This window comes from Anaerospora hongkongensis (assembly GCF_004339805.1).
Classification (GTDB): domain Bacteria; phylum Bacillota; class Negativicutes; order Sporomusales; family DSM-15969; genus Anaerospora; species Anaerospora hongkongensis.
Genome location: NZ_SLUI01000006.1, coordinates 43,399 through 101,069, shown reverse-complemented (window position 1 = coordinate 101,069; position 57,671 = coordinate 43,399). Strand labels below are relative to the sequence as shown.

General features: G+C 45.2%; 58 protein-coding genes, 1 pseudogene and 2 riboswitches (1 of these 61 running past the window's edge). Of the genes and pseudogenes, 27 read left to right on the top strand and 32 right to left on the bottom strand.

What is annotated here, in order from left to right:
• From EV210_RS10100 to EV210_RS10045, 14 genes are all read right to left on the bottom strand, one after another.
• Positions 1-43, bottom strand: the 5' portion of a protein-coding gene (locus tag EV210_RS10100; RefSeq protein ID WP_132079462.1) for a hypothetical protein. The gene continues 152 nt to the left of window position 1, outside the view; 43 of the gene's 195 nt are visible here — the first part of the coding sequence; its start codon is at positions 41-43; its stop codon lies off the left edge, out of view.
• A 113-nt stretch (positions 44-156) separates the two neighbouring features.
• Positions 157-612 carry a hypothetical protein gene (locus tag EV210_RS10095; RefSeq protein ID WP_132079459.1) on the bottom strand — a complete coding sequence of 152 codons (456 nt, stop codon included), beginning with the start codon at positions 610-612 and terminating at the stop codon, positions 157-159.
• Positions 613-614: 2 nt separating this feature from the next.
• Positions 615-998 (bottom strand): DUF3310 domain-containing protein, encoded by a 384-nt coding sequence (locus tag EV210_RS10090; protein WP_132079456.1) that lies wholly within the window; start codon positions 996-998, stop codon positions 615-617.
• Entirely contained in the window at positions 999-1,136 is a 138-nt protein-coding gene (locus tag EV210_RS22615) for a hypothetical protein (RefSeq protein ID WP_165898861.1), read from the bottom strand.
• Between the two features lie 284 nt (positions 1,137-1,420).
• Entirely contained in the window at positions 1,421-3,286 is a 1,866-nt protein-coding gene (locus tag EV210_RS10085; RefSeq protein ID WP_243650519.1) for a phage/plasmid primase, P4 family, read from the bottom strand.
• Positions 3,287-3,288: 2 nt separating this feature from the next.
• Entirely contained in the window at positions 3,289-4,977 is a 1,689-nt protein-coding gene (locus tag EV210_RS10080) for a DNA polymerase domain-containing protein (protein WP_132079450.1), read from the bottom strand.
• Complete coding sequence (locus tag EV210_RS10075; RefSeq protein ID WP_132079447.1) at positions 4,974-5,432, bottom strand: DUF669 domain-containing protein; 459 nt, start codon at positions 5,430-5,432, stop codon at positions 4,974-4,976. The genes EV210_RS10080 and EV210_RS10075 overlap by 4 nt, the downstream gene beginning before the upstream one ends.
• Before the next feature lie 30 nt (positions 5,433-5,462).
• Complete coding sequence (locus EV210_RS10070) at positions 5,463-7,070, bottom strand: AAA family ATPase (protein WP_132079444.1); 1,608 nt, start codon at positions 7,068-7,070, stop codon at positions 5,463-5,465.
• Positions 7,060-7,347, bottom strand: coding sequence for a VRR-NUC domain-containing protein (locus EV210_RS10065; protein WP_132079441.1), 288 nt, complete (start codon positions 7,345-7,347; stop codon positions 7,060-7,062). Before EV210_RS10065 ends, EV210_RS10070 begins: the two co-directional genes overlap by 11 nt.
• Entirely contained in the window at positions 7,344-8,525 is a 1,182-nt protein-coding gene (locus EV210_RS10060; RefSeq protein ID WP_132079438.1) for an SNF2-related protein, read from the bottom strand. Before EV210_RS10060 ends, EV210_RS10065 begins: the two co-directional genes overlap by 4 nt.
• Positions 8,522-8,851, bottom strand: a complete 330-nt coding sequence (locus EV210_RS10055; protein ID WP_333593414.1) for a DUF7768 domain-containing protein — start codon at positions 8,849-8,851, stop codon at positions 8,522-8,524. Before EV210_RS10055 ends, EV210_RS10060 begins: the two co-directional genes overlap by 4 nt.
• Positions 8,852-8,856: 5 nt before the next feature.
• The gene (locus tag EV210_RS10050) at positions 8,857-9,075 is read right to left on the bottom strand and encodes an XRE family transcriptional regulator (protein WP_132079432.1); all 219 of its coding nucleotides are present in this window, start codon (positions 9,073-9,075) and stop codon (positions 8,857-8,859) included.
• The gene (locus EV210_RS22610; protein WP_165898860.1) at positions 9,066-9,233 is read right to left on the bottom strand and encodes a hypothetical protein; all 168 of its coding nucleotides are present in this window, start codon (positions 9,231-9,233) and stop codon (positions 9,066-9,068) included. The genes EV210_RS10050 and EV210_RS22610 overlap by 10 nt, the downstream gene beginning before the upstream one ends.
• Before the next feature lie 149 nt (positions 9,234-9,382).
• Positions 9,383-9,790, bottom strand: coding sequence for an RNA polymerase sigma factor (locus tag EV210_RS10045; RefSeq protein ID WP_132079429.1), 408 nt, complete (start codon positions 9,788-9,790; stop codon positions 9,383-9,385).
• Between the two features lie 696 nt (positions 9,791-10,486).
• On the opposite strand from EV210_RS10045, the gene EV210_RS10040 reads away from it, so the two are divergent.
• Positions 10,487-10,858 (top strand): helix-turn-helix domain-containing protein, encoded by a 372-nt coding sequence (locus EV210_RS10040; RefSeq protein WP_132079426.1) that lies wholly within the window; start codon positions 10,487-10,489, stop codon positions 10,856-10,858.
• Here the strand turns inward: EV210_RS10040 and EV210_RS10035 are convergent.
• Complete coding sequence (locus EV210_RS10035) at positions 10,855-11,382, bottom strand: hypothetical protein (RefSeq protein WP_132079423.1); 528 nt, start codon at positions 11,380-11,382, stop codon at positions 10,855-10,857. The two genes, EV210_RS10040 and EV210_RS10035, sit on opposite strands and share 4 nt — an antisense overlap.
• An 847-nt stretch (positions 11,383-12,229) precedes the next feature.
• Positions 12,230-12,413: riboswitch (cobalamin riboswitch) on the top strand.
• A gap of 348 nt (positions 12,414-12,761) precedes the next feature.
• Here EV210_RS10035 and EV210_RS10030 point away from each other — a divergent pair.
• From EV210_RS10030 to EV210_RS09930, 21 genes and pseudogenes are all read left to right on the top strand, one after another.
• Complete coding sequence (locus tag EV210_RS10030; RefSeq protein WP_243650505.1) at positions 12,762-13,721, top strand: sirohydrochlorin cobaltochelatase; 960 nt, start codon at positions 12,762-12,764, stop codon at positions 13,719-13,721.
• Positions 13,722-14,021: 300 nt separating this feature from the next.
• Complete coding sequence (locus tag EV210_RS10025; RefSeq protein WP_132079420.1) at positions 14,022-15,455, top strand: Na+/H+ antiporter NhaC family protein; 1,434 nt, start codon at positions 14,022-14,024, stop codon at positions 15,453-15,455.
• Between the two features lie 33 nt (positions 15,456-15,488).
• Positions 15,489-16,406, top strand: a complete 918-nt coding sequence (locus tag EV210_RS10020) for a YIEGIA domain-containing protein (RefSeq protein WP_132079417.1) — start codon at positions 15,489-15,491, stop codon at positions 16,404-16,406.
• Positions 16,407-16,408: 2 nt separating this feature from the next.
• Positions 16,409-16,615: a capping complex subunit for YIEGIA gene (locus EV210_RS10015; RefSeq protein WP_132079414.1), complete on the top strand. Its 207-nt coding sequence runs from the start codon at positions 16,409-16,411 to the stop codon at positions 16,613-16,615.
• 154 nt (positions 16,616-16,769) lie between these two features.
• Entirely contained in the window at positions 16,770-18,785 is a 2,016-nt protein-coding gene (locus EV210_RS10010) for a peptidylprolyl isomerase (protein ID WP_132079411.1), read from the top strand.
• 23 nt (positions 18,786-18,808) lie between these two features.
• On the top strand, positions 18,809-20,356 hold the full coding sequence (gene hflK / locus EV210_RS10005) for an FtsH protease activity modulator HflK (protein ID WP_165898859.1): 1,548 nt from the start codon (positions 18,809-18,811) through the stop codon (positions 20,354-20,356).
• A 3-nt stretch (positions 20,357-20,359) separates the two neighbouring features.
• Positions 20,360-21,280, top strand: coding sequence for a protease modulator HflC (hflC, locus tag EV210_RS10000; RefSeq protein WP_132079405.1), 921 nt, complete (start codon positions 20,360-20,362; stop codon positions 21,278-21,280).
• A 36-nt stretch (positions 21,281-21,316) separates the two neighbouring features.
• Positions 21,317-22,444, top strand: coding sequence for an FtsH protease activity modulator HflK (gene hflK, locus EV210_RS09995; RefSeq protein ID WP_132079402.1), 1,128 nt, complete (start codon positions 21,317-21,319; stop codon positions 22,442-22,444).
• A gap of 645 nt (positions 22,445-23,089) precedes the next feature.
• On the top strand, positions 23,090-23,659 hold the full coding sequence (locus EV210_RS09990) for an RNA polymerase sigma factor (protein ID WP_132079399.1): 570 nt from the start codon (positions 23,090-23,092) through the stop codon (positions 23,657-23,659).
• A gap of 5 nt (positions 23,660-23,664) precedes the next feature.
• Positions 23,665-24,153 carry an anti-sigma factor family protein gene (locus EV210_RS09985; RefSeq protein WP_132079396.1) on the top strand — a complete coding sequence of 163 codons (489 nt, stop codon included), beginning with the start codon at positions 23,665-23,667 and terminating at the stop codon, positions 24,151-24,153.
• A 19-nt stretch (positions 24,154-24,172) separates the two neighbouring features.
• Positions 24,173-25,039 carry a DUF8173 domain-containing protein gene (locus EV210_RS09980; RefSeq protein ID WP_132079393.1) on the top strand — a complete coding sequence of 289 codons (867 nt, stop codon included), beginning with the start codon at positions 24,173-24,175 and terminating at the stop codon, positions 25,037-25,039.
• Positions 25,040-25,150: 111 nt separating this feature from the next.
• Positions 25,151-25,522 carry a response regulator transcription factor gene (locus EV210_RS09975; RefSeq protein ID WP_132079390.1) on the top strand — a complete coding sequence of 124 codons (372 nt, stop codon included), beginning with the start codon at positions 25,151-25,153 and terminating at the stop codon, positions 25,520-25,522.
• Between the two features lie 89 nt (positions 25,523-25,611).
• A pseudogene (locus tag EV210_RS09970) lies at positions 25,612-26,331 on the top strand (heparan-alpha-glucosaminide N-acetyltransferase).
• Between the two features lie 240 nt (positions 26,332-26,571).
• Positions 26,572-26,841 carry a hypothetical protein gene (locus EV210_RS09965; protein ID WP_132079387.1) on the top strand — a complete coding sequence of 90 codons (270 nt, stop codon included), beginning with the start codon at positions 26,572-26,574 and terminating at the stop codon, positions 26,839-26,841.
• A gap of 235 nt (positions 26,842-27,076) precedes the next feature.
• Positions 27,077-28,462 carry a VanW family protein gene (locus EV210_RS09960; protein ID WP_132079384.1) on the top strand — a complete coding sequence of 462 codons (1,386 nt, stop codon included), beginning with the start codon at positions 27,077-27,079 and terminating at the stop codon, positions 28,460-28,462.
• A 185-nt stretch (positions 28,463-28,647) separates the two neighbouring features.
• Complete coding sequence (locus EV210_RS09955) at positions 28,648-29,352, top strand: TVP38/TMEM64 family protein (protein WP_132079381.1); 705 nt, start codon at positions 28,648-28,650, stop codon at positions 29,350-29,352.
• A 661-nt stretch (positions 29,353-30,013) separates the two neighbouring features.
• Positions 30,014-32,083: a DUF5693 family protein gene (locus tag EV210_RS09950; protein WP_132079378.1), complete on the top strand. Its 2,070-nt coding sequence runs from the start codon at positions 30,014-30,016 to the stop codon at positions 32,081-32,083.
• Positions 32,084-32,087: 4 nt separating this feature from the next.
• Complete coding sequence (locus tag EV210_RS09945) at positions 32,088-32,672, top strand: class I SAM-dependent methyltransferase (protein WP_132079375.1); 585 nt, start codon at positions 32,088-32,090, stop codon at positions 32,670-32,672.
• Complete coding sequence (locus EV210_RS09940) at positions 32,669-33,820, top strand: MGDG synthase family glycosyltransferase (protein ID WP_165898858.1); 1,152 nt, start codon at positions 32,669-32,671, stop codon at positions 33,818-33,820. The genes EV210_RS09945 and EV210_RS09940 overlap by 4 nt, the downstream gene beginning before the upstream one ends.
• A gap of 193 nt (positions 33,821-34,013) precedes the next feature.
• Positions 34,014-35,297 (top strand): glycosyltransferase family 2 protein, encoded by a 1,284-nt coding sequence (locus EV210_RS09935; RefSeq protein WP_132079369.1) that lies wholly within the window; start codon positions 34,014-34,016, stop codon positions 35,295-35,297.
• 228 nt (positions 35,298-35,525) lie between these two features.
• On the top strand, positions 35,526-36,194 hold the full coding sequence (locus EV210_RS09930) for a cytochrome c biogenesis CcdA family protein (protein WP_165898857.1): 669 nt from the start codon (positions 35,526-35,528) through the stop codon (positions 36,192-36,194).
• Between the two features lie 487 nt (positions 36,195-36,681).
• Here EV210_RS09930 and EV210_RS09925 read toward each other — a convergent pair whose 3' ends face one another.
• From EV210_RS09925 to EV210_RS09895, 7 genes are all read right to left on the bottom strand, one after another.
• Positions 36,682-37,368 (bottom strand): C40 family peptidase, encoded by a 687-nt coding sequence (locus EV210_RS09925; protein WP_416334036.1) that lies wholly within the window; start codon positions 37,366-37,368, stop codon positions 36,682-36,684.
• 2 nt (positions 37,369-37,370) lie between these two features.
• Positions 37,371-37,501, bottom strand: a riboswitch (cyclic di-AMP (ydaO/yuaA leader).
• A gap of 54 nt (positions 37,502-37,555) precedes the next feature.
• Positions 37,556-38,572 (bottom strand): endolytic transglycosylase MltG, encoded by a 1,017-nt coding sequence (mltG, locus tag EV210_RS09920; protein ID WP_132079364.1) that lies wholly within the window; start codon positions 38,570-38,572, stop codon positions 37,556-37,558.
• A gap of 2 nt (positions 38,573-38,574) precedes the next feature.
• Positions 38,575-39,051, bottom strand: a complete 477-nt coding sequence (gene lspA / locus EV210_RS09915) for a signal peptidase II (RefSeq protein WP_132079361.1) — start codon at positions 39,049-39,051, stop codon at positions 38,575-38,577.
• 112 nt (positions 39,052-39,163) lie between these two features.
• Positions 39,164-41,602 carry a heavy metal translocating P-type ATPase gene (locus tag EV210_RS09910; protein WP_243650504.1) on the bottom strand — a complete coding sequence of 813 codons (2,439 nt, stop codon included), beginning with the start codon at positions 41,600-41,602 and terminating at the stop codon, positions 39,164-39,166.
• Positions 41,603-41,639: 37 nt separating this feature from the next.
• Entirely contained in the window at positions 41,640-43,538 is a 1,899-nt protein-coding gene (locus EV210_RS09905) for a heavy metal translocating P-type ATPase (protein ID WP_207900699.1), read from the bottom strand.
• 33 nt (positions 43,539-43,571) lie between these two features.
• Positions 43,572-43,934 (bottom strand): ArsR/SmtB family transcription factor, encoded by a 363-nt coding sequence (locus EV210_RS09900; RefSeq protein ID WP_132079352.1) that lies wholly within the window; start codon positions 43,932-43,934, stop codon positions 43,572-43,574.
• A gap of 26 nt (positions 43,935-43,960) precedes the next feature.
• Entirely contained in the window at positions 43,961-44,284 is a 324-nt protein-coding gene (locus EV210_RS09895; protein WP_132079349.1) for a zinc ribbon domain-containing protein, read from the bottom strand.
• A gap of 221 nt (positions 44,285-44,505) precedes the next feature.
• On the opposite strand from EV210_RS09895, the gene EV210_RS09890 reads away from it, so the two are divergent.
• From EV210_RS09890 to spoIVB, 4 genes are all read left to right on the top strand, one after another.
• Positions 44,506-45,165, top strand: coding sequence for a DUF881 domain-containing protein (locus EV210_RS09890; RefSeq protein WP_243650517.1), 660 nt, complete (start codon positions 44,506-44,508; stop codon positions 45,163-45,165).
• A gap of 2 nt (positions 45,166-45,167) precedes the next feature.
• On the top strand, positions 45,168-45,497 hold the full coding sequence (locus EV210_RS09885) for a small basic family protein (RefSeq protein ID WP_132079343.1): 330 nt from the start codon (positions 45,168-45,170) through the stop codon (positions 45,495-45,497).
• A 55-nt stretch (positions 45,498-45,552) separates the two neighbouring features.
• Entirely contained in the window at positions 45,553-46,320 is a 768-nt protein-coding gene (locus tag EV210_RS09880; protein WP_243650502.1) for a polysaccharide deacetylase family protein, read from the top strand.
• Between the two features lie 328 nt (positions 46,321-46,648).
• Positions 46,649-47,956 (top strand): SpoIVB peptidase, encoded by a 1,308-nt coding sequence (gene spoIVB, locus EV210_RS09875; RefSeq protein ID WP_132079340.1) that lies wholly within the window; start codon positions 46,649-46,651, stop codon positions 47,954-47,956.
• 86 nt (positions 47,957-48,042) lie between these two features.
• Here spoIVB and EV210_RS09870 read toward each other — a convergent pair whose 3' ends face one another.
• The gene (locus EV210_RS09870) at positions 48,043-49,191 is read right to left on the bottom strand and encodes a murein hydrolase activator EnvC family protein (RefSeq protein ID WP_165898856.1); all 1,149 of its coding nucleotides are present in this window, start codon (positions 49,189-49,191) and stop codon (positions 48,043-48,045) included.
• 208 nt (positions 49,192-49,399) lie between these two features.
• The gene (locus tag EV210_RS09865; protein WP_132079333.1) at positions 49,400-49,741 is read right to left on the bottom strand and encodes a stage II sporulation protein P; all 342 of its coding nucleotides are present in this window, start codon (positions 49,739-49,741) and stop codon (positions 49,400-49,402) included.
• Positions 49,742-49,906: 165 nt separating this feature from the next.
• Between EV210_RS09865 and EV210_RS09860 the strand changes: the two genes are divergently transcribed.
• A complete protein-coding gene (locus EV210_RS09860; protein WP_132079331.1) occupies positions 49,907-50,710 on the top strand; it encodes a polysaccharide deacetylase family protein in 804 nt (267 codons plus the stop codon).
• A gap of 739 nt (positions 50,711-51,449) precedes the next feature.
• On the opposite strand, the gene EV210_RS09855 is transcribed toward EV210_RS09860, so the two are convergent.
• The 8 genes from EV210_RS09855 to EV210_RS09825 form a co-directional block, all read right to left on the bottom strand.
• Complete coding sequence (locus EV210_RS09855; RefSeq protein WP_165898855.1) at positions 51,450-51,701, bottom strand: DUF2680 domain-containing protein; 252 nt, start codon at positions 51,699-51,701, stop codon at positions 51,450-51,452.
• A 124-nt stretch (positions 51,702-51,825) separates the two neighbouring features.
• A complete protein-coding gene (locus EV210_RS09850; RefSeq protein WP_132079325.1) occupies positions 51,826-52,086 on the bottom strand; it encodes a FeoA family protein in 261 nt (86 codons plus the stop codon).
• Positions 52,087-52,255: 169 nt separating this feature from the next.
• Entirely contained in the window at positions 52,256-53,710 is a 1,455-nt protein-coding gene (locus EV210_RS09845; protein ID WP_132079322.1) for a ferrous iron transporter B, read from the bottom strand.
• Entirely contained in the window at positions 53,694-54,296 is a 603-nt protein-coding gene (locus tag EV210_RS23090; RefSeq protein ID WP_132079319.1) for a FeoB small GTPase domain-containing protein, read from the bottom strand. Before EV210_RS23090 ends, EV210_RS09845 begins: the two co-directional genes overlap by 17 nt.
• A 333-nt stretch (positions 54,297-54,629) precedes the next feature.
• Positions 54,630-54,926: a CC/Se motif family (seleno)protein gene (locus EV210_RS09835; protein WP_132079316.1), complete on the bottom strand. Its 297-nt coding sequence runs from the start codon at positions 54,924-54,926 to the stop codon at positions 54,630-54,632.
• Positions 54,927-54,958: 32 nt separating this feature from the next.
• Positions 54,959-55,084, bottom strand: a complete 126-nt coding sequence (locus tag EV210_RS23085; protein ID WP_243650501.1) for a SoxR reducing system RseC family protein — start codon at positions 55,082-55,084, stop codon at positions 54,959-54,961.
• Complete coding sequence (locus tag EV210_RS23080; protein ID WP_243650516.1) at positions 55,069-55,320, bottom strand: SoxR reducing system RseC family protein; 252 nt, start codon at positions 55,318-55,320, stop codon at positions 55,069-55,071. Before EV210_RS23080 ends, EV210_RS23085 begins: the two co-directional genes overlap by 16 nt.
• Positions 55,321-55,410: 90 nt before the next feature.
• Positions 55,411-57,671 (bottom strand): heavy metal translocating P-type ATPase (locus EV210_RS09825; RefSeq protein WP_481157915.1); only part of this gene is annotated, 2,261 nt, incomplete at its 5' end.

Genomic DNA, 57,671 nt, shown 5'->3' with positions numbered 1-57,671 from the left:
TGTGATTCAAGCAGTCCGTCCGGCTACACACTACCGTTGGCATAAGGCCACCTCCATAAAAAGTAAGACCGCCCCAAACAGGGCGGTCCTCAAGTATTTCGATGGTATCATTATAGCACGATCAAAGTCAAAAAAGTGTCTAGACTTTTTCCAGTTTCATATTGCCTTTAAGGCAGTTACTCCAAAAAGTGCGACGGCGAATTTCCTAATCGCTTTATTCTTCATATCGTAGACCGACTGCCGTGAACTATAGCCAAATTTATCAGCAATCATATCCTTATCCAGCTTTTCTACATACCACATGGTCAATACATCTTTGTACTGCGCGCAGCCTGCCTCCTGACAGATCGAATGCAAAACGTCCTCAACCTTTTCCATTTCCGTGAGCGTCAACTCCCGCATCTCCTGCCACTTTTGCAGTTGAAAGATCTGGTTTAAGGTGTCGTGCGATTGAGACGCCCGAACACCGGTCACGTCCATGCTTACAGCACCCAGCCCTTTCGGTGCGGTCTGCCACGTTAACTGACCGATCATCCGATCGGCGTGCTCGACGCTCTTATTGAGTTCCCGGTAATAGCGCAAGTAGTTTTCTGCTTCCCTAATGCAGTCCATGCTTAGTCCTCCTGCCTCGGGTTGATTGTCTCACCGTTAGCCGCCTGCCGGAGCCATTTGCTAAACTGATAGGCTTTATCTATTTCTTTCTTGGGCTCATCTTTATGCCCCATTCGTAGCAAGTACTTCAACGCATTGCCGCGTAAATATCCCTGAAACTGCTCTGGAGGTAAATACATCTGCAAAATCTCTATAAGTTCAACTGGAGCGATTTGATAATGTTTTTGCTGGGCCGCTGACCCTTTACTCAGTGGCTGCATCTTGCTTTTCTTAGATAGATGCTTACCCCAGCACTTCCGGTTGCAGAAATTCCTCTCGCTGATGTTGTTTTGATATCTAAGGAAGCCGGAACCGCAATAATCGAAGGTAACCACTTTCTTGGTCATCTAGTCCTCCTGTACCGAGTGTATTTTTTGAATCGTTTTTTTCTTGGCTTGCTCCTTGGCCTTGTTGGCAGCTTTCTGCTGCTTCTCGGCCCATTTAATCCGCCGCTTCCATTCGGAATTAATCGGCAGCATATTCATGGCTTGTCCTCCCACTTCTCATTTCACTGGTCACAATCCAGGCACAAACAGGGCACGTATCGGGCACAAATGTCACGATAAGAAAAACCGGGTGAACCCGCACAAATACTGACTTTCTTTAGAATTTGGGTCACAGTCTCTATATAAAAATATATACTTTATATATTTATATATATTTGATAATTCTTCTTATATATAAAATAGAAGTGTCTACTGTGACCATCAGTGTTCATAAGGGTTTCATCCGTTACCTGTCGGAGACTTTTCCATACCTTTCGGTGACTTTACGCCCCTTGAATTTTTGTGTAAATCCGAAACGACTTGCCGTCTATCTTTTTAAAGGCCGTTTTAAACAGGTTTTTGCTGCTTAGAATCCGGCCAAAATTAATATTGCTTACCGGCACCAGACCGTTCTCTCGGCACCAAAATGAGTATTGTAGATAGACATCCCGTGCAATCTGATTTTCCACCTGATGACTTTCGACAAATAAGAGAACCGGATTGTTGATGCCCTCATACAGCTTCAATTGTTCAGCCACCTGGGCACTGTCCGTAAACCGCTTATTTTTAAGTAGCCGCTTAAGACCGGCAACGGCAAGCTTCAGCAAATATTTCATGCCGTTTTCCGTCAGCAACTTATCTTTAATAAACGGGTCGTAGTCCGGGTCCGACGCGCTAAATTTCGCGTTGAACGGAATAATAACCAATCGACGCATGAAGCCGTGGCTCTGGTCGTTAATCCGGGGCATTTCGTTCGTGCAAAAGATCAGCGTGGCATAGTTATCCAGAATGAAGGGCGTTTCACCCTTGTTCTCCACCATAATGCTCTCGCCGGTAACGAGCTTTTTAAAGATGCTGGAATTCTCCCGGTAGTTAGAGCTGATATCGTCACCGATGTTCGCCAGCTTGCCGAAGAGCTGCGCGTTGACAAAGCGCCGTTCAAAGTCGGCCGGTTCAAGCGTTGCGATATTTTCCCGGCTCAGCATAGTTTTGATCATGTCAAGAAAGGTGGATTTTCCGTTTTCACCGCCAGCGGTCAGAAAGAAGGTTTTACCGAAGGATTTTTTCCGATATAGGCAATACCCAATCATTTCTTCAAGCAGCAGGCGCAGGTTATTGTCCTTACAGGTAATTTTGCCGAACACCGTGTCGACGCTCGGGTCATAGGCGGTGGGATCGTAATCGTAAGGGATTCTGTTTTTCAGCACAATCTTAGGATTGTAATCCAGCAGACTATCGGTTTCAATATCGTATATCTTGCTTTTCAGGCCAATGTAGCGCGGCTCGGCCAGACTGACTTCGTTATCGCAGGTCACCTGGATATAGCGCAGCACCTCACTACGCTGGCTTGATGTTAATGTCGGAATTTTGCCCAGCATTTTACGCTCGAAAAGCTCCCAGTTGTTCGTGTACAGGCCGTTCTGGTAAATGTGCAGCATGCCATCGATACGAGCTACATGCTCGTTGTTTATAAACCAGCGGGCAAACCCATCGTGCAAAAACTTGCCGCGTTCACCAAAGAAAGTCTCTGTCGGGAACGCCTCATCGCGGGTAATGGTATCGATCTCCCGCTGCGTGAGCGGCGTTTTAAGGATAAAGCGGTTTATAAGATTGATGGCCTCAATGATGGACGTTTTAGCTATTCCGGCCGATTGCAGCTTGATGATATAGTTAAACAGTTCCTGGTTCCGGCCGTCGCCCTCCCCGAAATGAAACCAGTCTACTGGAGTGATTTTAACCGGCCGCAGCCAATCAGGCAGTTCGTCAGGCTCCTCAGTCTGATTCAGCCACTCTCTGGCTATGCCGCTAACCACCAGGGGAACGAGGCCGTTCTTTAGGCCCACGCCGACATCGACTTTAATGCCAACCGGGGTATACGCCTTGACTGATCTGTTTTTCACACTGTTCACAGCCGGGTTTTTGAAATAGAAATGCAGGCCCCTGGTTGTTTGCAGGATATTGCAGTTCAGTTCCAGGTAATTGACGATTTCATGGACAATCTCAGCCTGTTCCTTGTTGTCCACGTCGATCTGGATCATATCGTCTGCCAGCACACCGGCATAGTCTCCCCGATCCGGGGGAGACGGCCGCATCTCTTCCATTTTTTCGAGAGGCACCTTGCCCTTGGTCTTTAGATATCCCTTGTACATACTCACTTTGCACCACCTGCCAAAAAGTCGTTAAGGCGTTTTTTTGCGACATCGATATACCAGGAAATGTCCAGTTTCGCAGGCAAAGGCAGGTTGTTCACATTCCCGTTTTCGATAAAGCAGCGTTCAGGAGTGTTGGCGATTTTTTCGATGCGCTCCAGGGTTTTCTGCTTGAACACGCCCGCGTCATGCCTACTGCGGGAGGCGAATACGCGCAAAACACGCTCGCTTAAAATTTTATCCCCATGCATGGCGTACATATATTTCCGCGACACCTTGACGATTTTTTGATATTCCATAAGGTTCGTACAACCTATTATGGTCTCTTCCATCGGCGTCCCTTGGATGAAATATTTGATTAGAGCCTTGTTGACGATAGGCAGGTCGTTGTCTAAGACATCGAGCTTCTTGACGTAGGCCCCCTTGGACTTATAGGTTTGATCCTTGTGAATAACGATGTAGTTGTTCACATCTTTTTGGAAGATCCGCTCGAACGTCTCAAATTCAAGCACCATGCGGGTGCGCTCTTGCCACTCGGCGCAAATAGCTTTAATAAAATCGACATCATCGTTATCGAGTTTTACGATTACGCCGTCCGTGTTGGATTGAACGACTTTGCAATGCGGTTCCAGTTTCTCGATGAGATCCAACAGCAAAAGCTGGCCGCCTACGCACACGTTGTTGGCCTGGCGCGGGTCGTACAGAGCGTTGTACTTGTCCTTCATGGCCCCATAGGTACTGTTCAGCACGATCTTGTACGGCTGCTGCATGGGGTTTTTCTCTTTTTTCAGCCGGAGGCGTTCGTCCCGGATTTGCCTGTACTTCTCAGGATCGACGACACTGCGGCTGAGAAAACCGTATTCAATCATTAGGGCGGGATAGTAAGAGGCCACATCGATATTCAGAAACAACCCTTCCCCTTGGTAATTGTCGATGGCTCCGTGAATGCCGCCCCAGGCAAAAATATGGGGAACGCCGGCGACGAACACTTTCAAAGACTTGTTATAGTCCCGGTTCGCCGCTTCGCCATACCAGTCGGCAATATGCCGGTATTTACTGAGGCGAAGGGTGTCCGGCAGCGTAATATGAAACTCATCATGATAACTTTGCCGGGTTGCTTCCAGGATGATCGCCGCAAGCTGTGGTTTGGTTTTAGCGATGTAACCTAGCGGTAATTTAAAGGCATTTAACAGTGACAGTTGGCTCTCAAACTCGTCAGTCCGGTTCAGGAACACTTCCATGGTTTGCTCCACGTCATGGCGGCAGTACTGTTCCACCTGACGCAGCTCCGCTGCTGTCAATTTGCGGGCGGTCTTAAAGCTGACGTCGGTTTCCCGAATATCATTGCCCATATACCCTTCAAGCTGTTTGAGGCCGTGATAGCTGGTCATGATGTCAAATACATAAAGCTGGATTTTGTTAAACGCGTTTGAATACTCCCAGCCTTTGCGGTCTTCGGCAATAATGAACTTTGATATTTCGTACGGGTCAAAATCCAGCAATATCCCCTTCAGGATATACTGGTCGTAGCTGCGCGAGTTGTAGCCGATCCATATTTCGTCTTTGTTCTTCTCATAAAAACGGCGAAGTTTTTCCGGGTCGTTGATGATGGTATGAAAGGTCTGGGTGCTGGCATCCGCCAACACCACCAACCAGTCTAGGAGAAAGACCTCAAAATCAAAGAAAATCATGAGTCGGAGAAAACATCCTCAATTTTGTACGTCTTATAACCCTTGTCGTTTTCGCCGTAGTCAAGAACATATTCCAATTTTTCCGTTTCGATGGCTTCCGTGATGTCCATCAGCATGTCGTTGTACTGCTTGAAGTTATCAAAGTCGATTTCCACACCGGATTCCAAGCTGCGCAAGAAATCATTGGCCATGTGGATACCGAAGCCGGTGGTCAGCATTTGGTAGTAAAAAACATACTGGCCCTTGTAGTCCCCGGCGATAATTTTCATCCAGCAGGCCAGCATGGGATCATCGGACTTCTTGCTGGCCTTCAGTTCCAGCTTAGTGATTTTCACTTCATACTTGCCTTTGGGCACATCCTTAAATTCCTGCTTGTTTTCCGACGCTTTCTTTACGTCGTCTTTGAGACCGGTAGTATCGATTTTTTTATCCCATTTTTCCCAGATATTAGCCATGGTAAATTTTCTACCTCACATTCAATTCAATTACGCAGATCTTCTGGAACGTCTTTTCGGCTTGTCCTCATCTGTAGGAGCAGCCGCCTCGGTTGGTACTTCACCCCCTGTTTCTTCGGGGGCTTCGCCAGCTGGCTCATTTATAACCGCCGCTTGCGGTGCAGGTCTGGGCTTAGTGTTTGTTTCCGGCTTGGCCGTCCGGTACAATGCCATAAATTTGTCATAGTCTAGTTCCACCCGGTCGGTGCCGAATTTCAGCCGCCCGCCGCCAAATTGCACAGCATCGGTTTTGAACTTGATAAAGCGGCGGTCATCCTCTTCGATAATGACTCGGCCCACGATATCCACCATGCCGGCGATTTTATTCGCGTATTTTTCCTGCAGGTTGGGTTTAATGGTGGTAATCTTATCGCCGTTGCGTTTGGTAATCTCGGAGATAATTTCATGGCTAATCAGAATGACGCCGTAACCGGCGTTGGTCAACCGACGAATTTGTGGCAAGAACTCGGTCCGCACCATATCATAGCCCTTACCGTAACCGGCGTCCGCCTCATGGGTAATGTTCAGCTTGTCATACATATAAATCCGACAGTGTTCCAGAAGATCTTCCACCAGGTCGATGACGATGGTCTTAAAGTCGTGCTGGCCGATGCACAACGTTTCCACCGCATCCTTAAACATCTGCCAGGCAAACACCGTATCTTTGATGCGACCGTTCACCTTGATTTCGTCCCGGATGATCAGCCGGGCACCATCCACATATTTGACATTGCCGTCGGTATTCAAATGCAATACGTCCGGGGCCTGGTTGGCAAAGGTGGTTTTGCCGCTGAACGGCACGCCGTACAACCACAGTACCGGGGCAGTCTCCCGGTCCACCTGGACCCGTTCGTTTTTGGGCAATAGTAACATATAATCAATTCCTCTCATGCAGTATTCCTGGTAATCGCACCAGTCGCACAGTTTTGTGGGGTTCTTCGGATATTCGGCGGCGCTATGAATGCTTTGGATATCCTGGAAAAACCGCTCCACTTTTTGCGGATCATACTCAACTACCGAGACGGTTACCTTTAACTCGCGCAGCGTTTCCAGCAAGCGCCGCCGGAACTGGTATAAGTCCTCGGTTTTCTTTTGCCGGATCGCTGTCTTAGGGATAAAGATATATCCCAGGTGGCCCACTTTCAGATGGTGGACTTTTTCCAGGTAGTACTTATATAGGTGCAGCTGTTCGGATTCTAGATATCGATCCACGTTGTTTGAATACTTGAAGTCAAAGATGTCGACCGTGCCATCGCCGTTTTTGACAATGAGGTCGATATAGCCGACGAAATCCTTTGTCTTGACTTCTAGTTCAAAGGTGGATGCGTCGTAATCAATCAGCGCCCGCACTTTCGGCAACAGGATTTCCAGCTTGATCGTCTCGTGGATATGAAGGTCGGTAAGGATATTAAACTGCTCGGCATACCACCGCACCGCCGCCGGTATGCCATCCTCGATGCCCATATGCATGGCCTTGCCAATGATAAGCGGATTGTCCGCTGCCGGGTCCTGTATTGTTTCGATGCCGTCCAGATAGCGCAGCTTAAATTTATAAGGGCACTGGACAAAGGTATTGACTCTGCTGTGGCTAAATCGCACCGGTCAGCACCTGCCTTTTGAAACCTTCAAATTCCGACGGTCGAAGTACACGCGCGTGTCCCCCCGCCTCCTGGATTTTGAAGAGGTTGTATTTTTGCAGGACCGTGGGTTTGCCTTTTTCGGTCTTTAACTCCAGGGCGACGAACCGGCCGTTTATGCAGCAGAGTATGTCAGGAATACCGGCTGTCTGATAGCCGCCGCCCCATACCTTCACGTGATATATCTTCTGAGACCGAAGGAAGGCAATGACCTTGTCCTGAAACTGTTTTTCCGTCAACCGGCCTCCTCCTTAAACAGCGCATCGGTAAAGTCCCGGCGCTGTTTTAGCACTTTGAGTATTTTAACTTCCACCGATTTCTCGGTTATGGGGTAATAGTAAAAGCAAGTCTTGCTCTGGCCGATCCGGTGAATCCGCTTTTTGGATTGCTCGAAAAGCTCGGAGCTTAAGGGCAGCGTGAAATAAATAATGATGTTGCTACGCTGCAGATTGTGGCCCATTGCTCCGGCCTGGTACTGGACGCAGGTGATGCTGTTCGAATGGGCTTCGTAATTTGCCAAATCCGTCCCTGTGCCATTGATATAGCTGATCGGCCGGTCGGTCAGGGTTTTGATTAGTTCAAACTCGGCGGTAAAGTTGTAGAAGATGATGACCCGGTCATTGTTCGAGTCGAGCAGGTCGCGGACGGCCGACAATTTGTTCTTGTTATACTGGCCGCAAAGCTGCCGCTGGTAGAGCAGTTGTTTCAGCGTCGTGTCGCCGACCAATTCGGTAGTGTCCAAGGCAAGATACCGGTCCCGCTTAAACTGGCGGTACTCCTTGGTCGCCTTGACCTTCACCATCGTTTCCACTTGCTCCGGCAGGTCGAATACCTCATCGGTCTTCATGAACACCGCGCCATACTGGCGCAGCTTGGCTTTCAGCCGGTCGACATTTTTGTACCCGACCACTTTGGTTAAAGGGAACCCGCCCATCTCGATTTTTTCGGTAATGACGTAATGGTCATAGAACAGCTTTTTGGAGATGTTCCAGCCAAGCAATCGGCACTGACTCCACAGTTCTTCATACTTGCCGCCTGTGGGCGTCCCCGATAGCAGGATTACATTGGTCGGTTTCAGATTCAGCACATACTTGGTGCGTTTGGCCGTTTCGTTTTTGATCAAGCTGGATTCATCTAGCAGGAGCGTAAAGTCCGCCCAGTTAAGATACTCGCTCCGCCGCCAGGCCAGATCATAGTTGATCACAGACACCGGAAGCTGATAGTGGATCTGAAAATGCTCCTTCCAGTCGTCGATCTTGGATTTCTGGCACACGACCAGGACCGGCTTGTCCAGCTCCTTCGCCTTTTCACCGGCGACAAAGGTTTTGCCGAGACCCATGTCGAGATAATAGGCCACGCGGCTTTTACCGTTAGTCTCAACCAGGCATTGGTCCTGATGGGGATAGAGCTGGATCATGGTTCCGCGTGAGGGTATCTCTTTTCGCAGCGTTCATCAAAATATTGCACTGGGATATTCCGCTCTATAGCCACTTCGATCTCAGCGCGCATGCCTTCAGTAATCCTCTTGCCGAACACCCAAAGTTCATCCGAACGCTTCAAGAGTTCAATGCCAAGGCTCATTCCTAGCTGTCGTTCTTCTGGAATCGTGTCATCCAAGAAGGCGGTGAATATGGCGTGCGGCGCCAGCGGCAGCGCTCCTTGCTGGATGACAAACCGGCAGTAGCCGTAAGCCCGCCGGATATTGGTTTCTATGTCTCCCCGTAAGGGAGAGCAAACGTACACAAATTTCAAATTGCCACCTGCCTGTCTGGAAGTGTTAAGGTTTCAATGGTTTCACCGGGGAAGGCCCTGATTAGACCAGCCAGCAGTTTCTTCCCCACGGTTCGCCGGCCAGCCAACGCATTTGACAGTGCGCCCCGACTGATTCCCGTTTGTCGGGCAACCCGGCATGGGTTCGTTTCATACTCGCTAAAGAGTTGCTGGACTCTGGCGCTATTCAGTCGCACTGCTGCTGCCCCTCACGGAGCAGCGGCTGGAACAGCTTGTCTACCAACTCCACTGCTTTCCTTTTTGCCGCCTTGCTGTCTAGTTCTGAAATCGTAATAGACTTGAGCTTGCTGCCTTTGGGAATTTTAATCTGGACTCCCTCAATCCAAATTTCCATCGTTTCACCTCTTTCGCTATGTTTTGAGGCCGTAAAAGTGCCTCTACCTTATAGCCACGAAAACGACGAAAGTTGAGGGTCTATTTCTAAAGTTTTTTCTTGTAAATTATGGAACTGGTAAAAAACTTAGATTTATCAAAGGCTTTCGGTTATTGATTTTGGTTCAATAACTTTCTTAGTTTTTTATAGATCAGATCCAAGCGATGGCTAATGGCTGATATAGTAACCCCTTCCTCCCTGGCAACGTCCACTATCGTGCGCCCGTCACCAAAATACAGTTTCTGAAGCAATTTGCGTTGCTGAGGAAGCAGCTTGCCGATTGCCTGGCGCAGGGCTTCCGTTGTTTCCCGCATTTCGATAGAGTCAGCAAGTTCCTCACTGGTAGCTGCCAGTTCAACGCCTATCTCAGCTAAAGCGTCAATCGAATGATGCCGTCGGCTTTCCCGCCGGTCACTGTTTTTGACTTCCTCGTCAATACCAATCAGCACTTTGCTGATTGCTTCCGACACCTCAATCTCCACCGCTTCTCCTGTCAGGAATTCATACTTAATTTTCATTGATCATTCTCTCCTTTGGGTGAATAAAAAAAAATAGCCGGATGAAGCTAATAAAAATTAGCTTCATCCGGCTATTTGGTAACTCAAAGCGGTTTAAACCGCTGGTTCCGTTGCTCGGTATGCACGGTATTTTATTGTCAAAAATAGTTAAGGTATTACAGTTTAGTGATAAATGAGATACTGGCCAACTGCTTTATCCATAAAAGTAAAAAAGCCAGATAAATTGTCGGTAACAATTTATCTGGCTTCTAGGTAAATCAATACAGCCGCTGACTCGTATTCCTTCTATTATCCACACCTCTGGCGCCCGGGGCACTTACTTAATCTTGCTAGGTAAAACTTAGTAATTTTTTTACATTGCATACACTTTATTGCAATTAGACCCCTGGAATCTTCTTCGATATCAAATAGGCGTCGTCCACAAACGGGACATTTCACTTGCTCAGACAAACAAATCCTCCTAAATCTTAAAGTGGGAAAAGACTCCATTTTTTGCATCAGTAAATTGTAGCCAGTAGCGAGAGCAACCGAAAGACCAAAATCACAACTAGCAAAAACGGTTACTTCTCATCGAAATTATAATGTTTACAGTAATATTTAGTCAATTGGTAATATGTTCTTTATCATTATAGTAATAATTTTTGTATACTAATATTATGTTAAGGATATGGGTCGCTAAAGGAGGATTAGAATGGATTGAAATTCCTCGGACATAAACTCAGAGAAATTCGTAAATCGAAACGTCTTACTATGGAACAACTTGAAAAACTGACAGGTGTGAAGCAAAGTAAGATTTCCCGCTATGAGACTGGAAAAGAGTTTCCAAACAACAAAACCGCCACAAAGTTTGCTGATGCCTTCAAGGTTGACCTCTGCTACTTCTACCTGGAAAATGTCGTGCTGCGCTCCGGGCAGATGCCTGCATCCGAACTTATCTCCCCTAACGAAAAAACCCCTTATATTGTGCTGGGGGAGCGGGCCGAGAAGATAGGCTTTCCCCTGGTCATGTTAGAGGCAATTGTAAATTCATGGGAGAAAAATGAAAAAAAGAAGCAGGAAAAAGATTAACTTTTTCTTGCTTCTTTTTGAATTGCTGCCACTAAAGCATCCACGTCTACTTTCTCGGGCAAGGTTGGGCTGTTCTTATAGTAAATGTCAAATCGGTCCAGATTATTTAGTACGCCTTTCATGAGGCCATATAAGGTAAGTTCCGTTATATCTTTGATATCGCACACAATTGAATTGTATGTGGGCATCAAAATCCATTTACTCTCGCCAACTGGACGGAAGAATACCTGAAACGGAATTCCTGGCTTCCCAATCTCCTGAATGATGTCTTGAGTTGCATTCTCTATGGCCTCCGAAATTTGATCTTCGGTCGGAATATTAAATGCATAGGAAGTACATTTTTCATAGAATACATTAAAGTGGTCCATTGTCCAAATTAAATTGTGGGTTATCGCATTACCAAGAAATTCGAGGAGCAGGTTTTTGTCGCAGATAATATCGCCCTGAAATAGTTTTTGCCATTTGAACGCGCCGCACACGTCCCGGAAATACAAACGAAAAGAGTCTTGAGGAATCTCAATCATACAATGTCCTCCTTCAGTAATTTTAAAAATCAGTTCAATACTTATTCTTGTACAGAAACTCATATTATTGAAATATCGTTTTGTTTCAAAACCACTACTGCTCACGGCTATTTTCGCTTTCTCTAACTGCCACAAGCGGAGTCCACAAAATCAAAAAACAACTAAGATAAATGCATGTCTATCGCTAAATGGATCATATATGTCTATGCAGAAAATAAAGTAAGAGCATCCAGGTGAAGGAAGTGCTTTTTTCGTTACTTTTAGCAATATAAGTCCACTTCTGGAACCACCTTCATTGCGCGATCTTATCTTATCTATTCTGTAAATGTGTTCAACGATAAGGCCCCACTGGGATTCCACTTAGTAAGAATTACCGCCTTATGTCCATTATGCTTTCAATATTATACAGACGCCCATACTGGACTTGACGAGACTATGAATTGCTTAATTTTAACAATGCTTGCTAAGGCACATATACAAAGTTTTTTCTTAGATATGTGATATAGCACTCCATGAATATATAAGTATACATTCATACATATTATAACCCTGTTTGTAGAGTCTATATAGATTAATTTTTTAGGATTAATAGACCTGACTTTACTACGTGGCAGTATATTCTATTTTCACTGTCCTAAAGAAATCCTGACCCGTACTTGAGTTCACCATCCTTAAGATTGTATCTGATAGAGTATGCTGAAACTAAACGCTGGTATGACCTAAACCTCCTATACCTGTACATGAAACATTATCTGACCGATTATAAATTCCCCACCGACGATCGCTTGACAATCTATAGCGCTAATGGTACTATTGTGGCAAATAATAAGAGAATTAAGATTGGACAATTACATAGAGCGAGATAGGTGCCCGCAAGGGCTTAATAGGGAAGACCGGTGTGATACCGGCGCGGTCCCGCCACTGTAATAGGAAGCAAATCCAAGGATTACCACTGAGACGCGAAAGTCTTGGGAAGGTTTGGACGAGCGATGATCTAGAGCCAGGAGAACTGCCTATCTATCAATCACCGTTTTTACCCACGAGCGATGGGGAGGGGATATGGAGCAAGTGATTCCTGCTCGGTAATTTTTGCCGGGATTTTGGCTAAACATCTTTCTCACGTAACGATCCCCCTTCCTGTAGATCTCAGGGAGGGGCTTTTTTATTCTTTGTGTATTTCTTGAATTTACCTGTAAATAAACTTCTGCATTTCCCAAATTCTCATATTTACTTAGAAACACCACACGTTCTCCTTTACGATGATGCTCGGCTAAAAAGATTGTGGTCGTCGTATCCTCATAAAGATACCCAATACACTGAGGAGGTGATGTCGACCCACTGAGGATAGCACAATGTATTGATAAAGAGGAGGAAAACAATTGAAAAAAAGTATTTGGTTACTCATGACAACGTTTTTACTTACCGTCTGTTTCGGTGTTCTATCCTTCGGACAAAAGACCTATGCCGCAGAGCCTACACCAGGTAAAAAAGCAATTCTTGTAGTCAGCTTCGGTACTACATATCAGGATACCCGTAAACTGAATATTGAAAGCGTGGAGAATAAAATCAAGGCTGCTTTTCCGGAATATGAAGTCCGCCGTGCCTTTACTTCCCGCATTATTATCAAACGAATCGCTGAGCGCGAAGGATTAAAAATTGATACAGAAAAGCAGGCTCTGGATAAATTGAAGGCTGAAGGTTACAGTGAAGTCATCGTACAGCCCCTGCATATGGTAGCTGGTGATGAATATGACAAAGTGCGTCGGGCAGTTGATACCTACGCTCAAAACAAATCCTTTGACAGAATAGTGTTAGGACGCCCACTGCTCTATTTTGCGGGCCAGGAGGAACGTCCAGACGATTATCTTACCGCTATTGAAGCCATACAAAGCCAATTACCCAAGCTAAACCGTAACGAGGCCGTTGTCCTTATTGGTCATGGTGGCGCTCATCCCGCTAATGCCGCTTATGCCGCTCTACAAATGAGATTTGCAGATGCCGGTTTGAAAAATGTCTTTGTAAACACTGTAGATGGTGAGGGATACCCGTCCTTAGACAGCGTTATAGCAAAATTAAAGGAACAAAAAATTAAGAAAGTTACCGTGATGCCGCTGATGCTAGTTGCTGGTGACCACGCCAACAATGACATCGGCGGAGACGAGGCCGATTCAGCCAAGACCAGACTTATTAACGCCGGTTTTAAAGTGGATGCCGCTATCCGTGGCTTGGGTCAAAACCAGATAATCCAGAATATCTTTGTACAGCATGTGCAAGATGCCATCGCGAATAACTATACCGAAAGAGGCAAAGATCGTCCACCCATTCCCGAAATCAACTAATAACCTATACAAAACAATACAATAAAAGGGCCCCGCTTCATATTTGAGGCGGGGCTCTTTTATTGTATTGCTATCTAGGCAATTTTCCGTCCGCCTGCTAATAGCGACATGACTGAACGGGTAACAATCGGTTTGCATCATCATCCGGAAAACGATGACCCGTACACCAATTGAGTTAAATATACACCAGCCTATCTCACAAGTCATTTTTCTGAAAAGAAGCGGCGTACTAATTTATTTTCATAACTGGCAACTTTCTGGCAAATACTAAACTGATATCACCAAAGGAGGTTTACAACCTTGCTGGATTTTTACAGTATCATACCGCCGCTGGCTGCCATTATCGGTGCTGCGGTTACTAAACGAATTATCCCCTCTCTGGTGCTGGGATTACTAGCCGGTACCTTGCTACAGGCAGGCGGCAATCCGATAGGTGCCGTCCTGCTGACCGGTCAGGCACTGGCCAGCGTAGTGGCTGATGAAAGTCATGCATATATTATCCTATTTCTATTTGGATTCGGTGCCCTGGCCGAGATGTTTAAGGTTGGTGGGGGCATCTCCGGCTTCGCAAACATGACTGAGCCTTATATTAAGAGTGAACGTGGTGCCCTGCTCAGCGTCCTTTGGGCATCACCAGTGACTTTCCTTGACTGCTGCTTTCATGTCATTGCGACAGGAACCATCAGCAAGCCCTTGTTAGAAAAGGTCGATGGTTCCAAAGACAAGCTGGCCTTAATTGTCAACACTACGTCGTCTCAACTCATCGTCCTTATTCCCTTCGCTACCACCTATGTGGGTTATATCCTGGGAGTCATCGGTTCATCTATGGCGCAAGTCGGCTTTACTGGTAACCCGTATATGGTCTATTTGTCGGCAATCCCATTTAATTTTTATTCTATCAGTATGTTAGGAATTAGTATCTTTTCCATCTTTTACTCATTTCAGTTTAGCTGGCTAAAACTTGCTCAGCCTGCTTACAAACCAGAAGTGACCGCCGGTGATCATGATTCCCATGAAGCCCACGACGAATGTCATTATCAAGAAAAAGTCCCGCCCCGGGTAGCTAACTTGCTCCTGCCACTAGTTTTCTTACTAACACTGATTACATATTTGTTCTGGTTGACTGGTCAAGCCAAGGGAGAAACCTCGCTTTTAGCAGCACTGCTGAATGCCGATTATGAAAAAGCTATTTTTGTGGCGACTTTAGCCACGCTGGTAGGCACAACTCTGCTCTATGTACTGCAAAAAATTCCTATGAAAGAATTACAAAGCCATTTTTTAAGCGGTGGAACCGAAATGCTTCCCCCGATCGTCATTTTAATCATGGCCTGGGCAATTACCGGTATAACGCAAGAACTAGGCTTTAATGCTTTTATTAGTGGCTTACTGGGAACTGCAATGCCTCCGCAGTTAATTCCCATCATTGTGTTTGCTATAGGGGGAGTAGCCTCTTATTTTATGGGGTCTTCCTGGGGTACCTGGGCTTTGGTCATGCCGCTAGCTATGTCCTTAGCTGTAATTACCGGAGCCAATCTTGCGCTCACAGTCGGTGCCGTTCTGGCTGGAGGCTCAATAGGTGACAGCCTGTCACCTCTAGGTGAAACACCGGTATTAACTGCAGCAGTTATGGATATTCCGGTAACGAGTCATGTCAGCTATGTCTTACCCTACGGGCTGACTGCCATCACTCTGTCCACGCTTGGCTACCTGGTCGCCGGCTATATTATACCGTAGTCCATAATCACAACAACAAGGAGGTGTATCGTTATGGGTGGCGAGCGGGGAACCATAGCACCGGAATATCTTGCTCTGATTTTAACCGCAATTTTCGTTGGAACATTAGCGCGGCTGCTAACGCTTAAAGTTGATTACCGCCAATATCCTTCCCATCCCAACGGTTATATGATTCACCTGGTCATCGGGTTTATTGCCGCCGCGCTAGGCGCTTTTGCCGTACCGGCTGTCATGACCGGCAATTACACAGCCGTCACTTTTTTAACATTGGCGCTGCAGCAATTCCGGGATGTGCGAAAGATTGAGAAGGAAAGCTTGAAAGATTTGGAAAGCACGGAATTTACGCCGCGTGGCGACGCTTATATCGACGGTATCGCCAAAACCTTTGAGTCGCGCAATTATATTGCCTTGGTCGTTTCTTTAGTAACCGGCGTTATTATTCAAGCCACAAAAAGTTTGGCGCCAGACTTTAACCTTATGCTAGGAGCACTCGCCGGGGGAATTGTCTTTTTGTTGCTAAAAAACTTCTCCCAGGGCAAAACGGTGGGTGATATTGTCCAGGTTGCGTTGGGACAAGTAGAAATTAAAGACAATGAGCTTTTCGTCGATGGAATTTTTGTCAGTAATCTTGTCGGTACGAAAAACGCCCAAGAACTTATCACTAAGGAAGGCGTCGCTGTAGTGCTCGATCCAATCGCCGATCACTACCGGGTTGCTCTTGATAACTTTGGACAGCGAAAAGCCATCTTATTTGAAGCCACTCGCACACTAGGTGTCAAGCGGTATCACTTCACCCGTAAAGATTTTGCTTCAGGCAAAGTCATTATTTTCTTCGTACCGATCTTAAGAGATGAAGAAAAACTAATCCGGGTGGTGCGAAACACCCCCCTATTAGAATCAGTGAAAAAAAGCCACGCCTTATTAAACCGTAGCACGCTGGGAGGTGATTGACTATGGGGCGTGAAGGTGCTCAACAGCAAACTGCCAGAATTATTGCCGCCGTCATCTTAAAGCACCATAAGGTACTAGCCGGGGACGCTTTCGTTCTGGAGGCGGAAGACGAGGCCGAGCAAGAGCAACTAACGCTGGATTTAGCCAAGGCGGTCAAAGCCGATGTAGTCCGACTTAGCAATGGCATCTCCGTTATTCTGCGCGATTAGGAGAGGAATTGGACTTCCTCTTCTTTTTTATTAGTAAATTTTTTACATTTTTTCGTGAACTTTTAGGAACTTTATCCGTCTTTTATTAATATAAAGTTTTACTGCACCTGAGAACGCACGGCATTTCTGCTGCAGTATTACAGGGAGGTTACATATGGGTGACAAGAAAAGCACGGATAGTCAGGAAATAGAAACTCAAACACCAGATAAAAAATCTGGGACTGATCTAAAACAATCTACGGAGACGAGTGTGGAAAATCAGCAGGAGGAAATCAATAGTATCGACGGACAGCCCCCCCTCCCAGAGAGTACTCTTCAGATTAAAGCGTCAAATCATACTACCATAGTACAGGATTTGTTTGCAGCAATCGGTGTGAGATTTGGGAAAAATCCAAAGAAAAAATCTTCCAGCATAGATAAAGATTCAAATGAATTCAATACAGTACCAACTGAAACATCACAGCTTTCTAAAGACGTCCTTCCGCCCTCATCGAATGATGACCCTAAGGAAGCTGGCAATGAACCGGCAAAAGTTATCTCAGAAAACCAAGAGCTAGGAACTGGCGGTAATGCCGTAAAAGTTACAGATGTGAAGGAAAATAATAATGAGGTTGAAGGTATTGACAGTACAGTTGCGCCAGCAGATGGACTTACGAAAGTACCTACAAAGCGATTCCTTACACGCAAACTCGTTATTATTCCGTTGATTATTCTTCTATCATTTTTAAGCTATAAGCTATATTCCTTTATAACAGAACCCCGGCCTCCCAGTGAAGATGTAGTGGCTACCTATAACGGTAAAAACCTTACAAAAGAAGACCTCTTAACCTATATAAAAAACAGGGGTTATAAGGAAGAACAGCATGGCATCTGTTCAAAACACGGCTTTGACCATAGTAAGTGCGATCAAACTGAGGAATGTGAAACCCACCCTATCGATAGCCTGGAATCGTACAGACAAATCATAAAAATGATCGCCGTACAGCAGATTGTTGACGATTGGGCGAAAGAAAAAGGAATTATACAAAAGGATAATGTCAAGCATGATTTTAAACATCTTGTCGAAGAGGTGAGTTTAGAGAAACTTGTGGACAAAGTGCATCAAGACCAGCTCTCTCCTGATAAGATCGATAAATGGGAAGTTCAAAAATACTATGATGCAAATAAGGAAACCTACAAAGATAAGCCTCTCAACGAAGTTGAGGACGATATCAGAAACATTCTGACCGCAGAAAAAGAGAAAAGCTTCTTTCCTGAATATATTGCAAAGCTAAAAAAGAATGCAGGGCTTATCGTAAATTATGACATTCTAAGGATTGATAATCCAACAGAAATAGACTTGAGGAAAAATGAAGCGTTATTTACCATTCACGGAAAACCCTTTACCCTTGGCGCATTCCAAGATGAGTTCAAAGAGCTTTCGCCGGAAACACAGGCTAAATTCGCCAGCTTTGACGCCAAGAAAAACTTAATAGACCAGTTAATAACTAAAGAACTTCTTTTGGAGGAATCAGGCGATGAGCCTGCAGAAAAGGAAAACAGCGAGGAAATTGCGACAATGAAAAGCCAGTATTTAAGCCAGATACTTCATAAGGAAGAAATAGACGAAAAAATAGGCCAAATTACTGATGAAGAAGCACTGAAGTTTTTTGAAGAAAAAAAGAGTTTTTTTGTTGAGCCTGCTAAAGCCCAGATCAGCCTAATCCAAGTTGCGCAAGGTCCATCTGAGGCAGAAAAAACCAGAGCGCGCCAGAAAATTGATGAAGCGCTGCAGAGGTTAACCAGCGGTGCAGATTTTGCCGCCATTGCCAAAGAATATTCAAGCGATTCCAAAGCAGCTTCAATGGGTGAGCTTAAAAGCTGGATCTATGATAATGAACACTTTGATCCCTCACTGAAAAAAAATATCTTTACTCTCCAACCGGATGAAGTCAGTGGTGTTTTTGAATATAAGGGAGGGTATTATATCGTAAAGCTGTGGCAAAAGGAAGAGAAACGACAGCGGTCCTTTGAAGAAGTAAAAGATCAGCTAAAAAAAGCGTTGCTGGATGAAAAGCACCGTAGTAGAGAATCTGGTCTAGAAGCTGAACTACTTACGAAAGCGCAGTTAGTCATTTATGATTCTTCTCTTAAAATGCTGTTGAAAGAAGATAAAAATACCCAAATATAATCGAGTAAAAGAAGGTGATGCTTGTGGAAAGAAAAGAACGCACCATTCTGATTGCTATTTTGGCAAATCTTATTCTCATTGTTTTACGCTTTTACCTGGCCGATATTTCCGGCAGCTTGGGGCTAAAGGCCAATGCCTGGCATTCGTTTACTGACGTTTTTGTATCGTCGGTAGTTTTCTTGGGATTGTTCATTGGCCGAATCGGGATAAAAAAACATACAACTGTCTTAAGTAGGCTGGAAAATATTCTTGCGCTATTTGTAGCCGCCTTTATTTTCTATATGGGTATGGAGGTATTGTTTGAAGCCTTGGAAAACGAAGGAAAAGAGCTCAAATATGTACCTTTTACAGCTGCCGGTGCCTTTTTGGGGGTCATAATCAATTATTTTATGGCTCGCTATAAGTTGTATGTTGGTCAACAAACCAATTCACAAAGTCTTCTTGCCGATGGTTATCATTCTAAGATGGATATGTACTGCTCCATCGCTGTTTTAATTGGCTTGTTGGGTTCCTTGTTCAGTATGAGCAGCCTAGAAAAAATAACGGCGATTATAGCTATGGTTTTTATTTTCATAGCTGCGTATGAGATATTCACAACAAATCTGAAGGCCCTAATTTCAGGAGAAAATCACGTAGCTGACACCGGAACCTTCCACTTCCAATTTGCTCCCCACAACAAGAAAGTATTAGCCGGGATTGGTGCAGCCTTTGCTACAGCCTACTTCCTTTCCGGTGTTTATATTGTTAAATGGGATGAGCAAGGGATTGTCCGCAGATTCGGCGCCATTACCCAAGGCAACGTGCCTCCCGGACTCCATTACCGTCTCCCTTATCCTATTGAAAAAGTGGTACTTGTGAAAAAGGATAATATCCAGAATGTGCAGACTGGTTTAAATATGCTGCTGACTGGTGACACCAACCTTGTCAATGTTAATATCGGAATCCATTATAGGGTATCTGATGCAATAAAATATGCCCTCAATGTGAATGACTTGAACAGCTTAATTACAGAGGTAGCAACTGCTAGCATTCGCCAGGTTGTTGGTGAAAAGAATATCGACTATTTACTATCTGTGGGAAAATCAGAAGTAGAAGTAACTTCAAAGAACCTCTTGCAAGAGGCGTTGGATCGAAATAATACCGGTGTGCAGGTGGTAAATCTACAGCTTTTAGAAATGACTCCCCCCAAGGAGATTGTGGATAGTTTTCAAGATTTGGCAAGTGCCAGACAGGATAAAGCAACCTATATAAATCAAGCACAGGCCTACCGTAACGCCATCATCCCTGAGGCGAAGGGAAATTCATATAAGATGGTCAAAGAAGCAGAAGCCTATAAGGATGAGAAAATTAAAACTTCCCAAGGTGATGCATTGTTATTTGTGCAAAAATTCGAGGAGTATCAAAATTCAAAAGGAGTAACCGAATACAGGCTTTATATGGAGACAATGGATAGAGTATTACCTAAGGTGAAAAAGATATTGCTTGGCGGTAATATAAAGATGGAAGGCACCGAATTATGGCTAACGAATGGCGCAGCAGTCAATCCGATTCTTAATTCAGGGAGGCAGTAACGAATGAAAGCAACTATAGATGTAAGAGAAAGGCTCACTAAAGCCAACCCTAAAATGATTGCAGGTGTACTTCTTAGTCTCCTGCTCCTATCTTTAAATCTTATCGTTTATACAGTAGATACCACCGAATATGCGGTTGTAACACAATTTGGAAATCCTGTAAAGATCGTGTTAGAACCGGGGCTACAGTTTAAGCTACCTGATCCCATCCAATCGGTGCAGCGTTTTGACAACAGAATTCAGGTTTATAAGGCTCAGCCATTAGAATTATTGACTAACGATAAAAAAAGTGTCACGGTTGATTATTATGGAACCTGGCGCATTATCGACCCTGTGACTTATATGAAAGCTGTCAAGGATAAAGTTGGCGCAGAAGCTAGATTGCTTGATGTCTTTTCATCAAGCTTAGGTATTCAATTAGGTCAATATAATTTAGATGAACTGATCAATGTAGACGCCAACAAATTAAAGCTCGCTGCCATGATGCAAAATACGGCTGAGAAATCTAAGGAAAAAGCCAAGGAATACGGCATCGAGGTAATTGATGCGCAAATAAAAGTTTTAAATTTCCCGGAAGCCAACAAAAAAAGTGTGTTCTCCAGAATGAAAGCCGAGCGCGAGCAGATGGCCAAACAATACCGCTCTGAGGGAAGTGAAGAAGCGAGCAAAATAAAAGCCGACGCTGAAAAGGAACAAAAGATCCTGCTTTCCGAAGCCTATAGACAATCACAAAAAGTAAAAGGCGAAGGCGATGCTGCGGCCATAAAAACATATGCTGAAGCGTTCCAGAGAGACCCCAAATTCTATGAGTTTATTCGAGCCCTGGAAACCTATGAAAAAACCATTGATGAAAAAACAACCCTTGTACTTCCTTCCAATGCTGAAATTCTAAAATATCTGGGAAACAGCCCATCTGGAAATTAAGCCTTAACCATTTAACAGAAGGAGGTACCTACCACCGTGAGTGAAGGAAACCAACTACAACCACCGAAAAAAGATCTTAAGAAGCTCCTTAGTTCGCTAATCCAAATCATAAAAGACAAGTTGCAGAATTTGCCTGTTATCATAAAGAGTCTCTTTAATAGTATAAAACAAAAATACAATGAGAATGACCGGATCTCCGTTATTGAGGATATTACGAAAGCATTTCAGCACATTAACCCTAAGAAAGCAGCACAGGCACTCTTGTTAGGATTTCTGCTGATCTATGTTCTCACCGGCATTTACATTGTGAATCCTGGTGAGCAGGCCGTCATCAAGCGATTTGGCAGTATCTTGGATAAATCCATTTATGAAGGCATTCACTATCGACTACCATGGCCGATAGACAAGGTTGAGAAAGTGAATATCGCCGAGGTGCGCCGAGCTGATGTGGGCGTCAGTTTGCCCGATCATATACATAAAGATGACCCACCACAAAACATTCAGCTGCTAACCGGTGATGAAAACATTATCAGTACTGAAGCCATTGTGCATTATAAAATTAAAGACGCAACCAACTATTTATATAGTGTAAATTCCAATGATGAGCAATTAGTGAGAACTAGTGTTGAGGCAGCATTGGTTTATCTCACAGCAAGCATGGGCGTAGATGATATTTTGACCAGCGGCAAAGTGAACGCTCAGTCAATGGTTATGAAACAGGCCCAGAGTATACTCGACAGTTATAACTCCGGACTACAGGTTACAAATTTTAATATTAAAGCCATTGTACCTCCCACTGAGGTTGCTAATGCCTTCCGGGATGTTACAACGGCAAAAGAAGACAAAGAAAAGCAAATTAATCAAGCTAAAGGGTATTATAACAGCCTGATTCCGGAAGCACGAGGCAAGGCCAACGAACAAATTACCAAGGCCGCTTCTTATAGAGCAGAAGTAATAAATAAATCTAAGGGTGATGCCCAAAAATTTGAAGCCATGCTGGGAGAATATCAGAATACAAGTTCGCAAGATACTACAAAGTATCGTCTATTCCTAGACACAATGGAAAAAGTATTGCCAAAAGCTAAAAAATTCATTGTTAATCCAACAGATGGTAAAATTAATCTAAGGCTTTTTGATCAGGCCAATAATCCGGCTAGCAACTAACTGGTAATAACTGCAAAAAACAACGAGAAATGCCGCGCATTCTGCGCCGTTTCCCGTTGTTTTTTTACACTAATCTACATTTTTTACCCGCAGGCGAACTTTTCAGAACTTTATCCGTCTTTTATAACATAGTATATTAATTACGTATATTAGTTACCTTAGTCTAGATAGTGTACAGATGGACTTACCGTCTCCGTTCGCAAATAGATAGCAAAATCTTTGGCGGCAAGTTGGGTCTACAGGTGCTAAATTGGTTCGTCACTCTTGCTATTTTGAGGTGATCCATTGTTAGTGGAAAACTAGCTGGACTCTGCCATAATTCGGCACCTTAGTTCCCATTCCCTACAGGTTTATCAGCATTACTGCCAACGGTCCTGTAAATTTATTTATCTGTTTTTTTGCCTCTCCCCTCCTTGGAAGAGCTAACTGTTTTTTACCTGGAAGGCATACTAATTTATTAATTACGGTTCACGATCCCTCTTTATACAAAGATTCTCCACTCACACTGCCAGCATCGTTCCTATAGTCATTACATTAGCGCTAATCAGTGTGGTATATTTTACAAACGTGTCCGAGAAGAATGGCGTCTTACCCCGGCTACTCCCCTTGTCAATGCTAATCGGGATAGGATAGTAGTGTGGTGTTATGATGGAGGTGGTGATACCTGCTTTGACCGAAGAATTATCTACAATAATCCAACAAGCTATGACCGGAGATAAGACTGCCTTTAGCAAGCTGGTCTGGCGGTATAAAGATCATATTATAAACATTGCGTTCGGGGTTGTAGGCAATGCTCAGGATGCCGAAGATATCGCCCAAGAGGCTTTTCTCAAGGCCTATTTGTCCATCAACCGACTTACTAGCGCCAACGCTTTTTACCGCTGGCTTGTCAAAATTACCGTCAATTTAAGCATTGATAAAAAAACAGCCAATTCCCTGGGGAGGATCCAACCCCTTGAGTCAGCCCTACCTCTTTCAAACCCTGCCCAATCACCCGAGTTAGTAGCTGTACAGAAAGAACAGCAGCGGCTGGTATTGGCGGCATTGGAACAACTTACTCTGGAACAGCGAACAGTATGGGTACTTTATGAGTTTCAAGAATTACCTTATAATGAAATTGGGCAAATTCTCAATATCCCTCTAGGAACGGTAAAATCCCGCATCAGCGCTGCCAGGTCCCGTCTGCGCGAGATTCTGGCGCCAGAAAGGTTGTGACAAACATGGATTGCAAAACATGTAAAGATTTGTTGTGGGAGCACCTTGATAATGAGTTGAACAATGATTTAACCCAGCAAGTAGACGAACATTTAGCAAATTGCCCGGCCTGCCGGACTGAGCTTACTTCACTGGCAGAAACCACTCGGTTTCTCAAAGAGCACATGCCGGTGCTTATCCTAGATAACTCCTTTGTTCAAGCAACGATGAACAAAATTGGGTTAGCCGAATCGGGCGGCGCCTTTTTAAAACCAATCATCGGTATCGGTTTAGCCTTGACTGGCTTGATCATTGTCACACTGGTAATCATAAGCCCATTTTTTTTCAGTTTGCTCTGGCTCATCGGCAATATTATCTTCACCCTCGTCAGATTGGGAACCTTGGTTGTTAAAACCACTCCCTTGCTGCAAATAATTAGCGGCGTAGCATTATCCACATTGCTATTCATCGTACTGGCATCCATACGACGCCTGGCCATACGCCGCATCGCTTAATCAAAGGGAGGTCGTCTTCATGCAAAAAAAATTTTGGGCGGCTGTTAGTCTGGCACTAATGATACTGACGGTAATCACCCTGCCGCTACAACCTGCATCCGCAGCCAACCGGTTGTCAGGCGATTCGGCCCCGGATGTCATCGATTTTAAAGATGTGTTCATCCCCCCAAACGCCTTTGTCGAGCATGTGGTGGTCATTGGCGCCGATGTAACTATTGCTGGCAACGTAAGCGATGAGGTTGTTGTCATCAACGGTAACCTGACCTTGCTGCCCACGGCACAGCTTGAAAAACGTGTCTTTGTCCTGGGTGGACGCTTTACCGAAGAAGCTGGCGCAGTCGTAAAAAGAGGGATTGTGAACCTGGAATCAGGTTCTAACAACATAACCAGTATTCTACTTGCCGCATTGCTGGTATTTCTCTGGGGATTTGTCCAACTGACCATAACCTTTACTTTTCTCATGATCCTCCCAGCACTATCTTGGGGATTTCGTTCCCGCTGCCAGCGGCTTGAATCAGTCTGCCAATCGTCTTGCGGCAAGGCGGCCGCCATGGGATTGCTCTTAGGCCTGGCGTTTTTACTACTGGAAAGTTTACTGATGGTCAGCATTATAGGGCTACCTTTGGCACTCGTTGTAGGTCTCTTTTTTCTCCTAACCGCCACTTTCGGTGCCAGCGGCGTATGCTTGGCTATTGGCGGTCGACTTGCCGCCAAAGCAGGTGAATTTGACAAGCCTGCTTGGTTAAAATCACTCTATGGCGCTGCCTTCGTCTCATTGATAACCAATATTCCATTTATTGGGCCACTATTCTTAGCTTTTATTTTATTACTTGGTGTTGGATTAGTCAGTTTGGCTCTCTTTCAAGAAGCCGACACTCCTCTTTGATTACACTCTAAAAAGGGAGGCCCTTATGAAGGACGACGTGTGGCTAGCTGGAATCATAATGGCCTTTTATCTTATCTACCTAATCTATCAACTCATAAGAGGAGCTTCCCTATGAATGAAACGATTTTAGTGGTAGAAGACGAACCAGCCATTAGCAAAATTGTCAAATTGTATTTACAACGCGAAGGATTTACTGTTTATACGGCAGCCGACGGTGAACAAGCTCTGGCTATGGAGGAGGAATATCGTCCTACTTTATTAATCCTAGATGTTATGCTTCCCAAATTGTCGGGCTGGGAAATCTGCCAGCACATCCAGCGTCCGGTATCCATCATCTTTCTGACAGCTGATTGCAATGAATCAGACAAGCTAACGGCTTTCTCACTAGGGGCTGACGACTACATTACCAAACCTTTTAGCCCCAGAGAACTCGTGGCCCGGGTTAAAGCCGTTTTACGCGCCTCTAATCGCCCTTCTCAATAGCCGTCCCCCACTAACGAGCACTTCTTGCATGGTTCAGAAAATAGCTAGTAAATTTTCCAGAACCACTATGCAGACCCTGGCGCTGGTTCATGTCTTTTAGGAGCATTCTATTAATGACAAATTCATCATCTCGAATATGGGAAATTGACTTCTTTAGGGGAATTGCGCTTCTGCTAATGGTAGTCTTTCATCTAATAGTTGATCTGACTGATTTTTGGGGTTATAACCTGAACTACATGGACGGCTTTTGGTATTACGAAGGTAAATTGTCGGCAATTATGTTTATGGCAATCGCCGGTGTCAGTTCTACCCTCAGCATTTATCAGTTTCGCAAAGGTGTCGTTGTTTTCACTTGAGGGCTGTTGATTACATTGGTTACCTATTTGTATAACCCGCAGACGTATATCCGGTTTGGCATCCTGCATATGCTGGGTAGCTGTATGATGTTCTTTCCTTTTATTAAAAAGCTAAGACCAATTGGGTTGATACTGGCCGGAACGACAGTTATCGCCTCCTTCTACTGGACGATACAATTTACCACCCCCTATTCCCTGCTGCTGCCGTTCGGTATAACACCGGCTGACTTCACTTCTCTTGATTACTACCCACTGCTGCCTTGGTCAGGTTTTTTTCTATATGGAGCGGCGTTAGGACAGCTATTGTACAAAGAACGCCGTTCCCATCTTCCACAGCCCCGTTGGCTACAGCCGCTTGTAGCATTAGGTCGTCATTCACTGGCCGTTTACCTCATTCATCAGCCGGTGTTGCTGACTACCCTGTACATTTTGCATCGCTTCAAAAATGGGTAGAAGCGGTCTATCGCGTTAATAATTTGCTCTTTGGTTTCAACAGGAAATGCTGCGCACAATGTGCAGCATTTCCTGTTTTTTTTCCATTGGATGAACTTTTCTGGAACTTTATCCGTCTATTATTTATAGAAAGCTGGTTGTTGTAATCTGCCTACCACTTTTGCGAGATCGCATGCCTAAATGGCCTGCAAAACATAATAATCTTTCAGAAAAAATTACATAACCATACGAGGTGATAACATGGAACGGCTCATCCTAGAAGCCTATGACAATGCAAAATCCAATGAATTTTTCGTGATTACCACTATGCTGGAGCGCTTGGTCAATCGGCGCTATTCGCTTTGCGATCCCCGTGGCGATATCACTACGGGGCAAGTACGTCAGATTCTCGATCGTCGAGGTATGGACTATACCCTCGCCAAAAACAGCAAAAACCAGAAATCGGTCACCAATACTGGACACAGCATCTATCGTAAGCGGACCAAAAGGATGGCAACTGCCATGAAATAAATTAGTCATCCTCCAGTTCCTGGTTGACTGGCCGCTATAGCACGGAGGTTGGCCAGGGCTGTTTATATAAATGGTTTGCCTGGTATCGGGGGACATGATACCGGGCAACCATCTGGTTTAGAAAATATGAGAGCCTTCAACAAGCTAATTCATTTATTGAGGTTTCAATGAGAATAAGTAATAGCGTCAGCGTCTAGGTAATTGCGGAGGTTTTGTACAGATTGGAGTGCCTGTCGTGCAAGTTACAACAATATTTAGCGCAGTCAGCCAAACCACCAAACTGGCGATTTTCTTTGCTATTATTTTTTTGTTAAGCACAATCGGCTTTCTTGCTGCAAATGCCGTTGTTACAATGACAAATACAATTTATCAAGGTGTAATGGTGGCAGACATTGATCTTGGCGGACTATCCGAAGAACGGGCAAAACAAAAACTTTTAGCAGTTTATCGCGCCAGAACTGCTGAACCTATTCAACTCATGTATGCCAGCAAAACTTGGACGGTCTCAACTGCCAACATTGAACTTACTATTGATGCAGACCAACTGGCACGCGCAGCTTACCAAGTCGGCAGAAATGGTCCTATAGTAGCACAATTGAAAGAGCGCTATCTTACAGTTAATCAGGGATATAGAATACCTTTATCCATTTCATATAATACGGAGAAGCTCAATCAGTTATTGATAGGTATCAGCCAAGCTATCGATATCCCCCCGAAAGATGCCACACTTATTTTATTAAAAGAAAACAAACTCGTCCTTATACCTGACGAGTTTGGACAAAAGCTTAATATTGTTAAAACGACGGAAGATATTACAACCAGTATTACTACTCAAGGAATCTTTTCGATTAATCTGACGGTAGACAAGACGATGCCACAGACCAGCTCTGCCGATTTACAAGAGATTGATCGTGTGCTTGCCTCCTATACTACCCAATTTGACTCGTCGGACACTAATCGTTCTGAAAATATTTATCTGGCTGCCAAGAGTATCAATAATACGTTGGTACGCCGTGATGATTCGTTCTCCTTCAATCTTGTTGTTGGCCCGCGTCTCGCAGATCGCGGCTTCAAGAAGGCCCCCGGCTATATTAATGGTGTCCTGGTTCCTGACTGGGGGGGAGGAGTGTGCCAGGTGAGCAGTACAGTTTATAATGCTGCCCTAATGGCTGATATGACCATCGTAGAGAGAACTTCTCATATTCGACCCCCTGCCTATCTTCCCCTTGGCCAAGATGCCACTGTCGCAGACAATTTACTCGATTTTATATTCCGCAATACTACTTCCGGAAATATTTACCTTAAAACTGATGCTGTTGGGAATCAGCTCACGGTCACTATTTTAGGGAAATATAGCGAACATACTCCTGAAATACAAATTGTTGCCACAAGTACTAAAACCATTGAACCTAAGACGATTATTAAACAAGATGTAACTCTGGAGTTAGGAAAACAAGAGGTAGAAGTAGATGGACTAAAAGGCTTCTTGGTAACGACATATCGAATTAAAAAGTTAAATGGAAAAGAAACCAGCCGGGAATTGCTCAGTACTGATGAGTTTGAGTCCGTTGACACGGTAGTACGCATAGGAAGTAAAGCTCCTAAAAAGACTTCTAAATAAACCAAACAGGGAAGAAGTAACTAATTACTGTATAATCTGTTTTTATTATGCCGATAGCTAAAGCGCCGATTAAGTCCGCGGTAAGAAATGTTGTCATTTACTTCAGATTTCTTCACGAGAATCACACAATGTTTTAGTATAGTACTCGTAGAACCTTATCGCAATTGTTTAAGGAGACGCAACAGATGAATAAAACAAATCGCGAAATAGTAGTTAAACTCACCGCTGTCGCGATGCTAGCGATTCTGGTTGTGAGTGCTTACCTTGCCAAGCCTGATTTGTTTGCAACCATATGGTATTTGGCTACAAGCGGAGATATATCCGGCACGATTGAATTTCTTCGCTCCTTTGGGGTCTGGGCCATTGTGATCAGTATAATTATTGATATACTCATTAATATGGTGGGATTTTTACCTTCTATTTTCATTTCTACTGCTAATGGTATAGTTTTCGGTATAGGACCAGGCATTGTGATTTCCTGGTTTGCCGAAACCATTGGTGTAATTTCGAGTTTTATTTTAATGCGAACCGTGCTCCGCAGCTCTGCGGAGGAACTAATCAAAAAGAGTAAAATGCTGCAGAAAATAGATGAATTTAGTGGTTCCAGCGGGTTCCAAATGATGCTTATTGCCCGAATGTTACCCTATTTTCCATCTGGAATCATTACCGCCTTAGGTGCAGTAAGTCGTATATCGCTGAAGGATTATATTCTGGCTAACTTTCTTGGCAAGTTACCTTCAACTGCATTAGAAGTGGTGGTAGGCTATGATGTTGTAAACTATCAGGAAAACCAACTACGATTAGCGCTGATAGTTTTCGGGGTAACGGTTATTTATGGACTGTTATGGTGGCATAACAAAAGTAAATCGAAAAATGGTCAATCTAACTAATTAATTTAGGCACTTTAAGTCAAATAAAAATGTAATGGAGTGATGGCAGATGATGTGGATTATATTTTTTATGAACTTGTTTGTGATAATTTATGTTATTAATATAATTGCAAAATTGAAACTAAACGAAGATATGGAATAGCAATAACGACCCAGATGGTTAAACACCATTTGGTTTATATAAATTCCCCTCCCCCTCTTCATTGTTAAATCTAGCTATTAAGTCTGTATTTTATGCGCAAAGCCGCATGCTCTGTTTATTAGGTTGTCCCAAAATTCTACGAAAAATATCCTGTAGGTAAATTACCTACAGGATATTTTTCGTAGAATAGGGTCTATAGCACAGCCTACTTACGAAAGTAGCACTGATCAATGCCTTGCTCCTTAGCATTTTCTTATTTTTCGGCCAATTTTCATGGATTGTACCGCCCATCTTGTCTACTTTTTTAATCCATCGGCGAACTTTTTGGAACGTTGTCCGTCTCTTGTTATATAAAGAGTTTGCAGGTGACGCCATAGGACCAGACAAACATGTAATTGCCAAGATAAACTTAATATTAAGATCGTCACTAAACCATTATAGAAAATATGAGTATGACTCATATATTTTTCATTTCTACACAACCTGAGAGATATACAACGAACACAAGGCGGCAAGTTTATGACGCATTATATATATAACCGACTGCTTATCTGTCTTATCATCCTTGGCCTGCTGGCAACAGTAGCCGTGGACTGGCAGCGGTATAAGGTAGAAGAAAATAACTCCACTGTAGAACTGATTATGGACTATGAAGATATTGCGGAATTGGCGCAAATTGTCGGCGTGCCGCCACGCTCTCTACTGGGGCAGTTCAAAGACGCGGGAATTACCTCTCTGGCAGTTTATGAAATGACTCTGGAAAAACTAAGTAAGAGCGGTCAAGTCACCGTTTTATCTGGTGCTTCCTTGTTGCAGCAAAATCAGATAGGAGCCTTGAATAATCCTTTTTGGCACAACTTAGCTGCTACTGGAGGCATTCAGGTCGAAGATGTATATGTGGTTGTCCACGATAAAAACTCCTCTGAGGAAATAAAAAGCGACTTGATACGACGGTTAGGTCCCGGCAAAGTATCCGTTCTGGCAGAAGGTAACGAGCCGATATTAGCCGTCAAAGCCCAATATGAAAAAGTGCTAAAAGAGAATCTAGGCCTGTCCACAACAGAACTAAAAGAGGTTGTTGCTCAAGGCTTTTATGTAGTGCCCCGCCCTTCTAATTATATGAAAGTAACCATGTCGGACGTAAGAGCGGTCTTTGAACGTCTAAATGTGGTTTCACAAAACAACATTTCGGCCATTGTATTTGTCGGTGATGAGGTCTTAGGATATCCAGATGCGCTGTCTTTGACTGCTGACCAAATGAAAAATCGCGACTTCACTATTGGCATGATCGAGCATCCATTGCAACTACAATTTTTAAAACAGAAAGGTCTTATGGAAGTAGTTGCCGCCATTCAATATCGCGCCGCCAGACTATATAGCATTCCCCAAGCTGAGCAGCCACGACTGAATATTGCGGACGCAATCCAGCGCTGGGTAATTGCCGACCAAGAAAGGAATATTCGCCTTAATTTACTCCGCCGGTATGATAAACCGGAATCAGGAAAAACCTTGATCGAAACCAATCTGCAATATATCTCTGGCGTCAAGCAGGCTTTGCTGGAAAACCATTTTACTGTCGGCCGGGCCGGTACCTATCAACCGTATTTTGCCTCTCCCTGGCTCCTTGCTGTCATTATTTTGGGCACAACCGCTGCGAGTGTACTTTTGTTGTCCCTTATTCGTCCGTTCCCGGCGCGTCATCAGTATCTGTTAACGGCGGTCATAGCAATGCTATTGATCTTTTCGGTGCTAAGCGGCAGAGGCGATGCCGCCAGACAAAGTGCAGCTTTGGCCAGTGCGATCTGCTTTCCGGTACTAGCCGTGACCTGGCAAGTTGATCGCTGGCGACGGCATGAAGTTTCAGGCAATCTGGAGACCACTGCCGGATTCTGCAAAATTATCGTTCAGGGAATTAGTGGGCTTGTAATTACTACCCTGCTGTCTTTGGTGGGCGGGCTGTACATCGGCGCCCTTCTCAGTGACGTGCGGTTTCTTTTGGAAATAGAAATTTTCCGCGGGGTCAAGCTAGTCTTCGTCGCCCCCTTAATATTGATTACCCTTATCTATTTGACCCGGTACAAACTATTTAACCCTAACGGGCCAACGGAAAGTGAAAATTTTTGGCGTCAGTTAAGCGGGATTGGGGAGCGCCCGGTTACCATCAAAGTTTTAATGCTATTTGCCATAGCAGCTATTGCCACCTGGGTATATGTCGGACGCTCCGGCCACACTGCCGGTGTGCCAGTGCCTGCAATTGAATTAAAAATCAGGGCATTTCTGGAACAGACAATGTATGCCAGACCCCGGACGAAGGAGTTTATGATCGGCCATCCAGCGTTTTTATTAGCAACAATGGCTTTCTACCGCCAATGGCCGCGCTCAGTTCAATACAGTTTGGTGGCAGTGGCTACGATTGCCCAGGGATCCCTAGTAGGAACGTTTGCCCACCTGCGAACACCTGTATTTATGTCTTTTGTACGGGCCTTGGATGGATTGGCGCTGGGCGCTATTTTTGGGGTAGCGGCAGTTGCCGGGCTCTACCTGGTATCAGTTTTGGTATCCAAACGTAACCTGCGAAAGAAAGAGTGAAAAAATGACAAGTCGAGTTATCTTTTTATATAAATTTTTACTGGAACCAGGAAAAATCGGCAGCATTACTCCTAGCTCGTCATTTCTGACTAACGCCATGTTGGCCAACTTACCGTGGGACCATATGGAAACGATTGTGGAGCTAGGTGCGGGTACCGGAGTGTTCACCAATTTTATTGCCGAACATAAAAAAGAATCGTGCCAGGTACTTGTAATTGAGAGGGATTTCGCTATGCGCAAGTTGCTTAAGATTTCCCATCCCACATTTCATTACGGTGCCAAAGCCGAAAAACTGGACAGGCTTCTTCACATGCGTAATCTGCCGCCTGCAGACTGCATTATATCCGGGTTACCCTTCGCCGCGTTTTCTGAGCCGCTACGCCATAAAATTATAGCGGCAGTATATCAATCACTCAAGCCTGGGGGCATTTTTGTGGCTTTTCAATATTCATTGCAAATGAGAAAAACGCTCAATGATTACTTCACTAAAGTAATTATTGATTTTGTACCGCTAAATATGCCGCCAGCCTTCGTCTACTCCTGCAAAAAAACAGGCTGTAGCAATCTATGCAGGATGTTGAAAAAATGAAAAAAACCATTTTAATTCTTTCAGCATCCTTCGGTACAGGGCATGATCAGGCGGCAAAAGCCATTCAAGAAAAGCTAGCCGAGCAAGCTTGGGTGAAGAAAGCAATAGTAATCGATTTTTTCGGAGCAAAGTCCTCCCGTTTTTCTTCGCTAGTAAAAAATACCTATCTACACATGCTACAGCATTACCCGGATTTTTATGATTTTTTATATCACTTTGTTCAATCGCCACACTCTGCCCTTATCACGCAAAAAGTCAGCGCAAGTTACCTAAAACGCCAACTGCGAATGCTCTTAGCAATTCATCAGCCGGACTTGTTGGTCTTTACCCATCCCTTTCCTTGCAGCGCAGCAGCTCACCTGCGCAAGACCGGTTATCTTAATATACCAATCGTAGCGCAGCTAACTGATTTCTCAGTGCATCGTTTTTGGGTTTATAACGAAGTGGACGAGTACTGCATTGCTACGGAAGCAATGCGGCAGGAATTGCTAGCTCAAAGCATTCCGTCATGCCGACTGACAGTTACCGGAATCCCAATTACCGCTAAATTCGGTAACAAAATGGACCCGGCAAATCTCAAAATGGAGCTAGGACTAACTGAGAGTTTCCCGATATTATTGATCATGGGCGGTGGATTAGGTTTAGGTGCTATCCCTGAAATAGTACGCGAAATTGCTAAGTTGCCTATACCAGTAAACTTGATCATTACTGCCGGCCACAATTACCGTCTGACAGAAGAAATAGCGGCATTACTAATTCGTCACCCGACCATCGTGCTGCCCTACACGGATCGCATCCCCGAATTGATGGCCGCCGCCGACCTTCTCATCACGAAGCCCGGCGGCCTGACCTGCGCTGAGGCCATGGCCATGGAACTGCCTATCATCTTTTTCCGTCCCTTACCTGGGCAGGAGGAGGACAATGCACTATACTTGGTCAGCCAGGGCGTAGCCCGCTGGGTCCATTACAGACAGCCTCTATCTGATGTCATCCACTCTATGCTCAACTCTCCCGCCCATCTGGTCGACATCAGATGCAATCTGCGCCAACTGAAACGTCCGAAGGCTGCAGCGGCAGTCTGCTCTGTCATAAAACGTCAATTGTTCGATAAGCCACTTGGCTATGGTAAGGAGTCATGTAAAACTTGATTATATAAGAATAAATTAATATTCTGCTGTTTGTCACCAACGAATTTTCCGCTAAGCCACACTACGTGCTTGTGGCTCTTCTCTGCTATCCGTTTAACCTCCTTAACCTTCAATTTTTCGGTCTTTGCCAGCTTGTGCTGGCGCCAGCATCAAACACTATATTCACAGCAAGATTTGTAAGGAGAATAAGTCCATGAATTACATTTTTGACTATATAATGATCCCTTTGCAACTAATTATTGTTTTTTTTACCTTGTATTATTTTATTATTGCCTTTTTTGGGATTTACAAAAAGAATGAAAATAAGATACTTACACCTAAAAATACATTTGCTATTATAATTGCTGCACACAATGAGCAACAAGTAATTGGACAACTGATAGAAAACCTACGCGTACTCAATTACCCACGCGAACTTTACGATATGTATGTTGTGGCCGATAATTGCAAAGATAAAACAGCTAATATTGCCAAAAATGCCGGTGCCATTGTATTTGAACGTTTTAACCTTGAACATCGAGGCAAAGGCTACGCCATGGAATGGATGTTTGAAAAACTGTTCACACAAAAGAAGCAATACGATGCTGTCGTGGTTTTTGATGCCGATAATTTAGTTCATCCAAATTTTCTTCTCGAAATGAATAATCGCCTGTGTAAAGGTGAAAAAGTTATTCAAGGTTATCTTGATGCCAAAAATCCAAATGATACCTGGATTACTGCTACCTTTGCAATTTCATTCTGGGTGGTAAACCACATCTGGCACCTGGCTAAATATAACTTGGGATTATCAAGCGTCCTCGGTGGCACTGGCATGTGTATCTCCACAGATATTTTAAAAAAATTCGGTTGGGGGGCAACCTGTCTGACTGAGGATATGGAATTCACCATGAAAGTGCTATTGATTGGTATCCGTACAACTTGGGCACATGATGCCATCGTGTATGACGAAAAGCCACTTACTTTTAAACAATCCTGGAATCAGCGCGAGCGCTGGGCTCAGGGCCACTTTGATGTTGCCGGTCGCTATATTCCGAAATTGCTGATAGAAGGAATAAAACGTCGAGATATACGCCTCTTAGATGGTGTTCTCCATCTCGTTCAGCCACATTTCCTGCTATTATCCACAACCTTTATTTTTCTAAACTATATTTATTATATTACCCCTTTTTATACCAATATCTTTTATATGATTCTACCGATAGAAGTATGGACAATAATTGCCATAGGCCAATATGTATTTCCAATAATTATCCTTGCTAAAATTCGAGCAAATCTGATAACCTGGGTTTATTCAATTTTTTATCCTCTTTTTGTGTATAGTTGGATACCAATCACCATCTTAGGTTTTCTGCACCGAAATGATCGTAATTGGCATCATACCCAACATACCCGTAGCCTAAGCTATCATGACATACTCTTAAATGACACTGGTGAATTTCCCAAGGAAAATCTTATGGGTAAGCAAGCTACTAAATAAAAAATGGCTAATGCTCCTACCAGATTCTGCGTCTAAAAGGGCACCATCAAAGAATGAATATTTTTATCTTAAAAGACAGCAGTGCCAAACGAGGTAACCGCCACCCACAAGGGTTGCTGGTTGCCTCGTTTTATCATGATTTACCAAATAAAGGATTGCATGGGACGTTCTCTTACCCTCATAGATATGATTGTGTGCAAATTCAATAAACTGAGGAGGATTGCGTCAATGGAAATAGGCTATGCTGCGCTTTTGACTGCCTTCACTGCTGGTTTTTTTTCCTTTCTATCTCCCTGTGTATTAGCTGTTTTGCCAACCTGTACAGCATTCCTAGGCAGCGCAGGCAGAGCCGTCCGATTTCCCCACAGGTGGCAATTGTGTATCAATATTGGCATATTCTTAAGTGGATTTATCGCAGTCTTTCTTATTATAGGTATCGGCGCAGCCTACCTTGGTCAAGCCCTGCATAGTTATCAACACATCATTAGTAAAATAGGAGCAGCATTCATGTTTATAATGGGCTTACAGCTTAGCGGGCTCCTTTCTTTCTCTTTGATCAGCCGTAAGTACCATTTGCGCTTTCCGGTAAATGCTGACCCAGGCGGCATCTTTCTTCTGGGTATGGCCTCCACTGCCGCCTGGACCCCCTGCAACGGCCCGCTGCTTGCACCGGTATTAGTGTATGCAAGCGCTTCACCCTCCTTATTAAAAGGAGTCGCTCTCTTCTTCGTTTATGGCTTAGGGTTTTGCCTGCCCTTTGCATTGCTGGCGGTTACATTAGAGCAGTATTTGAGTAGGATACGCCTCTTTTCGCGCCGATTGAATGTGGTACAGCGCATAGCAGGTATACTGCTGGCAATCAGCGGGATTTTAATCTTTTTCGACTTAGTAAGCTAATGACTTGGGGGTTATTTCCAGTTACCAAAGTATGAGACAATAAATGCAGACTATAGCACACTAGTAATAATTCGTAAAAGCTGGCTTGCAGGCAGGCGGCTTTTTGGGTCTGCACGAAGGGTAACAAAGCGGCATACAGTTTGGCATACAGTTTGGCATACAATTAGGCATACATTTGGGCGCACACATTTGCTGTCGTTCAAACTCATCAGGCAATTCTTCAATCTCCGGATTATCCCAAAGTCTTCTCAAAAGTATCCCTCCAATATATATACGAAATATCTTATGTGTTATTTTATGTTGCTATAGATAATGAGTTACATATGCAATTGCGTAGGATAAAATTTTTGCTGCCACGCGCTATCATCCCAATTTCTATGTAGTTAAAGCTAAAAACGAAATAGTAGTAACAAGCACACCCTCCGCAGAAACACTTGCAGAGAGTGTGCTTGTTTTTAGAAACATTCTTCTTTAACCGCATTGCCAGTTAACGGATAACCCGCCGAGCACCTAGGTACCGTGAACTCCAATAGTCACTGTCTAGGCGATCAATGGCCACGCCACGACTGGAACTTGCACTGATAAACCTTCCGCTACCTAGATAAATCCCATTATGAGATGGCCCAGGCTCATACGTTGAGAAAAAAACCAAATCACCTGGCTGAAGCTGCCCATAACGCACTGGAATACCCACTTCAAACTGGACGTCAGCCGTACGAGGGAGATTTACCCCATTTAAGGCAAATACATATTGTGTAAATCCCGAACAGTCAAACCCGCCAGGGCTCGTCCCACCCCAAACATAAGGCACTCCCTGATACCGCTGGGCGGTTAATATAATCCGAGCAGAAACTGCACTGCTCTCTCGCCCCCGGCTCACTTGCGGCACGGCAGTTCGAAGCACACGCCATGTATCCTCGCCTACAATTCCATCCACAACTAATCCGTTCTCCGCCTGTAGGGCTTCCACCGCAGTTTGGGTCCGAACACCGAATACCCCATCCGGTAATCCTACATCGTACCCAAGACTTATCAGACGTTCTTGGACAGCCCTACTTTCATCGCCACTATCTCCGAGGCGAACAGCAGCAAGTGCATTTGCAGAGCTACCCCATAGCACGGAGACCCCTAATAATACGGCTATCGTCCATTTGCAATATTTCACTTTTCCCAATGTACCCCGCCTTCCGGCGCCTCCGAAGTTAGCTGTCGGGTTAGGGCCAAGGCTTAGGCCCCGCGATCATGTCGCTTCACCCCAATTTTGGGTCCTCCGTACCTGTTATACCAGGATTCAGCGCATACATTTTTCCGATTTAAAATAACCAATATCCTTGTTCTGTTATTATAGCGATAACGCCATACTATTCCTTGTCCACCGCATCCACAGCAGCCAAGTGTTCTTCATACGTTTTATTAAAACGGTGAGAGCCATCCTTGGCCGCCACAAAGTAGAAATAAGGTGTGTCCGCCGGATACAATACCGCTTGAATAGCGGCCATACCAGGACTGGCAATTGGGCCTGGCGGCAATCCAAGATTCTGGTAGGTGTTATACGGTGACATAATTTGGGTATCTGCGATAGTAAGTTCGGCTTTAGGATAGCCTAGAATATATTGTACAGTCGGACAAGACTGGAGCGGCATGTTCTGTTTTAGGCGGTTGTAAAACACGCCTGCAATAACTGGCCGCTCTGTATCTAGCTTAGCTTCTTTTTCCACCAGTGAGGCCAATGTCACTGCTTGATGAAGAGATAGCCCCAGCGCTCTTGCCCGTTCCCGCATATCGGTTGTCAGCTTTTTATCAAAATTAGCAACCAGCATCTTTAAGATACCTTCTTCCGTCATGCCTGGGTTGATGCGATACGTGTCTGGAAAAACATAGCCCTCAACTGGATAGATAATCCCAGGCTGCTGTACCATGTAATCCAAAGGCGTAAAATTTCGTGCCAGCGCCTTAAATGTAGCGCCGTCACCCAACCCCTGCTCATCAAGTAACTTTGCAATTTGCTCCACATTGTAGCCTTCGGGAATAGTCAGCAAACGATACACTGTATCCCCCCGAACCATCTTATCAATGATATCCGACATACTCATTTTGGAGCTAAGGACATAATTACCAGCCTGGAGCGAGTTTTCAGCCCCTTGAACTTTGGCATTGATGCGAAAGAGCGTAGCATTGTGAATGATCCCGTTTTGGAACAAGACCTCGCCTATATCTTTCACCGTCATTTCCGGCTTCACTGTAAGCGTTTCAGTCCTACCTTCGTAGGTGCTGACCATCACACCGGAATCACGCCAGTACTCAAAACCGGTAATCACCATGAGAACCAACACTAATACAAATATTTGCAACAGAGCTTTCTTCTGTATATTGTTCATGGTTAACTCTCTTTCTCCGTCCTTCCCGGGTTTCCCCCCGGCAACGTTTCGGGGAAAAACAGCATAGTATACATCAATAAACTCACCCCGGTAACAATAGCAACATCCGCCGAATTAAAAACCGGCCATATACGAAAATCGAGAAAATCAACTACATAACCGGTTTTTACCCGGTCAATTAAATTGCCAATCGCGCCACCTGCTAACAATCCTGCCCCCAGGCGCATCAACCAAGGTCCTGCTGCTATGTGGCCATAAAAATACACCAGCGCAGCTAACATGCCAACTGTTACAGCCATCAGCAATATGGTTTGATGTTCCAATATGCTAAAAGCAGCCCCGGGGTTTAAAATATACGTAATGTGAAAAACCCCATTGATAACCGGTATGGACATGCCCAGCGTCATCTGCGATTGAACGTAATATTTGATGCCTTGGTCAATAAGAGCACTGACAATAGCTAACACTAATACCGGCACAGGTTGTCCTCCTCTCGCCTAAAAACCGCCCTAAATAAGCGCATTTTTTTGTAGTAAACTCCATATGATCTTTTAAAATAGGGGTAGACACTTTTGCCTACCCCCGTGAAAACTACTTGATCTCCCGGGCCAGACGCATACCGTTTAGCGTGACCAATAGCGAAGCGCCAGTATCGGCCAAGACTGCTAGCCACAAATTTACAAAACCGGCAAAAGTCCCTACAACAAACAACAGTTTTATCACTAAAGAAAAAGTAATATTCTGCTTGATAATCACCACTGTCTTTCGGCTTAGCTTCATGACATAGGCCAGTTTACTCAAATCATCTGACATGAGGGCAATATCAGCCGTTTCCAACGCCGTATCTGACCCGGCAACCCCCATGGCGATACCCACATTGGCCGTCGCTAGAGCGGGAGCATCATTGACGCCATCGCCCACCATAGCTACGCTGCCATATTTACGAGCCAGGTCTTTCAGCGCGGCTACTTTATCTTCTGGTAACAGCTCGCTGTAAAAGGTATCGATACTAAGCTTTTCGGCAATAGCTGCCGCCACTCGCTTGTTGTCACCAGTTAGCATCGCCAAGTTTTGCACTCCGGCGGCTCGAAGCGCAGCAACCGCATCGGTGCTGTTTTCCCGCAGCGTGTCAGCGACGGCAATGGCACCCAGTATTTGCTGTTCCGTGCCAACCAACATCACGGTCTTCCCTTGCTGTTCCAATTGAGTAAGCAGTCCTTCGTACCCGGCCAAGGCGTGGCCAATTTCTTCAAACAGGCGACGGTTACCAACATATACTGTCTGCCCGTCTACATCAGCCTGTGCACCCCGTCCGATAAGGGCCTTAAACTTAGTTACTGTCTTTAAGGGTGCATTGCCAGCCTTAGCAACAATCGCCTGGGCCAGTGGATGCTCCGACCACTTTTCGATTGCAGCCGCCAACAATAATAACTCTTGCTTGACAATGCCGTTCAGCGGTGCCACATCGGTCACTAATGGTTTCCCAATGGTCAATGTTCCTGTTTTGTCAAAAGCAACGGCTTTAATTCGACCCATTTGTTCTAAATGAGCCCCACCTTTAATCAGTACGCCATGCCGGGAAGCATTGCCAATCGCCGAGACGATGGATACCGGCGTGGAAATAACCAGCGCACAAGGACAAGAAATAACCAGCAGCACAAGTGCCCGGTAAAACCAGACATCAAAGGGTTGATTGAAAACATATGAAGGTATAAGCATCAAGCCTAGAGACGCTAGAATAACAGCAGGCGTATAATATTTGGCAAAAACATCAACAAATTGCTGCATAGGCGCTTTTTCGGCCTGCGCCTCTTCAACCATATGCATAATTTTCGCCAGCGTCGAGTCCGCTGCCAGTTTTGTCACAGTGATTTCCATCGCTCCCTGTTCATTAACCGTCCCAGCATAAACAAGGTCGCCAGGTTCTTTTTCCACTGGCATGGACTCACCGGTGATGGGCGCCTGGTTCACCGTGGAAACACCACTCACTACATTACCATCCATGGCAATGCGCTCACCTGGTTTGACGATAATGACATCGCCTACCACGATTTCTTCTACCGGTAGACGCAATTCCTGCCCGTCGCGCCGTACCAGCGCTTCTCGCGGCGCTAAGTCCATTAAGGCGCGAATGGATTCGCGGGTTTTATCCATCGTGTAGGCCTGCAATGCATTACCCAGAGAAAACAAGAATACAACGGTTGCGCCCTCGCTCCACTCCCGAATAGCCACCGCACCAATGGCTGCAATGATCATAAGAAAATTAGTATCTAACGTAAAGCTTTTCAAACCATACAAACCGCTTTTGGCTACGTGATACCCGCCAATAACCATGGCCGCAAGATAGAGCGGCACAATAATAGAATCACCCAGGTTCGCCCAATCCAGTAGAATAGCGGCCAACAGACATACTCCTGAAACAATCGTCGCCAACGTTCTCGGCTTGCGCCACCAAGTACCGCCTGTCTGAACACCAGGCCGGGAAGTTTGACCGTCACTAAGAGCCTGATAACCAGCTTGCTGTACAACTTTGATAATATCTGAATCGGTGAGAGCATGCTCAACCGTCAGTTTGCCTGCGCCAAAGTTTACTGTTGCCGACCGCACTCCGGCGAGAGCCACTACCTTTCTCTCAAGTTTGGCAGCGCAGTCGGCACAGTCCATACCTTCAATCCGGAACACTGATGTATGGTAACCTGGTGCGTCCTGATTGGCCGGCAGCATCGTCGCGCTATAGCCAAAGCCGCTGACTGTTTTAGTAATCAAGGCTACCTCTAAGAGCGTTTTATCATACACCACTTTTAATATGGCGGCCGCAAAATTCACTTGAGCCTCCCGTACGCCTGGTAATTTCCGGATTCCTTTTTCTAGTTTTGATGCACAATCAGCGCAGTCTAGCCCATCTATACTAAATTTACTATTTATCAAATTAGCACTGTCTACGGCGGCTGCCGCTTCAACCAATGACATCGCTACCTCACCATCACCGGAGCAACAGCCACAGTGGCAATCGTCAGGTTTTGTACTCATAATCTCATCTCCCCATTCCTTATTCATCGAGTGTTTTCTACCGTAAAACCCGACCAGCATTTAAAACAGCCAGCAGAGCCACCCCTACATCAGCAAATACAGCCTCCCACATCGTGGCTGCACCGGCGATGCCCAACGCGATAAACACCCCTTTTACTCCCAAAGCAAAGACTACGTTCTGCCACACAATTCGCCGGGTCTTGCGCCCAATCTGTATGGCCTCAGCAACCTTCGACGGCGCATCAGACATAATAACCACATCGGCAGTCTCTACTGCCGCATCAGAACCTAATCCTCCCATGGCAATGCCCACATCGGCTCGGGCGATAACGGGTGCATCATTAATACCATCACCCACAAAAGCAATCTTTTTCCCGTTTTCTGCTCGCTGTAGAAGTTCTTCCACAAACGCCACTTTCTGTTCCGGCAATAGTCCCGCCCGGTAAAAATCCAGACCTAGCTTAGAGGCAACATCCTGGGCCACTAGCTCCCGATCGCCAGATAACATCCCAACTTGCTCCACACCTGCCGCTTTAAGCCCGGCAACAATGGACGGCGCGTCTGCCTTCAATTCATCCGCGATTACCAAATACCCGGCGTACACCTGATCAATAGCCAGATAGACTACCGTGCCCGCTTCTTGTACCGGCTCAACGGTGATGTTCTCCCGCCGAAGCAGACGTTCATTCCCAACAAGCACTTCTTGCGTCCCAATTCTAGCCCGGATCCCGTGCCCGGCGATTTCCTCATAGTCGGCTAGTGAGGAAGCATCCACTGATTGCCCATAAGCCTCCATGATAGACTGAGCAATCGGGTGACTGGAATGCACTTCGGCAAACGCTGTCAGTCTAAGCAGTTCTTCCTCAACAAAACCTGTTTGCGGATAGATTCCGGTTACTTTAAACACACCTTGGGTCAAAGTGCCTGTTTTATCGAAAACAACTGTCCGAGTGGCTGCCAAGCTATCCAGATAAGTTGAGCCTTTAACCATAATACCCCGTTTGGCCGCTCCCCCCACACCACCGAAATATCCGAGGGGAATACTAATAACCAAACCGCACGGACAAGAGATTACCAATAGAATCAGAGCCCGCCGCATCCAGTCGGCAAAAGCCTCACCTGGCCAGATAAGGGGGGGTAAAAGGGCCACAGCTACTGCGGCCAGCACGACCACCGGCGTATAATAGGTGGCAAATTTTGTGATAAATTTTTCGGTCTTGGATTTTAAACTGCTAGATTGTTCCACCAGTTGAATAACTCTCGCAATTGCCGATTCGCCCACAGGTTTGGTGACCGTAACCGTCAACACACCCGTCTGATTCACCATACCAGCCAGAACTACCTCGCCAGGACCAACCTGACGGGGCACAGACTCACCGGTCAAAGCTGCCGTATTCACCCGGGACTGTCCGGAAGTAATTTCACCATCCAGCGGCACCTGCTCACCGGGTTTAATGATAATGACATCCCCGATCTTTACCGTGTCTGGGGTCACTTTACTAATCGTATCCCCTTGTTTTAGATTGGCATACTCTGGTCGCAATTCCAACACGGCGACAATGGACCGGCGGGACCGCTCTACAGCTAAATCCTGTAAAAACTCACCAACTTTAAAAAACACCATAACACCTACGGCTTCCGGCATTTCATGCAACAAAAAAGCTCCAACCGTAGCGATTGTCATCAGAAAATTTTCATCAAAAAACGTCCCCTTGCTTGCATTCCGGACTGCACTGAATACCACATTCCAGCCGCTAATCCCATAGGCTAGCAAAAAAACAACGTATTCAGCAATAGCATACGGAGTGTCATGTAAAGCGTCCCGAAAGATTGACCCCACTACTAGTAAAGCCAATGCAGTACCAATCAAAACAATCTCACGGGTAGTATTTAATTGACCGGCACCATGTTCATGATTGTGTTCATGTCCGCTCATTTTCCTGCCCTCCTTCATATGGCCATCGACCTTTTAATCGTGTTTGATATGTTCCAAGCCCTGGAGCATTAAGCTCACTACATGATCATCGTCCAGGGAGTACCAGGCTTCTTTGCCTTCCCGGCGATATTTGACCAGTCTGGCACTACGTAGTACGCGAAGTTGGTGGGAAATTGCCGACTGCCCCATGGAGAGCGTTTCGGCAATATCGCACACGCACATTTCCCGATTCGTTAAGAGATACAATAGTTTAATTCGGGTACCATCACCTAAAATCTTGAATGTTTCCGCTAATTGCTGCACTGTATTTTCTGGTAGCAGTTCAGCCTTTGCATGGCATATCGTCTCAGGATGCTCGCAATACTCTTCACACATATCATGTAATAAATCTTTCATACGTCACCTCAAAAATACAATTAACCTTAAGCTTTTGCACCACAACCTGGACAAAACGCAGCAGCGGGTGGCATTTTCGCACCGCAGCCTTTGCATGCCGCCGGTTCTTGACTCGCCCCACATGAAGGGCAGAATTTAAATCCAACTTGTACTGGTTTGGTGCATTTTGGACACGGCGCCTGTTCCACCGCCGGAGCAGGAGGATAGCTATCTGTAGGTGAATTTTGGCTGCATGGCTCGCGATATCCATTATGGTGACCGTCATGGCCATGATGATGACGATCGTAACTGCCACGATGCCTATCGCCATGATGTCCGCCGAATACCCTAAAAAGATCTTCAAAGCCCATGATTTCTGTACAACCTCCATTTAAAAAATATAGCCTATTTGTTTCTCAATATCTTGCAAAGCCTTAATATCGCATTGCATGAATATATGTTCATATGTATAATAATAATGGGTGGCAAACATTCTTGTCAAGTCCCTCAACTTGGCCAAAGAGTGGCGACCACACATCGTCATCATAATAGGAGTGATATATTGGTAAAACATGGACAACTTTCAATCGCCATGGTTTGTGTTATTCTGGGATTTATGCTGGCTATCCAATTTCGCACCACACAGGATATTCGCTCTTCCTTGCAATTTCAACGGGCCGAAGATCTCACCCAACGTCTGATTCAAGTAGAAAAAGAACGCCTCTCTCTCGAGAACCAGGTGCGCGACCTACGCCAAAGTCCTTCAAATGATGCGGCCATGAAGGATTTGGAAAACATTAAAATGGGCGCTGGGGTAGTAGCACTACAAGGTACTGGCATCATTGTCACTGTGGACGATACTAAACCAGCTTCGCCTGTCGGGAGTAAAAATCCCAATTTGTATTTAATAAAAGATGAAGATATTTTAAAAATCCTCAATGAATTGCGAGCAGCCGGCGCCGAGGCCATTTCTGTCAATAATCAACGCCTGATTGCTTCTTCCGAAGTCCGCACAGCTGGACCATTTATATCGGTCAACAACACAAGCTTAGCTGCCCCCTTTGAAATCAAAGCCATCGGAGATCCAGCAACGCTGGAAACGTCCTTAAAAATTCGCGGTGGAGTCATAGAGACTCTGCAATTTTGGGGCATCCAAATTGTGGTAAAGCGGTCAACCACCATAGAACTTCCGGCCTTTAAAGACACGTTTCATTTCAAATATGCCCAACCAATCCCGAATGGAGGTAAATAGCGATGATTTTACCTGTCCTCGGCATCCTGCTTGGCCTTCTCGTTGGCACTTTTTTACCAATTAGTATGCCAATCGAATATGCTAAATATTTGTCAGTAGCCTTGCTTGCTTCGTTGGACTCAGTGTTTGGCGGTTTACGAGCAGGAGTAGATAAAAAGTTTGATAATCTAATTTTTATGAGTGGCTTTTTCACTAATGCGTTCTTGGCTGCCGGACTCGTCTACATGGGGGAACGGATTGGCATTGATCTCTATTATGTGGCTCTCTTAGCCTTTGGTCTCAGAGTTTTTCAAAACTTGGCTATCATTCGCCGCCATTTCTTAAAACGGTAACCGCCATGACATTACCAAATTCGCATACCACTGTCACTAATAAAAGGAGGCTATTATGAAGCTTTACCGCCAACCACTGTTTTACTTGGCCAGCCTTATGATTATCTTCATCAGTTTGGCTTGGTTCTTGTTTGTCACTCCTATCGGTGTACCCATTCTGGCGTATCACAAAGTCAGCACTGACGACACCATCTATACTATCAACCCGGAGTTGTTTGACCGTCAAATGCAATATTTAGCTGAAAATGGATTTACAGCTATTTCCCTCCCCCAGTTAGCTGACGGCTTAGCCGGTAAGCGCGATTTACCTGCTAAGCCTGTTGTAATTACCTTTGACGATGGTTATGAGGATAATTTCACGACGGCACTGCCGATCTTGGAAAAATATGGACTGAGGGCCGCCGTGTTCATTGCCGTCAATAAAGTCGGTCAGCCTGGATATATGTCTTGGGATCAAATGCAAGCCATGCAGGCACGTAATATCGATATCGGCTCTCATACTCTGTCGCATACTGCGCTAACTACACTAAGCCCGGCCCAATGGGAGCAAGAAATCCAAAATTCTAAACTTGAACTGGAGCAACGCTTAAGTAAACCAGTTACCTTTCTAGCCTATCCCCATGGCCTGTTTTCGCCAGCCATGTTTGAATATCTAAAAAGCGCTGGTTATAATGGAGCATTTTCCGGTGTTACCGGGCTTAATTTTAAGGATGCTAACCTATACGAACTTAAACGCATTTCTATTTTTGGCCCTAAGTTAGATTTATGGAGTTTTCGTCTCCGACTGGCCAAATCAAATATCGAAAGTCTACTGGGAATATAAGTTTTTCTTCAGACTCGCCAAGTACTACCCGCCTTTGTTTTGCCGGTAGTACTTGGCGTTTTTTTGTTCTGATGTAGCTAAAGAACCATGATCATATATTAGTGCATTGATTCGTTCTAGCTCACTCATTAAGGCCGATCGTAAAAATTACCAACAAAGTATTCTTCCATTTCTACTACCCTGACTGCACATTCAAACATAACTTGGAAAATTACCTAGAATAATCTGCCCATCTCATCGGGAATAGTTAATATATCAAATTTTATCACATACAAAGGAATCGAGGTGATGAAGTATTCGCAGCACTGACCGCCCCTACCGCACCATCATGGGAATAGCAATTGCCATACTTCTTATTGCATTTTGCTTCACTTCTCCATTTCGACAAGCGTATACTCTTCCGGCCCATACCTTACTGTTTGCTGATGAGTCACAAATTTCCGTTGCCACTATCCCTTATCTCATTACTGCCAATGTTACTTCCCTCGGACGAGCCCCGGCAAAACTCGCCTCTACTGTCCCCGTTTTCTCCCCACAACAAGTTAGCGGTCATGGTTCCATCGACTTTAAACTCTTTGGAGTTGTACCCTTACGTACAGTTCAATTTGATATCCTACCACCGGTAAAGGTCATTCCCGGCGGCCAGTCCATCGGCACGTCACTCCACGCGCGAGGTGTCATAGTTGTAGGTTTCTCTCCTATATCAGCGACATCTCGTTCATCTGCCAATCCTGCCAAAGATGCCGGAATCCAGACTGGTGACGTCATTCTTAGTGTGAATAATACCTATATGTGTACGGAAAATCAGCTCGCAGAAACTATTGACATAGCAGGAAAAAAAGGTCAGCCGCTGAATGTTTCGTTACAGCGCGGCACTCAAATTCTCTCTCTTTCGCTCTCGCCGCTCCTCTGCCCGGAAACCGGTCGTTATCGAATTGGCCTGTTCGTGCGGGACAGCGCCTCAGGAATCGGCACTCTAAGCTTCTATGATCCTACTTCCCGCGTCTATGGCGCTCTCGGCCATCGCATTACCGACAGCGATACCCTACAACCGATTGATTCAGAAGAAGGTAATGTTGTTCTTGCTTCGATTCAGGCTATTCAACCAGGAAAACTTGGGCGACCTGGCGAAAAGATTGGTATATTTGCCAATGGCGACACTATCTTAGGTGATGTTCAGAAAAATACTCAATTCGGCATTTATGGACAGCTGAGTTTTTTACCTCAAAACGATTTATATACAAAAGCCATCCCCGTGGCTTCCCGAATGCAAATTCAACTAGGACCGGCAGAAATCTTAACCGTAATTGAAGGAACTACTGTAGAACGTTTTACTATTGAAATTGAAAAAATTAATCCCCAAGATTATCCTGCCAGTAAAGGCCTTGTGATCAAAGTCACCGATCCCCGACTACTTGCTAAAACAGGTGGCATTGTACAAGGTATGAGCGGCAGCCCCATTATTCAAAATGATAGGTTGATCGGTGCCGTCACCCACGTCTTCATCAGCGACCCCAACAGAGGCTACGGTTGTTTCGCCGACTGGATGCTCATGGAGAGTGGTTTAATTCCCAAAACAGAAAAACTGGTTTCTTCACTTCCTTTCTTTCGGCCTTTACCCCAAAATGAAAATTAGACTATTGTTAGTTCGCACTGTCGCTTTACCTGCTAACGAAAAATCCGCCCTTATAGGGCGGACGTCATTGTCAGTTTCTTCTTTAATTATGGTAAATAGCTAAGCGGGTCATTCGGCGCGCCATTCACGCGCACTTCAAAATGCGAAACAGGCCCTGTCGTATAACCAGTTTCGCCAACTCTGGCGATAGGCTGCCCTTTGCGCACTATTTCTCCTTCGCTAACTAGGAGTTCTGAGTTATGTCCATATAGCGTAGAATAGGTGCCATTATGCTCAATAATAATTGTTTTACCATAACCGCTAATCCAACCAGATGTAATAACAACACCGCCATCAGCAGCTATAACAGTGTCACCATAATCAGCGCCGATGTCAATCCCGGCATGAAGACGTTGATTGCCAAATATCGGATGGGTTCGCCAGCCAAAGGGCGAGGTAATCGGCCCTGAAGCCGGCCAGATATAGCGACCTGTCACCTGTCCGCCGGTTGGCGCCTGTCCACCTTTTCGCGCTCTTATCATTGCTTCTATTCGGCTTGATGCCTGCTGCAGCTCATCATAAGCGAGTTGGGCAGAGCTTCGCTCAGTTTCTAAGTTATCCAGCACATCCCGCTTAGCCTGATAACGCGACGCCACCATAGTACGTTTTTCCACTGCCTGTTGGCGGAGGTTTTGCACAACAGCTAAATCGCGTTCAAGCTCGTTTTTTTTCTGCGTTACCAATTCCCGTTCTGCTTTTGCCTTAGCAATCAATTCCATGTCGGCACGAAGCACCCGCTTGAGTAGTTCATACCGAGTAATAAAATCGCTAAAGTTAGTAGCACCGAATAGCACATCAATATAACTGACCTGACCATTCATATATATATCACGTATTCGCTTATTCAGAACCTGGGAACGAACAGCAATACTGCGTTCGGTCTTTTGGAGCAATTCTTGGTTTTCCTCTACTCGTTTCTGGGTTGCCATGAGTCGGCTCTCTACCGATTTTAGCTCGTTTGTATTACGCTCTAGATCAGTCTCAATGGCATCAAGCTGACCAGATACAGTATTAACCTCTTGTTTAATTTGATTCACTTTGCCCAGTTGTTCCCGCATTTTGCGGGACAGGCTTTCTAACGTACTCTCGTATTGTTCTGTAGCCTCCGCAAATGCTACCGGAATCGTGGTACCTAACTCACCGATGGTCGCAATCAGTAACAAAATAGCAATTGCCTGCCTCTTCCATTTTTGCATGTTTACCCCCAACGAATGTCTTCCAATGAACACAAAGTACAATAAAGCGACAAAATAGTATTCGTCTTGTCGATCGCAATTCCCTCCCATAGAAACTTTACGTTCACGAAAACGCGTCATAAAAAGACTGGCAACACAAAAAGGCCAGCAATAATCACTTCTTTTGCTGGCACTCGTTAATAAACTTATTTGGTTGACGTGACCTTCATTAGGGAACGGCTTCTTCTTTTGTTCGAATAATTACATCTTCTACATAGCGTGCGTAAGCCCGATTCTCTTCCACCCGCGTTATCACATAACGCTTATTTTCCCCAGTAATCATCTCATCGCCTGGGTTTACGGTTACGACTGATACATACATTAATGTTATACCAGTCGCTTGATCCAATATAATATAATATTCGTAAGGGGATTTGGTCGGAACCAATTGTTTTTGTTGAGGCAATGGTAGATATTGGGGAACATAATACCAAAGTCCAAGAATAAGGAAAATTCCAGCGAGAAGTCCAGCAAAAACCAAGATTAATTTATTCTTACTTCTGGATTTCATATGTTATCATTCACTCCTGTTTCAATTTTCCTTATAATAATAGCTTGTCCGTCATCATTTATTTTATAATTATAAAATAAAATAGCGTGCACAGTTCATACTTCTTAGCCACCGCTTCTTAACCCGTGAACTTTCAGCTTTTAAAATAAGGACGGGATGTTACTCATGCTAGATACACCTATACGTTTAACTACACTACTGGAAATAGCCACTATTTTGGTACTTATCGCTTTGTTCTTGGACTATTCCCACATCCTCCGACGGCCCTGGCGCCCAGCACTAATTTTGGCTATAGTAACTATCTGTGTGGGAACATACCTTACCCTAAGCGCCGTTTTGCCCACTAGTTCTTTTTACGGACCGGTTATCTACCAAGGCTCACAATCTGACAAAGTAGTAGCCTTAACCTTTGACGATGGTCCAAATCCACCTTATACATTGCAATTGCTAGATATTCTTACTACGTATGATGTAAAAGCAACCTTTTTTCTTATCGGTCAAAATGCCGAAAAATATCCTGAGACTGCTAATGCTATAGCCCAAAAGGGCCATCTGATAGGAACCCATACTTATACCCACTCCGACCTCCTCAAATTGGCCGAAACCGACATCCTAAAGGAACTGTCCCAAAGCGCGGTTGTTATCGAAAATGCAACCGGAACGCGCCCTAAATTTTTACGGCCACCACACGGTTTTCGTGATTCACTGGTCCTGCAGTTCTCAAAAGAGCAAAAGCTGGATATTGTACAATGGTCGGTTATGGCTGAAGACTGGAAAAAACCCGGTGCAGACGTCATCGCTAACCGAGTTTTAAATAAAATAAATAATGGTTCTATTGTTCTGCTGCATGACGGTGATGGAATAATTGGTGGGGATCGTAGCCAGACCGTGGCTGCGGCGGAAATCATCATAAAAAAATTAAGACAACGAGGCTTTCGATTTGTCACGGTCAAGGAGCTTCTGAACTAATACTCTCCTAGAACGAAAGCGCCGTTAAACCTTATCAAAAAACAAGTGGTATTTCGGCTTAGGATCTCACGTTCCAATTAGGACAAAATATTCTACCGTTGAACCCCATCATTTACCAGGCTACTTCGAGTATATGCTATAACTAAAGACCCTGTCCTAGAGTTCGGTAATTAGAGAAACCGTTAGGACAAGGTCTTTACAATTTCCAGTAGGACTGTCTCATTGATCACAAACCGGACAGCCTTGCATGCGGAATGGTTTTTCCAGATGGGCGGTGGTTAAAAGCTCATCTTCGCAGAAAATATCCAGGGTAGGAGCATCGCAATCACGGTCCCCGCATACAGAACCACGGTCCGGGGGCAAATGTCCAAGATCAGATCCAGGTCATGAGTAGCGATAATTTTTGTGTGCTCAAGGTTTTTAACAGGTTAATCAGTTGCCGGCGGGCCAAGGGATCCAGGCCGGCTGTGGGCTCATCCAGGATGCAGGAATCCAAAGCCAGTACGGCGGCATAACCACCGACCGCTTCTGTCCGCCGGAGAGTCGCAGGGCGCTCGGTCTTTAAGATGTGGGGCTCTCACAGTGGTGAGAATAGCTGTAACCCAGGCATCGACTTCAGCCAGCGTTCGTAATATGCATGTCAGTAAGTCTTGGACCAAGGCATGCCGCTATTGGCCTTGATTTCACGGCTTAGTTCATCCATACCTTTGATGGCGGTACTGGAGATTTGCTGGTCAGCCTAGGCTTGGATCATATATCCCCACTCAACCTGCTTTTGCACCATTTGTGTTCTTTGCTCAAGCGCTTGCTGCTGCCAGGTAGCAAGCTGCGCCTTTTGATCGTCAGTCAGATTGTTGTAGGTTTGGCCATAATAAGGGCAGTACCAGTTACCTGGTGTTTGGGCCGTGCCTTGCACCGGTGCGGCCGCAGCCAAGCCGCTAAAGGATACTACCAATAAGGCAACTAGCGCAAGCAGGGTTACTTTTTTCATGAACACCATCTCCTTCATCTTATTGATTTTAGTATAGATGGTATTTATGGCATAAGTTGGGCCAAATTCGGAACAAAGTAGGAACTTCTCAAGCATCATTTCCTAACATGCCTGCACACGCTTCTTATCCTGCATACGCAATTGGGTCAACAACAACTACAGATGCTATACCCAAGTCTAAGGCTACTTGGGTGTAGCCTGCTTGTAATACCACGGAAGGATATTTCATAATTAGTTTTACGCCTACTCCTGGCAAAATTCCCATCGACATCAACTTCCTAAGAATATTTTTGTCTTGTGTTACCAGTTCAACGATAGTACCTTCTTGTCCATTTTGCATATTAGTTATTGGTATAAGTTTTGCATTTTCATTTAGTTTGCTCATTCTTTTTGCCCCCAACTTTTAATCCATTTTATCAACTTTGGCTCTCGCAATATCTCATATCCGCAATTTGGGCATTTCGCCTTGTTGCAGGATTTACTCATCGCACATCCGTTACATGCGCTCCGAGCTTGACCCTCAGGAAACTCATAACTACAAAAGCCACATTTAATCATTGTAATAGTCCTGTCAGCGTAAGTAACCAGTTAATAAAGGCTCCGCCAATAAAAGCAAATGGGAAAATGAAGGCTGCCATTGCGAAAGCAGTTTTAGCTCCACGCTCTTTAAGCATCATCGAGAATTGTGCTATGCAGGGAACAAATAGAGTTAGCGTTGCAGCGGCAACAACCAGTTGTTGCGGTGATAATGCTCCCGAGTTTTGCAAGTCATACAAGCCGGCAGCCCCGTAATCGCGACGGAAAAATCCGAACAGGAAGGCTTTTGCCGCTTCGTCTGGTAAACCGATAAAGTTTACTATCGGTTTCATAGCATTAATTAATTGGTCGAAAACCCCAGTAAGATTACCTGCCCAAATCAGTATGCTCGCTAAAATGAACAGCGGAAGGATTTCTACGAAGTACCATTGCATTCTCGTGTATGTTTTTGTTAGCACATTCGCAATACGCGGGATTCGAAGCGGCGGAACCTCCATATAGAAAGTTGGTTTAGTGCCTGGCATAATCTGAGCAGTAAGGAAACCTATCAGAAGGAATATAAGGGTAAGAAAGCCCGCCCAAACAAGCATCGCGCCTGGAACTCCGGATAATAGTCCCATAATAACTCCCAACTGAGCCGAACAAGGAATAGCTAATGCCAGTAATAGTGTCGCTATAATTCTTTCCCTGCGCGTCTCCAGTGTTCTACTCACCATGGTTGCCATAGTATCACAGCCAAAACCGAGGGTCATGGGAATTACAGCCCGACCATTCAGACCAATCTTTTTAAATACGCGGTCTACTAGCATGGCAACCCTTGGGAGATATCCACTGTCTTCAATAACAGAAAAGGCGATGAAGAAGGTGCCGACAATCGGCAGAATGATTGCAATAGCATATCGGATGCCAAGCGTTACTATTCCGTAGTCTCTTGCAATAAGCTCCTGTAGCCACATCCAAGGAATATAGGTATCAACTACCCCGTTTATCCAAGGGTTGATATATTCACCAAATATATCTTCCTCCAGAAAATCCACAATGACTCCCGCACCAAAATCTCCTACAAATTTGTAAAGGCCAAAATAAAGTACTAACAGTAAAATCGGAATACCGGTTATTGGGTTCATTGTAATTCTGCTTAACTTCTCCGCTATGGAGCTACCGCGCTGAGCCGTCTTGGCTGTAACCACTGAACTGGTAATACTGTTGATGCATCGCTGCCGCAGCAAAGAAATAACATACTGTAAAGGTTTGTCGTATTGAGCTTTGAGCTTGGAGACAATCTCACCAATGCGGATATAGTTGCTCTCCTCTTGCGTTTTCACCATTTGGACTATATCTTCATCCTCCTGGATGAGCAAAAGTGCAATGGCTCTTTTCGAAATTACATATTTAGCCTTGAGTAATTCCGTAATCTGTGCAATGGCTCTTTCGATTGCGTCATCATAGGTAACACTAAGCAACTTGGACATAGTAATCAATCCTTTCCTTTAGGCGATCAATCCCGTTATTAAGGGCAGCTACAGTTGAAATCACCGGTATTCCAAGCTCTGCTTCCAATCTTTTCACATCGATCATAAGCCCCAACTGTTCTGCTTCATCCATAATATTTAGTACCAGTATTACAGGTATTTCCGCTTCAATAAGCTGAGCTGCCAAAGGAAGCATCCTTTGGATGTTTTTTGCGTCAATTACGTGGAGAACAGCTTTAGGATTTTCGCTAAACAGCAGATCTCGCGTTACCTTCTCTTCTTCTGTGATGCACATAAGTGAATACATTCCAGGGGTGTCTATAATTTCAAACTCTTTACCGCCAATCTTCCCACGCCCTCTGGATACCTCAACAGTTGTACCCGGGTAGTTGGATACGGTTACATACGCACCGGTTAACCGGTTAAAGAGAAGGCTCTTTCCGACATTCGGACTACCGACTAATACAATCTTATCCAGTCCGTGAGTATCTTGCTTGACCTCTCCATGGCAATTGCCGGTGCCCAGCAAAGTGGAAACCAAATTCTTATACCATGGAGTGTTATTGGAGTTGCAATTACAATTCATATATCTTCCCTCCCAAATTAATAACAATATTCATTATCAGTAATAACTCAAAAAAATTATGTTCCAATTACGCCAAGTCTTTTGAAAAAAAATAAGCTTTGCAGTTTTACCGTGATTTTACGGAATTGTTGTGGAACTTGGTCACTACAATAGACTTCAATATTGTCCACGTCAAATCTTTGATAAAAGTTAATTATGTCAGGCGTCGGCTTTCCCAATCGCACGGATGGGATTAGTGGTAATCATTATCAATAAAACTTAAAAAAAGTAGCAGCAGAACCTGGCTAGCCTGCTGCGTAACAACGCCCAGACGCTTTTTCGTATCCCTCCTAATCACTTGCCGGCGGCAATCAGCTTTTTTAAAAATAGCAGCTTTTCTAGCTTGACACTAACAGTTTTGAAACGCTGTGCCACATCGCCAACATAGTAAACGTTTATCCCTTCTACTACAGCCTTGGGGTAGATTTGCACCTTCTCTGGATCAATTCCCAGTCGCACGGACGGGAGCTGCAACTCGCAGCCACCCCCACAGCAACCGCCAGGGCGCCTGGCAATTGTAACAGTGATCGCTTTATCCTTATTTTTCTTCATTATATAATTGCGGGCATCGGGTTCGATAATGATATTCATTTTGATCCCTCCCAATTCATGTTTGAAAATTTTCAAGCAATGATTCGGGTAATGACCGGTTCCGCCTTCTTATCCGCACGGACTTTATTGTCAACGTACTTGATATACCAGCCAGACAGTGTGAACGCCAGTATTCCGCCGGCTATGCGGGCGGCCATTGCGGAAATCCCCAAATCTCCATATAGACTGTCACCAGCCAAGGCTCCTGCAAAATGGCGATTAAGGGCAGTATGTACACAATAAAAGCCGATTTTAGGACATTTACTTCTTTTACCTCAATGGCGACTCGCTGGCCGAGTTTAGCACCTAGCGCGTTATTCACGCTGATCACAATTGCCGAATTGCCAGGACAGTCCCCGCAGTTCTCACAGTCATTGTGGCGGGTGGTCTTTATTTTACCTGCGCGTCCCTGTACTTCAATGACTATCCCTTCTTGTTCTTTGCCTAACCCGCTGATCCCCCCCTTTTATACTAGGCAATTGGGTTACTCCTCTTTACTATTCACTTTTAGGAGACGCAGGCTATTTAGCGTAACTAGAATGGATGCCCCCATGTCGGCTAGGATGGCCAGCCACAGAGTAAGCCAGCCGGGGAACACGGCGATTACGGCCACGGCTTTAATAAACAAAGAAAAACCGATATTTTGCCGGATGATCGTTAGCGTCTTTTTGCTTAGCCGGATAGTAAAAGGCAACTTGCTTAGATCGTCAGCCATAAGAGCAATATCCGCCGTTTCCAGCGCAGTATCCGTGCCGGCACCACCCATTGCGATACCGACGGTCGATAAGGCTAGGGCCGGGGCATCATTGACACCGTCGCCAATCATGGCCACCTTGCCATATTTGCCTAATAGTTCCTGCACTGCGGTCACTTTATCCTGGGGTAAAAGTTCAGCTCGGTAATCGTCAACCCCTACCCGTGCGGCCATTGCTTTGGCTGTCGCGGCGTTATCACCGGTCAGCATGATGGTATGCCGGATGCCGGCTTCTTTTAAGGCCGCGATTGCAGCGGCGCTAGTATCACGCACCTCATCGGCTACGGCGATAAGGCCCAGGAATTCGAGCTTAGTTCCCATAATCATGGCCGTTTTACCCTCTTTTTGCAGTTGTTCCACTTTTGTGGCTACTGGCGCCAGTGATACGCCGAGTTCGGTAAACAACCGCGGATTGCCGATATAAACCATTTGGTCGTTAATCGTGCCTTGAGCACCTCTGCCCGTAATGGCTGTAAAATCTTCCACTGGATTAACTGGATAGCCTCGCCCCTCTGCTGCTTTAACGATAGCCACCGCCAGGGGATGTTCGGAACGGGCTTCCAAATTGGCCGCCATTTCTAGGAGATTGCCTTCCGGCAGTGACCCGATAGGTACCACATCGGTGACAACGGGCTCGCCTTTGGTAAGAGTCCCTGTCTTATCGAAAGCAATGGCATTTAAGGAACCCGCTTCTTCAAGGTAAATACCGCCCTTAATTAAAACACCTTTTTTTGCGGCATTACTGATGGCACTCACAATAGCCACCGGGGTAGATACTACCAGCGCGCAGGGGCAGGCTACTACCAGAAGCGCCAGGCCCCGGTAAATCCACGGTGCCCACTCGTAGCCAAGGAAAAGGGGCGGGACAAATACAATGCCAACAGCTAATGCCATGACAATCGGCGTATAAACAGCAGCAAATTTCTCAACAAATGCTTGGGACGGAGCTCGTTTGCCTTGTGCTTCTTCTACCATGTGAATAATTTTTGCGATTGTCGTATCCTGAACCAGCTTTGTCACCCGCACTTCAAGGGAGCCATTAGTATTGAGCGTTCCGGCGTAAACTTCCGCTCCAGGACCTTTTTCCGCCGGGATGGATTCACCGGTGATAGCTGCCTGGTTAATGGCCGATTCACCTTTGATAATTACGCCGTCCATGGCAATTTTTTCCCCAGGACGGATGATCATAATATCATCAACCCCAATTTCTTCGACTGTTACCTCCACCTCGCCGCCATTGCGCCGTACCCGTGCCGTCTTCGGCGCAATATCCATCAGTTGACGGATGGAGCGGCGGGCTCTGTCCATCGTCCATGCTTCGAGCATTTCCGATATGGCATACAGGAAGGCAACTGTGGCTCCTTCTTCATATTGACCAATGGCTAAAGCTCCCAGTACGGCCACAGTCATCAACACACTCATATTAAAGTTGCCACGCGGCAAAGCGCGGGCCGCTTTCTTAAAGTTTCCCCAGCCGCCCAGCACCATGGCCACAATATAAAGGGGAATAAAAACCAGGACCGGGCCGCCGAATTTCTCCAGGCCATAGCCGACGGCTAGACTAACACCGGAAAGAATGGCGCGGCGCAGTTCCCAATCGACTTTTTTCGTCGACGCCGCCTTTGCAGGCTCATGCTGAGCGTCTACAGGATGTATTGTATAGTTTTCTTCCTGTCCTAGCCGGCGAATAGCCTCCAGGTCAGCCGCCCCTTCCACCGTCAGTTTACCGGTCATGGTATTAAGCGCTGCATTGGTCACTCCCGGTAATTCATTGACCGCCTTTTCAAATTTCTGTGCACAATCCATACAGGTAATGCCGTCTACTTGGAACACACCAGCCGCCTTGGCTGAGGCTGGCCTTATTGGGTTAATTGTATAGTCCTCTTCTAAGCCCAGCCGGCGAATAGCCTCCAGGTCAGCCGCCCCTTCCACCGTCAGTTTACCGGTCATGGTATTAAGCGCTGCATTGGTCACTCCCGGTAATTCATTGA

Excerpts from the sequence above, each read along its gene's own strand:
- EV210_RS09930 (WP_165898857.1), top strand. The coding sequence starts at position 35,526 with ATGGAAATAGGCTATGCTGCGCTTTTGACTGCCTTCACTGCTGGTTTT.
- EV210_RS23090 (WP_132079319.1), bottom strand. The coding sequence starts at position 54,296 with ATGAATTGTAATTGCAACTCCAATAACACTCCATGGTATAAGAATTTG.
- EV210_RS09900 (WP_132079352.1), bottom strand. The coding sequence starts at position 43,934 with ATGAAAGATTTATTACATGATATGTGTGAAGAGTATTGCGAGCATCCT.
- EV210_RS09955 (WP_132079381.1), top strand. The coding sequence starts at position 28,648 with ATGAATAAAACAAATCGCGAAATAGTAGTTAAACTCACCGCTGTCGCG.
- EV210_RS09870 (WP_165898856.1), bottom strand. The coding sequence starts at position 49,191 with ATGCAAAAATGGAAGAGGCAGGCAATTGCTATTTTGTTACTGATTGCG.
- EV210_RS09860 (WP_132079331.1), top strand. The coding sequence starts at position 49,907 with ATGCTAGATACACCTATACGTTTAACTACACTACTGGAAATAGCCACT.
- EV210_RS22615 (WP_165898861.1), bottom strand. The coding sequence starts at position 1,136 with ATGAATATGCTGCCGATTAATTCCGAATGGAAGCGGCGGATTAAATGG.
- EV210_RS09895 (WP_132079349.1), bottom strand. The coding sequence starts at position 44,284 with ATGGGCTTTGAAGATCTTTTTAGGGTATTCGGCGGACATCATGGCGAT.
- EV210_RS10090 (WP_132079456.1), bottom strand. The coding sequence starts at position 998 with ATGACCAAGAAAGTGGTTACCTTCGATTATTGCGGTTCCGGCTTCCTT.
- EV210_RS09965 (WP_132079387.1), top strand. The coding sequence starts at position 26,572 with ATGGAACGGCTCATCCTAGAAGCCTATGACAATGCAAAATCCAATGAA.
- EV210_RS10075 (WP_132079447.1), bottom strand. The coding sequence starts at position 5,432 with ATGGCTAATATCTGGGAAAAATGGGATAAAAAAATCGATACTACCGGT.
- EV210_RS10045 (WP_132079429.1), bottom strand. The coding sequence starts at position 9,790 with ATGAAAATTAAGTATGAATTCCTGACAGGAGAAGCGGTGGAGATTGAG.
- EV210_RS09980 (WP_132079393.1), top strand. The coding sequence starts at position 24,173 with ATGCAAAAAAAATTTTGGGCGGCTGTTAGTCTGGCACTAATGATACTG.
- EV210_RS09985 (WP_132079396.1), top strand. The coding sequence starts at position 23,665 with ATGGATTGCAAAACATGTAAAGATTTGTTGTGGGAGCACCTTGATAAT.
- EV210_RS09850 (WP_132079325.1), bottom strand. The coding sequence starts at position 52,086 with ATGAGCAAACTAAATGAAAATGCAAAACTTATACCAATAACTAATATG.
- EV210_RS09945 (WP_132079375.1), top strand. The coding sequence starts at position 32,088 with ATGACAAGTCGAGTTATCTTTTTATATAAATTTTTACTGGAACCAGGA.
- EV210_RS09910 (WP_243650504.1), bottom strand. The coding sequence starts at position 41,602 with ATGAGTACAAAACCTGACGATTGCCACTGTGGCTGTTGCTCCGGTGAT.
- EV210_RS10060 (WP_132079438.1), bottom strand. The coding sequence starts at position 8,525 with ATGATCCAGCTCTATCCCCATCAGGACCAATGCCTGGTTGAGACTAAC.
- EV210_RS09950 (WP_132079378.1), top strand. The coding sequence starts at position 30,014 with ATGACGCATTATATATATAACCGACTGCTTATCTGTCTTATCATCCTT.
- EV210_RS10080 (WP_132079450.1), bottom strand. The coding sequence starts at position 4,977 with ATGATTTTCTTTGATTTTGAGGTCTTTCTCCTAGACTGGTTGGTGGTG.
- EV210_RS09855 (WP_165898855.1), bottom strand. The coding sequence starts at position 51,701 with ATGAAAAAAGTAACCCTGCTTGCGCTAGTTGCCTTATTGGTAGTATCC.
- EV210_RS09935 (WP_132079369.1), top strand. The coding sequence starts at position 34,014 with ATGAATTACATTTTTGACTATATAATGATCCCTTTGCAACTAATTATT.
- EV210_RS23085 (WP_243650501.1), bottom strand. The coding sequence starts at position 55,084 with ATGGCCGCCCGCATAGCCGGCGGAATACTGGCGTTCACACTGTCTGGC.
- EV210_RS09865 (WP_132079333.1), bottom strand. The coding sequence starts at position 49,741 with ATGAAATCCAGAAGTAAGAATAAATTAATCTTGGTTTTTGCTGGACTT.
- mltG (WP_132079364.1), bottom strand. The coding sequence starts at position 38,572 with ATGAACAATATACAGAAGAAAGCTCTGTTGCAAATATTTGTATTAGTG.
- EV210_RS09905 (WP_207900699.1), bottom strand. The coding sequence starts at position 43,538 with ATGAGCGGACATGAACACAATCATGAACATGGTGCCGGTCAATTAAAT.
- EV210_RS10035 (WP_132079423.1), bottom strand. The coding sequence starts at position 11,382 with ATGATTGAGATTCCTCAAGACTCTTTTCGTTTGTATTTCCGGGACGTG.
- EV210_RS09890 (WP_243650517.1), top strand. The coding sequence starts at position 44,506 with ATGGTTTGTGTTATTCTGGGATTTATGCTGGCTATCCAATTTCGCACC.
- EV210_RS10085 (WP_243650519.1), bottom strand. The coding sequence starts at position 3,286 with ATGTACAAGGGATATCTAAAGACCAAGGGCAAGGTGCCTCTCGAAAAA.
- EV210_RS10095 (WP_132079459.1), bottom strand. The coding sequence starts at position 612 with ATGGACTGCATTAGGGAAGCAGAAAACTACTTGCGCTATTACCGGGAA.
- spoIVB (WP_132079340.1), top strand. The coding sequence starts at position 46,649 with ATGGGAATAGCAATTGCCATACTTCTTATTGCATTTTGCTTCACTTCT.
- EV210_RS10015 (WP_132079414.1), top strand. The coding sequence starts at position 16,409 with ATGGGGCGTGAAGGTGCTCAACAGCAAACTGCCAGAATTATTGCCGCC.
- EV210_RS22610 (WP_165898860.1), bottom strand. The coding sequence starts at position 9,233 with ATGGAAATTTGGATTGAGGGAGTCCAGATTAAAATTCCCAAAGGCAGC.
- EV210_RS10020 (WP_132079417.1), top strand. The coding sequence starts at position 15,489 with ATGGGTGGCGAGCGGGGAACCATAGCACCGGAATATCTTGCTCTGATT.
- EV210_RS09880 (WP_243650502.1), top strand. The coding sequence starts at position 45,553 with ATGAAGCTTTACCGCCAACCACTGTTTTACTTGGCCAGCCTTATGATT.
- EV210_RS09845 (WP_132079322.1), bottom strand. The coding sequence starts at position 53,710 with ATGTCCAAGTTGCTTAGTGTTACCTATGATGACGCAATCGAAAGAGCC.
- EV210_RS09940 (WP_165898858.1), top strand. The coding sequence starts at position 32,669 with ATGAAAAAAACCATTTTAATTCTTTCAGCATCCTTCGGTACAGGGCAT.
- hflC (WP_132079405.1), top strand. The coding sequence starts at position 20,360 with ATGAAAGCAACTATAGATGTAAGAGAAAGGCTCACTAAAGCCAACCCT.
- EV210_RS10010 (WP_132079411.1), top strand. The coding sequence starts at position 16,770 with ATGGGTGACAAGAAAAGCACGGATAGTCAGGAAATAGAAACTCAAACA.
- EV210_RS09835 (WP_132079316.1), bottom strand. The coding sequence starts at position 54,926 with ATGAATATCATTATCGAACCCGATGCCCGCAATTATATAATGAAGAAA.
- EV210_RS09885 (WP_132079343.1), top strand. The coding sequence starts at position 45,168 with ATGATTTTACCTGTCCTCGGCATCCTGCTTGGCCTTCTCGTTGGCACT.
- EV210_RS09990 (WP_132079399.1), top strand. The coding sequence starts at position 23,090 with ATGATGGAGGTGGTGATACCTGCTTTGACCGAAGAATTATCTACAATA.
- EV210_RS09975 (WP_132079390.1), top strand. The coding sequence starts at position 25,151 with ATGAATGAAACGATTTTAGTGGTAGAAGACGAACCAGCCATTAGCAAA.